At 59.2% G+C, this 55,002-nt stretch carries 56 protein-coding genes, 5 tRNA genes and 1 pseudogene (1 of these 62 only partly in view); 34 read left to right on the forward strand and 28 right to left on the reverse strand.

The window, feature by feature from the left end; genetic code table 11:
• Positions 1–768 (reverse strand): HAMP domain-containing protein (locus KGB25_RS08955; protein WP_223434798.1); only part of this gene is annotated, 768 nt, incomplete at its 3' end.
• The gene (locus KGB25_RS08960; protein ID WP_008028443.1) at positions 768–1,448 is read right to left on the reverse strand and encodes a heavy metal response regulator transcription factor; all 681 of its coding nucleotides are present in this window, start codon (positions 1,446–1,448) and stop codon (positions 768–770) included. The genes KGB25_RS08955 and KGB25_RS08960, both read right to left, overlap by 1 nt.
• A 155-nt stretch (positions 1,449–1,603) precedes the next feature.
• Between KGB25_RS08960 and KGB25_RS08965 the strand changes: the two genes are divergently transcribed.
• Both KGB25_RS08965 and queF read left to right on the forward strand, forming a co-directional pair.
• Positions 1,604–2,125, forward strand: coding sequence for a plastocyanin/azurin family copper-binding protein (locus tag KGB25_RS08965; protein WP_008037698.1), 522 nt, complete (start codon positions 1,604–1,606; stop codon positions 2,123–2,125).
• 61 nt (positions 2,126–2,186) lie between these two features.
• Positions 2,187–3,017 carry an NADPH-dependent 7-cyano-7-deazaguanine reductase QueF gene (queF, locus tag KGB25_RS08970; RefSeq protein ID WP_008028439.1) on the forward strand — a complete coding sequence of 277 codons (831 nt, stop codon included), beginning with the start codon at positions 2,187–2,189 and terminating at the stop codon, positions 3,015–3,017.
• 143 nt (positions 3,018–3,160) lie between these two features.
• Here queF and KGB25_RS08975 read toward each other — a convergent pair whose 3' ends face one another.
• Entirely contained in the window at positions 3,161–3,424 is a 264-nt protein-coding gene (locus KGB25_RS08975; protein WP_008028435.1) for a DUF4404 family protein, read from the reverse strand.
• Between the two features lie 109 nt (positions 3,425–3,533).
• Positions 3,534–4,154, reverse strand: a complete 621-nt coding sequence (locus tag KGB25_RS08980; RefSeq protein WP_008028434.1) for a hypothetical protein — start codon at positions 4,152–4,154, stop codon at positions 3,534–3,536.
• 201 nt (positions 4,155–4,355) lie between these two features.
• Here KGB25_RS08980 and KGB25_RS08985 point away from each other — a divergent pair, with 201 nt between their 5' ends.
• Entirely contained in the window at positions 4,356–5,045 is a 690-nt protein-coding gene (locus tag KGB25_RS08985; RefSeq protein ID WP_192226303.1) for a VacJ family lipoprotein, read from the forward strand.
• 63 nt (positions 5,046–5,108) lie between these two features.
• Here KGB25_RS08985 and KGB25_RS08990 read toward each other — a convergent pair whose 3' ends face one another.
• On the reverse strand, positions 5,109–5,408 hold the full coding sequence (locus KGB25_RS08990; protein ID WP_223434799.1) for a PilZ domain-containing protein: 300 nt from the start codon (positions 5,406–5,408) through the stop codon (positions 5,109–5,111).
• A 276-nt stretch (positions 5,409–5,684) separates the two neighbouring features.
• Between KGB25_RS08990 and rssB the strand changes: the two genes are divergently transcribed.
• Together rssB and rssC are read left to right on the forward strand one after the other, a co-directional pair.
• Complete coding sequence (rssB, locus tag KGB25_RS08995) at positions 5,685–6,866, forward strand: two-component system response regulator RssB (protein WP_032832382.1); 1,182 nt, start codon at positions 5,685–5,687, stop codon at positions 6,864–6,866.
• A complete protein-coding gene (gene rssC, locus KGB25_RS09000; protein ID WP_007935262.1) occupies positions 6,866–7,348 on the forward strand; it encodes an anti-sigma factor antagonist RssC in 483 nt (160 codons plus the stop codon). The genes rssB and rssC overlap by 1 nt, the downstream gene beginning before the upstream one ends.
• A gap of 186 nt (positions 7,349–7,534) precedes the next feature.
• On the opposite strand, the gene tal is transcribed toward rssC, so the two are convergent.
• A complete protein-coding gene (gene tal / locus KGB25_RS09005; RefSeq protein WP_008028427.1) occupies positions 7,535–8,461 on the reverse strand; it encodes a transaldolase in 927 nt (308 codons plus the stop codon).
• Positions 8,462–8,639: 178 nt separating this feature from the next.
• Positions 8,640–9,659, reverse strand: a complete 1,020-nt coding sequence (dusA, locus tag KGB25_RS09010; RefSeq protein WP_223434800.1) for a tRNA dihydrouridine(20/20a) synthase DusA — start codon at positions 9,657–9,659, stop codon at positions 8,640–8,642.
• Positions 9,660–9,759: 100 nt separating this feature from the next.
• On the opposite strand from dusA, the pseudogene KGB25_RS09015 reads away from it, so the two are divergent.
• Positions 9,760–9,879 (forward strand): annotated as a pseudogene (locus KGB25_RS09015) (site-specific integrase); the annotation flags it as partial.
• A gap of 98 nt (positions 9,880–9,977) precedes the next feature.
• Positions 9,978–10,640, forward strand: a complete 663-nt coding sequence (locus tag KGB25_RS09020) for a hypothetical protein (RefSeq protein WP_223434801.1) — start codon at positions 9,978–9,980, stop codon at positions 10,638–10,640.
• Between the two features lie 118 nt (positions 10,641–10,758).
• Here KGB25_RS09020 and KGB25_RS09025 read toward each other — a convergent pair whose 3' ends face one another.
• Positions 10,759–11,859: an acyltransferase family protein gene (locus tag KGB25_RS09025; protein WP_008037681.1), complete on the reverse strand. Its 1,101-nt coding sequence runs from the start codon at positions 11,857–11,859 to the stop codon at positions 10,759–10,761.
• On the reverse strand, positions 11,840–12,076 hold the full coding sequence (locus tag KGB25_RS09030; protein ID WP_008037679.1) for a hypothetical protein: 237 nt from the start codon (positions 12,074–12,076) through the stop codon (positions 11,840–11,842). The genes KGB25_RS09025 and KGB25_RS09030 overlap by 20 nt, the downstream gene beginning before the upstream one ends.
• A 32-nt stretch (positions 12,077–12,108) precedes the next feature.
• On the opposite strand from KGB25_RS09030, the gene KGB25_RS09035 reads away from it, so the two are divergent.
• Positions 12,109–12,327, forward strand: coding sequence for a hypothetical protein (locus KGB25_RS09035; RefSeq protein WP_008037677.1), 219 nt, complete (start codon positions 12,109–12,111; stop codon positions 12,325–12,327).
• Positions 12,328–12,387: 60 nt separating this feature from the next.
• Here the strand turns inward: KGB25_RS09035 and KGB25_RS09040 are convergent, their stop codons facing one another.
• The 7 genes from KGB25_RS09040 to KGB25_RS09070 form a co-directional block, all read right to left on the reverse strand.
• Positions 12,388–13,179, reverse strand: coding sequence for a transporter substrate-binding domain-containing protein (locus KGB25_RS09040; protein WP_223434802.1), 792 nt, complete (start codon positions 13,177–13,179; stop codon positions 12,388–12,390).
• Between the two features lie 151 nt (positions 13,180–13,330).
• On the reverse strand, positions 13,331–13,672 hold the full coding sequence (locus KGB25_RS09045; protein WP_207285106.1) for a hypothetical protein: 342 nt from the start codon (positions 13,670–13,672) through the stop codon (positions 13,331–13,333).
• A 150-nt stretch (positions 13,673–13,822) separates the two neighbouring features.
• Positions 13,823–14,752 (reverse strand): copper homeostasis membrane protein CopD, encoded by a 930-nt coding sequence (gene copD, locus KGB25_RS09050; RefSeq protein ID WP_223434803.1) that lies wholly within the window; start codon positions 14,750–14,752, stop codon positions 13,823–13,825.
• 3 nt (positions 14,753–14,755) lie between these two features.
• The gene (copC, locus tag KGB25_RS09055; protein WP_008037673.1) at positions 14,756–15,127 is read right to left on the reverse strand and encodes a copper homeostasis periplasmic binding protein CopC; all 372 of its coding nucleotides are present in this window, start codon (positions 15,125–15,127) and stop codon (positions 14,756–14,758) included.
• 54 nt (positions 15,128–15,181) lie between these two features.
• Positions 15,182–16,093, reverse strand: a complete 912-nt coding sequence (locus KGB25_RS09060; RefSeq protein ID WP_223434804.1) for a copper resistance protein B — start codon at positions 16,091–16,093, stop codon at positions 15,182–15,184.
• Between the two features lie 10 nt (positions 16,094–16,103).
• Entirely contained in the window at positions 16,104–17,795 is a 1,692-nt protein-coding gene (locus KGB25_RS09065) for a copper resistance system multicopper oxidase (RefSeq protein WP_223434805.1), read from the reverse strand.
• 115 nt (positions 17,796–17,910) lie between these two features.
• Positions 17,911–18,615 carry a murein L,D-transpeptidase catalytic domain family protein gene (locus KGB25_RS09070; protein ID WP_223434806.1) on the reverse strand — a complete coding sequence of 235 codons (705 nt, stop codon included), beginning with the start codon at positions 18,613–18,615 and terminating at the stop codon, positions 17,911–17,913.
• An 81-nt stretch (positions 18,616–18,696) separates the two neighbouring features.
• On the opposite strand from KGB25_RS09070, the gene KGB25_RS09075 reads away from it, so the two are divergent.
• Both KGB25_RS09075 and KGB25_RS09080 read left to right on the forward strand, forming a co-directional pair.
• Positions 18,697–20,442, forward strand: coding sequence for a murein L,D-transpeptidase (locus tag KGB25_RS09075; RefSeq protein WP_223434807.1), 1,746 nt, complete (start codon positions 18,697–18,699; stop codon positions 20,440–20,442).
• Between the two features lie 135 nt (positions 20,443–20,577).
• A complete protein-coding gene (locus KGB25_RS09080) occupies positions 20,578–21,369 on the forward strand; it encodes a lipopolysaccharide biosynthesis protein (RefSeq protein ID WP_223434863.1) in 792 nt (263 codons plus the stop codon).
• Positions 21,370–21,473: 104 nt separating this feature from the next.
• On the opposite strand, the gene KGB25_RS09085 is transcribed toward KGB25_RS09080, so the two are convergent.
• Positions 21,474–22,316, reverse strand: a complete 843-nt coding sequence (locus tag KGB25_RS09085) for a LysR substrate-binding domain-containing protein (protein WP_008037666.1) — start codon at positions 22,314–22,316, stop codon at positions 21,474–21,476.
• 107 nt (positions 22,317–22,423) lie between these two features.
• Here KGB25_RS09085 and KGB25_RS09090 point away from each other — a divergent pair, with 107 nt between their 5' ends.
• The 3 genes from KGB25_RS09090 to KGB25_RS09100 all read left to right on the forward strand — a co-directional run bounded on the left by KGB25_RS09090 (position 22,424) and on the right by KGB25_RS09100 (position 25,572).
• Positions 22,424–23,128: a haloacid dehalogenase type II gene (locus KGB25_RS09090; RefSeq protein ID WP_223434808.1), complete on the forward strand. Its 705-nt coding sequence runs from the start codon at positions 22,424–22,426 to the stop codon at positions 23,126–23,128.
• A gap of 16 nt (positions 23,129–23,144) precedes the next feature.
• Entirely contained in the window at positions 23,145–23,936 is a 792-nt protein-coding gene (locus tag KGB25_RS09095) for an aldolase (RefSeq protein WP_207285117.1), read from the forward strand.
• A 64-nt stretch (positions 23,937–24,000) separates the two neighbouring features.
• Entirely contained in the window at positions 24,001–25,572 is a 1,572-nt protein-coding gene (locus KGB25_RS09100) for a GGDEF domain-containing protein (protein WP_223434809.1), read from the forward strand.
• 30 nt (positions 25,573–25,602) lie between these two features.
• Here KGB25_RS09100 and KGB25_RS09105 read toward each other — a convergent pair whose 3' ends face one another.
• Positions 25,603–26,190: a GNAT family N-acetyltransferase gene (locus tag KGB25_RS09105; protein WP_192416868.1), complete on the reverse strand. Its 588-nt coding sequence runs from the start codon at positions 26,188–26,190 to the stop codon at positions 25,603–25,605.
• Between the two features lie 133 nt (positions 26,191–26,323).
• On the opposite strand from KGB25_RS09105, the gene KGB25_RS09110 reads away from it, so the two are divergent.
• On the forward strand, positions 26,324–27,151 hold the full coding sequence (locus tag KGB25_RS09110) for an arylamine N-acetyltransferase family protein (RefSeq protein ID WP_223434810.1): 828 nt from the start codon (positions 26,324–26,326) through the stop codon (positions 27,149–27,151).
• A gap of 1 nt (position 27,152) precedes the next feature.
• Here KGB25_RS09110 and KGB25_RS09115 read toward each other — a convergent pair whose 3' ends face one another.
• Positions 27,153–27,485, reverse strand: a complete 333-nt coding sequence (locus KGB25_RS09115; RefSeq protein WP_223434811.1) for a BrnA antitoxin family protein — start codon at positions 27,483–27,485, stop codon at positions 27,153–27,155.
• A 3-nt stretch (positions 27,486–27,488) separates the two neighbouring features.
• Positions 27,489–27,770, reverse strand: a complete 282-nt coding sequence (locus tag KGB25_RS09120; RefSeq protein WP_008037659.1) for a BrnT family toxin — start codon at positions 27,768–27,770, stop codon at positions 27,489–27,491.
• Positions 27,771–28,026: 256 nt separating this feature from the next.
• On the opposite strand from KGB25_RS09120, the gene KGB25_RS09125 reads away from it, so the two are divergent.
• The gene (locus tag KGB25_RS09125; RefSeq protein WP_192226334.1) at positions 28,027–29,544 is read left to right on the forward strand and encodes a nucleobase:cation symporter-2 family protein; all 1,518 of its coding nucleotides are present in this window, start codon (positions 28,027–28,029) and stop codon (positions 29,542–29,544) included.
• Between the two features lie 212 nt (positions 29,545–29,756).
• Here KGB25_RS09125 and KGB25_RS09130 read toward each other — a convergent pair.
• Positions 29,757–29,832 (reverse strand) — tRNA-Asn (locus tag KGB25_RS09130).
• A 227-nt stretch (positions 29,833–30,059) separates the two neighbouring features.
• Between KGB25_RS09130 and KGB25_RS09135 the strand changes: the two genes are divergently transcribed.
• The gene (locus KGB25_RS09135) at positions 30,060–30,290 is read left to right on the forward strand and encodes a hypothetical protein (RefSeq protein WP_008007186.1); all 231 of its coding nucleotides are present in this window, start codon (positions 30,060–30,062) and stop codon (positions 30,288–30,290) included.
• On the opposite strand, the gene KGB25_RS09140 is transcribed toward KGB25_RS09135, so the two are convergent.
• On the reverse strand, positions 30,287–30,496 hold the full coding sequence (locus KGB25_RS09140) for a hypothetical protein (RefSeq protein ID WP_223434812.1): 210 nt from the start codon (positions 30,494–30,496) through the stop codon (positions 30,287–30,289). The two genes, KGB25_RS09135 and KGB25_RS09140, sit on opposite strands and share 4 nt — an antisense overlap.
• A 236-nt stretch (positions 30,497–30,732) precedes the next feature.
• A complete protein-coding gene (locus KGB25_RS09145; RefSeq protein ID WP_008028323.1) occupies positions 30,733–31,929 on the reverse strand; it encodes an amino acid aminotransferase in 1,197 nt (398 codons plus the stop codon).
• 338 nt (positions 31,930–32,267) lie between these two features.
• On the opposite strand from KGB25_RS09145, the gene uvrB reads away from it, so the two are divergent.
• Positions 32,268–34,283 (forward strand): excinuclease ABC subunit UvrB, encoded by a 2,016-nt coding sequence (uvrB, locus tag KGB25_RS09150; protein WP_008037657.1) that lies wholly within the window; start codon positions 32,268–32,270, stop codon positions 34,281–34,283.
• A 131-nt stretch (positions 34,284–34,414) separates the two neighbouring features.
• Here the strand turns inward: uvrB and KGB25_RS09155 are convergent, their stop codons facing one another.
• Both KGB25_RS09155 and KGB25_RS09160 read right to left on the reverse strand, forming a co-directional pair.
• Positions 34,415–35,905, reverse strand: a complete 1,491-nt coding sequence (locus tag KGB25_RS09155; RefSeq protein ID WP_223434864.1) for an MDR family MFS transporter — start codon at positions 35,903–35,905, stop codon at positions 34,415–34,417.
• Positions 35,906–35,954: 49 nt separating this feature from the next.
• A complete protein-coding gene (locus tag KGB25_RS09160; RefSeq protein ID WP_008028317.1) occupies positions 35,955–37,004 on the reverse strand; it encodes an HlyD family secretion protein in 1,050 nt (349 codons plus the stop codon).
• 220 nt (positions 37,005–37,224) lie between these two features.
• On the opposite strand from KGB25_RS09160, the gene gltX reads away from it, so the two are divergent.
• The 8 genes from gltX (at position 37,225) to KGB25_RS09200 (ending at position 41,535) form a co-directional block, all read left to right on the forward strand.
• A complete protein-coding gene (gene gltX / locus KGB25_RS09165; protein WP_008037650.1) occupies positions 37,225–38,706 on the forward strand; it encodes a glutamate--tRNA ligase in 1,482 nt (493 codons plus the stop codon).
• Positions 38,707–38,945: 239 nt separating this feature from the next.
• A tRNA-Ala gene (locus tag KGB25_RS09170) sits at positions 38,946–39,021 on the forward strand.
• A 79-nt stretch (positions 39,022–39,100) separates the two neighbouring features.
• Positions 39,101–39,176: transfer RNA gene (locus KGB25_RS09175), tRNA-Glu, on the forward strand.
• A 53-nt stretch (positions 39,177–39,229) separates the two neighbouring features.
• Positions 39,230–39,305: transfer RNA gene (locus KGB25_RS09180), tRNA-Ala, on the forward strand.
• Positions 39,306–39,385: 80 nt separating this feature from the next.
• A tRNA-Glu gene (locus KGB25_RS09185) sits at positions 39,386–39,461 on the forward strand.
• A 183-nt stretch (positions 39,462–39,644) separates the two neighbouring features.
• Positions 39,645–40,184 carry a TetR/AcrR family transcriptional regulator gene (locus KGB25_RS09190; protein WP_008037648.1) on the forward strand — a complete coding sequence of 180 codons (540 nt, stop codon included), beginning with the start codon at positions 39,645–39,647 and terminating at the stop codon, positions 40,182–40,184.
• A 31-nt stretch (positions 40,185–40,215) separates the two neighbouring features.
• Complete coding sequence (locus KGB25_RS09195) at positions 40,216–41,049, forward strand: alpha/beta fold hydrolase (protein WP_008037646.1); 834 nt, start codon at positions 40,216–40,218, stop codon at positions 41,047–41,049.
• A 48-nt stretch (positions 41,050–41,097) separates the two neighbouring features.
• A complete protein-coding gene (locus tag KGB25_RS09200; RefSeq protein WP_008037643.1) occupies positions 41,098–41,535 on the forward strand; it encodes an acyl-CoA thioesterase in 438 nt (145 codons plus the stop codon).
• On the opposite strand, the gene KGB25_RS09205 is transcribed toward KGB25_RS09200, so the two are convergent.
• Positions 41,532–41,732 carry a hypothetical protein gene (locus KGB25_RS09205; protein ID WP_223434813.1) on the reverse strand — a complete coding sequence of 67 codons (201 nt, stop codon included), beginning with the start codon at positions 41,730–41,732 and terminating at the stop codon, positions 41,532–41,534. The genes KGB25_RS09200 and KGB25_RS09205 overlap by 4 nt on opposite strands.
• On the opposite strand from KGB25_RS09205, the gene KGB25_RS09210 reads away from it, so the two are divergent.
• Both KGB25_RS09210 and KGB25_RS09215 read left to right on the forward strand, forming a co-directional pair.
• The gene (locus tag KGB25_RS09210) at positions 41,731–42,690 is read left to right on the forward strand and encodes a tRNA dihydrouridine synthase (RefSeq protein WP_192226348.1); all 960 of its coding nucleotides are present in this window, start codon (positions 41,731–41,733) and stop codon (positions 42,688–42,690) included. The genes KGB25_RS09205 and KGB25_RS09210 overlap by 2 nt on opposite strands.
• Positions 42,691–42,810: 120 nt before the next feature.
• Positions 42,811–43,257, forward strand: coding sequence for an Hsp20 family protein (locus KGB25_RS09215; RefSeq protein ID WP_008028306.1), 447 nt, complete (start codon positions 42,811–42,813; stop codon positions 43,255–43,257).
• A 165-nt stretch (positions 43,258–43,422) separates the two neighbouring features.
• On the opposite strand, the gene KGB25_RS09220 is transcribed toward KGB25_RS09215, so the two are convergent.
• Both KGB25_RS09220 and KGB25_RS09225 read right to left on the reverse strand, forming a co-directional pair.
• On the reverse strand, positions 43,423–46,701 hold the full coding sequence (locus KGB25_RS09220; protein ID WP_008028304.1) for a PAS domain S-box protein: 3,279 nt from the start codon (positions 46,699–46,701) through the stop codon (positions 43,423–43,425).
• 66 nt (positions 46,702–46,767) lie between these two features.
• Positions 46,768–47,658, reverse strand: a complete 891-nt coding sequence (locus KGB25_RS09225; RefSeq protein ID WP_008028303.1) for a LysR family transcriptional regulator — start codon at positions 47,656–47,658, stop codon at positions 46,768–46,770.
• A 146-nt stretch (positions 47,659–47,804) separates the two neighbouring features.
• Between KGB25_RS09225 and leuC the strand changes: the two genes are divergently transcribed.
• The 7 genes from leuC to KGB25_RS09260 all read left to right on the forward strand — a co-directional run.
• Positions 47,805–49,223, forward strand: a complete 1,419-nt coding sequence (leuC, locus tag KGB25_RS09230) for a 3-isopropylmalate dehydratase large subunit (protein ID WP_008028300.1) — start codon at positions 47,805–47,807, stop codon at positions 49,221–49,223.
• A 10-nt stretch (positions 49,224–49,233) separates the two neighbouring features.
• The gene (gene leuD, locus KGB25_RS09235; RefSeq protein ID WP_008028298.1) at positions 49,234–49,878 is read left to right on the forward strand and encodes a 3-isopropylmalate dehydratase small subunit; all 645 of its coding nucleotides are present in this window, start codon (positions 49,234–49,236) and stop codon (positions 49,876–49,878) included.
• A gap of 152 nt (positions 49,879–50,030) precedes the next feature.
• A complete protein-coding gene (locus KGB25_RS09240) occupies positions 50,031–50,798 on the forward strand; it encodes a class I SAM-dependent methyltransferase (RefSeq protein ID WP_207285152.1) in 768 nt (255 codons plus the stop codon).
• A gap of 79 nt (positions 50,799–50,877) precedes the next feature.
• Complete coding sequence (gene leuB, locus KGB25_RS09245; RefSeq protein WP_008028295.1) at positions 50,878–51,960, forward strand: 3-isopropylmalate dehydrogenase; 1,083 nt, start codon at positions 50,878–50,880, stop codon at positions 51,958–51,960.
• A 68-nt stretch (positions 51,961–52,028) separates the two neighbouring features.
• On the forward strand, positions 52,029–53,141 hold the full coding sequence (gene asd, locus KGB25_RS09250) for an aspartate-semialdehyde dehydrogenase (protein ID WP_008037636.1): 1,113 nt from the start codon (positions 52,029–52,031) through the stop codon (positions 53,139–53,141).
• Positions 53,142–53,386: 245 nt separating this feature from the next.
• A complete protein-coding gene (locus KGB25_RS09255; protein ID WP_223434814.1) occupies positions 53,387–54,397 on the forward strand; it encodes an aspartate-semialdehyde dehydrogenase in 1,011 nt (336 codons plus the stop codon).
• A 208-nt stretch (positions 54,398–54,605) separates the two neighbouring features.
• On the forward strand, positions 54,606–55,002 hold the beginning of the coding sequence (locus KGB25_RS09260; RefSeq protein ID WP_223434815.1) for a FimV/HubP family polar landmark protein. It continues 2,237 nt past the right edge of the window; 397 of the gene's 2,634 nt are visible here — the first part of the coding sequence; the start codon lies at positions 54,606–54,608; its stop codon lies beyond the right edge, outside the window.

The raw sequence follows: 55,002 nt of genomic DNA on the forward strand, positions 1-55,002 counted from the left end.
GGTGAGGGTGACCTGGGTGTGGGTCAGCAAATTTGACAGGGGGGTGCGCAGTTCATGGGCGATGTCGGCAGAAAACGCCGAGAGCCGCTGAAAAGAGTCGTCGAGGCGTCCGAGCATGGCGTTGAAGTTGTGGGCCATTTCCGCAAGTTCGGGCGGCATGTTCTCTTCGGGCAGTCGGGCATTCAGCGACTGCGCGGAAACGCCACTGGCGATCGCACTCATGCGCCGTAACGGACGCAGCCCGCTACGCGCCGCCCAGGCACCCAGCAGAGCGGTGGCCAGGGCCGACAAGCCGACGGTCAGCCAGATCAAGTGCTGCATGCGCTGCAGAAAGTGCTGATGGTGGGTGATGTCCAACAGCAGGGTCAATTGCGGTGAGTCAGGCTTGTCGACAAACAACGGCGCATTGAGGACGCGGTAGTCGGTGCCGTCGTCGTTCATGGTCGACAAACCCGGCCTCTGCGGAAGTTTATCGGGCAGGCTCGGGGCGCTGTCGTACCAGCGCTTGCCGTCGCTGCCGGAAATGCGCAGGGACAAATCAGCCTGACGGTTCAATTCATCCGCCAGTCTGACTTCGCTTTCACTGGACTGAAGATCGTGAAGCGCCCGGCGCAAACCAATGAGCTTGCCGTCCAGCAATTGCTGGTCCAGTTCAACGAAGTGCGCCTCGCTGGCTCGACTGAACAACACGCCCGCGAACAACGAAACCACGGCGGTGCAAGCTGCAAACAGCAGCGCCAGACGGCTGCTCAATGAAAGTCGGCGCATCAGGCCGGGCGCTCTTCGAGGACATAGCCCATGCCGCGCACGGTATGGATCAATTTGTTCGGAAACTCGTCGTCGATTTTCAGGCGCAAGCGGCGGATGGCGACTTCGATGACATTGGTGTCGCTGTCGAAATTCATGTCCCAGACCTGGGAAGCGATCAGCGATTTGGGCAGCACTTCGCCCTGACGGCGCAGGAGCATTTCCAGCAGGGCGAACTCCTTGGCGGTCAGGTCGATGCGTTGGCCACTGCGTTCGACGCGACGGCGGATCAGGTCCAGGCGCAAATCGGCCAGTTGCAGGCTGGTTTCCTGCGGCGTGGTGCTGCCGCGACGCAACAGGCTGCGAACCCGGGCCAGCAGTTCGGAGAAGGCGAACGGCTTGACCAGATAATCGTCGGCGCCCAGTTCGAGGCCGTGAACCCTGTCTTCCACCGCGTCTCGTGCGGTTAGAAACAGGACTGGCGTGTCGAGGCCTGCGCTGCGCACTGCCTGAAGGATTTGCCAGCCGTCGCGACCGGGCAACATCACATCGAGGATCAACAGCGCGTAGTCACCGCTCAATGCCAATTGCTGGCCAGTGTCGCCGTCGGCCACCAGTTCGGTGTTGAACCCGGCTTCGGTCAGGCCCTGGCGCAGGTAATGGCCGGTTTTCGGTTGGTCTTCGACGATCAGCAGTTTCATGGGCGACTCGAGGCAAATGGAACGAACGCTTTATACCGTGGGCAGCGGTTGTGCAGGTCAACCTGACAAAGTTGTAATCTGGCTGTCAGGTTACGGGCAGTGGCCGCAGTTTAGTGTTTTCCACAGGCTGAACTTTATCTTGTTGGAGTATGACTATGTTTTTGCGCAAACCCCTGGTGCTGGCTGCGTGCCTGCTGGTGCTGAGTTCGCCGGTGTGGGCATCGCCGGCGCACACCTACGACTTCGGGCAACCGGCCCCAGCTGCCAAGGCGACCCGCAGCGTTGAAGTGGTGATGGGCGACATGTCGTTCACCCCAAAGACCATCGATATCAAGGCCGGTGAGACAGTTCGCTTTGTGCTGGTGAATAAAGGCCAGTTGCTGCACGAATTCAACCTCGGTGACGCGGCGATGCATGCAAAACATCAGCAGGAAATGATGAAGATGCAGCAGAGCGGCATGCTTACGCCTACAGGGATGAAGGAAATGGACCACGGCGCGATGGCGGGAATGGATCATGGTATGAAACACGATGACCCCAATAGCGTGCTGGTCGAGCCGGGTAAAACCGCCGAACTGACCTGGACCTTCACCAAGGCCACCAACCTGGAATTTGCCTGCAATATTCCAGGTCACTATCAGGCTGGCATGGTCGGTAAACTGACAGTCAGTCAGTAAGCACTCTAAGGCGCGAGCAAAGGCTGGTAGAATCCGCTGATTCTTCAGTCAGGTTTCCGCCATGCATCCCGCAGCCGAACACTCGCCGCTGGGTAAATCCAGCGAATACATCGCCACTTACACGCCGTCCTTGCTGTTTCCGATCCCGCGCACCGCGAAATGGGCCGAGTTGGGGCTGACGGCTGAAACCCTGCCGTATAAAGGCGTGGATTTCTGGAACTGCTTCGAGCTGTCGTGGCTGTTGCCGTCCGGTAAACCCGTGGTGGCGATCGGCGAATTCTGCATCCCGGCGGATTCGCCGAACATCATCGAATCCAAGTCGTTCAAGCTGTATCTGAACTCGTTGAATCAGACTCCGTTTGCCGATATCGCAAGCCTTGAAGCGACGCTGGTGAACGACCTGTCCGCTGCGGCAGGCAAGCCGGTCGGCGTGCGGGTTCGCCGCCTGAAAGACGTTGAAGCCGAAGGCGTCGTGGCGCTGCCGGGTGTGTGCATCGATGACCTGGACATCAGCGTCAGCAACTATGAGCATCCGCGTCCGGAGCTGCTGCGTTGTGATGATTCGCGCATCGTCGAGGAGAGCGTGCACAGTCATTTGCTCAAATCCAACTGCCCGGTGACCAGTCAGCCGGACTGGGGCAGCGTGGTGGTGGAATACCGTGGCGCGGCGCTGGATCACGCGAGTCTGCTGGAGTACATCGTGAGCTTCCGTCAGCACTCGGACTTCCATGAGCAGTGTGTGGAGCGGATTTTCCTCGACCTGCAACGCTTGCTGAAACCGGAGAAATTGACGGTGTACGCGCGGTATGTGCGTCGCGGCGGGTTGGACATCAACCCGTATCGCAGCACTGAAGACGTGCAACTGCCGAACCATCGCCTGGTCCGCCAGTAACATCTGTAGGAGCCCGGCTTGCCGGCGATGGCGTTTTTGAGACCGCTATCGCCGGCAAGCCGGGCTCCTACAAAAGCACAGCGAGTGACTACGCAATAAAAAGCCCCGCTATCACTAGCGGGGCTTTTTTGTATCTGGCGGGTTCAGATCCCCATGCTGACCAGAGATTGCACAATGTTGCGCAAGGTGCCGGCAATGGCGGGGTGTTCAAGTTCAAAGCGTTCGACGGCCAGGTTTACGCCATCGGCGAGGCTGGAGTCCTGGGTTTTGGTTTCGAGTTCAAGCTCAAGTTCGATCTGTTGCATCAGCGCATGCAGGTCGGCGCGCTCTGCTTCGGTCAGCGGAGGATTCTGTTCCAATTGCTCGCGCAGGGCATTGAGCTGTTGTTGCAGTTCGCGGGCAGGCATGGCGTTCTTCCTTTTATCGATAGGCACTGGCATAGACCGTGGCAGCGCGCCAAAGGTCTATGGCTGACCTTTAGATTAATCCACTCGCGCGCAACCTGCATGATCTCGATCAGGGCTTTTCACCCTTGAGCCGACGCAGGCTGATGTCGGCCAGGCAGGTGTCGAGTTCGCCGAGGTGATCGATCACCGAATGCACGCCCAGGCTGAACAATTGCACGGTGGCCTTGCCGCGCAGGTGTTCGCGTTCCTTTTGGCTCAAGGCTTGCCATTCGCTGGGCGCCAGCCCGCAGAGCGAGCCGCAGGAGGCCAGGCCGATGGTCCACAACCCGGCATTCAGGCCCGATTGCAGCAATCGCGGTTCGCCGCTGACCAGCACGCAACCATCCAGTTGCCCGACATTCAGCGCCATCAAGGCTTGCCAGCATGCATTCGGCGCGGGCCACGGATTGATTGTTGCGGGGTGTTGCGACGGCTTGACCCAGTCGGGCAGGGCGGCGGCCAGCGAAAGGCTCAATGCGGGGGGAAGTTCGTCGAGCCAGGCACAGGGAATCTGCTGGCGCTGCAAACTGTGCAGGCTGTCCAGAGCGCCAGGTGTGACTTCGGCATGCTCGGCGCAATGGTCGCCGTGCTGGCGCGTGCGGGCGCCGAAGTCCACCAGGCAACCGCTGAGGCCAAACAGGACGGCGGTCAGGCTGGGGGCGGCGAGGGGCAAGGTTTCGGCGTGCGGCATGTCAACATCCCTGAAATAGCGTCAAGGCTATGCGCCGCCGGTGACAGTTGAGTGACATGGATGTGAATCGCTCACAGTCATGGCGAATCATCCGTAGGCCATCACGCACGATGCTGCCTAAAGCGGCTTTTCCGTCTTATACTCACCAGCTTAATGTTCGGGCCAAGACGCCCGCGCCAGTACAAACCAAGGAGTTTTTCTATGCGCTGGAGCAATCATCTAGCTCAGTTTTGTGTGTGCGCCAGTGTGTTGCTGGCTCCGTTCGCTGCCCAGGCAGCCACGGAAGAGGACCCTTGGGAAAGCATCAACCGTCCGATCTACAAGTTCAACGATGTGCTCGACACCTATGCGCTGAAGCCTCTGGCGCAGGGCTATCAGTTCGTGACCCCGCAATTTCTCGAAGACGGCATCCACAACATGTTCCGCAACGTCGGTGATGTCACCAACCTTGCCAACAACATCTTGCAGGCCAAACCGGGCGCTGCCGGCGTCGACACCGCACGCCTGATCTTCAACACCACCTTCGGCCTGCTGGGCTTCTTCGATGTGGGCACCAAGATGGGCCTCAATCGCAGCGACGAAGACTTCGGTCAGACGTTGGGCTATTGGGGTGTAGGAAGCGGCCCGTACGTGATGCTGCCGTTGCTGGGCCCAAGCACTCTGCGTGATGCGCCTGCCAAGTTTGTCGATGGCTACACCGGCCCATACCCGTACATCCACGACGTACCGGTGCGTAACTCGATCTTCGCCCTGAACGTTGTCGACACCCGCGCCAGCCTGCTGTCGGCCGAGAAACTGATCAGCGGCGACAAGTACACCTTCATCCGCAATGCGTACTTGCAGAACCGCGAGTTCAAAGTCAAAGACGGTCAGGTCGAAGACGATTTTTGATCTCGACCGGTAAAAAACGAAGAAGGCGGCCTGATGGCCGCCTTTTTTGGTTTTGGATCCGGGTTATTTCATTTTCAAGATTGTAAGGCCGAGTTTCTGATTGGCGCCGTCCTGTTCTTTAACCCGGACCACCTCAGTGTCGGCTTCGAGCCCTTTGAGTGCAGCATGATCGGAGTCGATCCGCACGCTGAGCCGGTCGCCGACCTTGAACCGACGCGGTGCCTCAACCTGCATGCCACTGCTGGAAAGGTCGATGCAGACGGCTGCAACTTCGTCCCCTTCATGAATCAGCGCGACATCGGCATCGACTCGCATGCGGATGAAATCACGCTTTTCGCTGTAGTCCCGTTCGGTTTGGCTCATGGGCTTCATCCTTCCATTGGGTTACGGTTTTATCAGTTCTTATAACTCTCGGTGATTTGACAAGTAAAGACGTCAAGCGACCATCGGCGTGAGCTTGAAACGCCCCGCGGATGGGAGTACCGTCTGCGCCTTAGAAGGGCACCTCTGGTGTGCCTGTCAGTAGGGTCGATGCCCGAAAGCGGTGCAACAGAGAGGCTAGAAAGCGAATCCAGTAGTGTGTGCGGGGTCAATTGCCCAGCCTGCTACGCCAACCTAATTCTGGCGCCGTTTGCCCACATGCCAAAAACCAGTGCCACGCTGCTGATAATCGATGATGACGAAGTAGTGCGCGCGAGCCTCGCCGCCTATTTGGAAGACAGTGGTTTCAGCGTCTTGCAGGCCAGCAATGGCCAGCAGGGTCTTCAGGTATTCGAGCAAGACAAGCCCGGCTTGGTCATCTGCGATCTGCGCATGCCGCAGATGGGCGGACTCGAACTCATTCGCCAGGTCACCGAGCGGTCACCGCAAACCCCTGTGATTGTGGTTTCGGGTGCCGGCGTGATGAACGACGCAGTCGAGGCCTTGCGCCTGGGCGCGGCGGATTACCTGATCAAGCCTCTCGAAGATCTGGCCGTGCTCGAGCACTCTGTGCGCCGGGCCCTGGATCGCGCGCGTCTGCTGCTGGAAAACCAGCGCTACCGTGAGAAGCTGGAAAAGGCCAATCGCGAGCTCGAAGCCAGCCTGAACCTGCTCCAGGAAGACCAGAATGCCGGTCGCCAGGTGCAGATGAACATGCTGCCGGTCAGCCCCTGGACCATTGACGAATTCAAGTTTGCACACCAGATCATCCCGTCTTTGTATCTGTCGGGTGATTTCGTCGACTACTTTCGGGTCGACGAGCGTCGGGTAGCGTTCTACCTGGCGGACGTTTCCGGTCATGGTGCTTCTTCAGCATTCGTCACGGTGCTGCTGAAATTCATGACCACGCGCTTGCTGTTCGAATCCAAGCGCAACGGGACATTGCCGGAATTCAAGCCTTCAGAGGTCCTTGGTCATATCAACCGGGGCCTGATCAGTTGTAAGCTGGGTAAACACGTCACAATGGTCGGTGGAGTCATCGACGAGGAGACAGGTTTGTTGACCTATAGCATCGGTGGTCATTTGCCGTTGCCTGTGTTGTACACGCCAGACAGTGTTCGATATCTGGAAGGGCGTGGTCTGCCGGTGGGCCTCTTCAATGAAGCCACCTATGAAGATCACGTGCTGGAGCTGCCGCCGACGTTCAGCCTGACGCTGATGTCCGATGGCATTCTGGACCTTTTGCCAGAACCTACACTCAAAGAAAAAGAAGCGGCTTTGCCCCAGCGGGTCAAAGCAGCGGGCGGCACCCTGGATGGGCTGCGGCAGGTTTTTGGATTGGCCACGCTAGGGGAGATGCCGGATGATATCGCCCTGTTGGTGTTGAGCAGGAATCTTTAATGAGTACCGGTAGAATCCAGTTCGCCGAGCAGGACGGCACCTTCGTCTTGAAGTTCGTCGGTGAAGTTCGCCTGACCCTGTGTTCGGCGTTGGATGCGACTATTGAGCGGATCTTCACGGCGTTGAACTTCAACGCGATCGTGATCGACCTGACCGAAACCCGCAGCATCGACAGCACCACCCTTGGCCTGTTGGCCAAACTGTCGATCCTGTCGCGGCAGAAAGTCGGCCTGCTGCCGACCGTCGTCACCACCCACGAAGACATCACACGTCTGTTGCAGTCCATGGGCTTCGAGCAGGTGTTCAACATCGTTGACCGCCCGATCCCGTGCCCTGAGTGCCTGACCGACTTGCCTGACCAGGACCAGTCGGAAGAAGTGGTGCGGATCAAAGTGCTGGAAGCGCACAAGATCCTCATGGGGCTGAATGATTCGAATCGTGAAGCGTTTCATGATCTGGTGAATGCGCTGGAGCGTCATTGATCCTTTGAACCCCATCGCCGGCAAGCCGGCTCCTACAGTTGAATGATCACGTGTAGGAGCCAGCTTGCTGGCGATGGCGGCCTGAAATCCCCCAAATTCCCAAGCACAAAACCCGCACCAAACAAACGCACACAAAAAAGGGCGAACCCATCAAGGTTCGCCCTTTTTGCATTGCGCTGAACTAGATCACAGCTTGGCCTGCAACAGCGCCTCAAGCTTCTCCTGGTCCCGGGCAAACTGACGAATCCCTTCCGCCAGTTTCTCGGTCGCCATCGCATCTTCGTTGGACAACCAACGGAACTGCGCTTCATTCAGGCTCAAGCGCGCTTCACCGGTATGACCCGGCGCCAATTTACGCTCCAGCTTGCCAGTGTCCGCCGCCAGTTTATCGATCAAGTCCGGGCTGATGGTCAGACGGTCGCAACCGGCCAGTTGCTCGATCTGATTCAGGTTACGGAAGCTCGCGCCCATGACCACGGTCTTGTAGTCATTGGCCTTGTAGTAGTTGTAGATACGCGTCACCGACTGCACGCCCGGATCATCCGCGCCGGTGTAGTCGTTGCCGTTGGCCTTCTTGTACCAGTCGTAGATACGGCCCACGAACGGCGAAATCAGGAACACACCCGCATCGGCACACGCCGCCGCCTGGGCGAACGAGAACAGCAATGTCAGGTTGGTCTGGATGCCTTCTTTTTCCAGGATTTCGGCAGCGCGGATACCTTCCCAGGTGGAGGCGATCTTGATCAGCACGCGGTCACGGCCGATGCCGGCTTTTTCATACAGCTCGATCAGACGGTGCGCACGCTTCAATACGGCGTCAGTGTCGAACGACAGGCGCGCGTCCACTTCAGTGGAAATACGGCCCGGAATCACTTTCAGGATCTCTTGCCCTACCGCGACGCCAAAACGGTCGCTGGCCAGGCCCACATCGCCCTTGCAGTCGCTGACGCAAGCGTTCAACAACTCGGCATAGCCGGGAATGGCCGCGGCTTTGAGCAACAGGGAAGGGTTGGTGGTAGCGTCCACCGGTTTAACGCGAGCGATCGCTTCGAAGTCGCCGGTGTCGGCAACCACGGTGGTCATCTGTTTGAGTTGTTCCAGCTTGGAAGTCATGGGCGTGCTCTGTCCTATGGGTCTAATGACATTACCCGAGCGCTGACAGCCACTCAAGGGCACATGTACGTATCGAAGGCCCCGGCGGCAACATCTGGAAAACGGATGTTTGAAAGGCGGGGCGCGGTGTCCGTAAATACGATGCCAAATCCGGGCGCAGGTTCAACGCGGTTGACCGTTAACGCCCTTCAAGCAGCTCCGCCGCCTGATCCAGCAACGCCAAAGGCTCCTTGGCCTTATGAATATCCACCGACAACAACTGCCGAAACTTGCGCGCCCCCGGAAACCCGGTGCCCAGCCCCAGCACATGCCGGGTGATGTGGTGCATCGAACCGCCTGCATCAATATGCGCCGCGATATAAGGCCGCAACTGCGCCAGCGCTTGCGCCCGAGTGATCACCGGTGCCGTGCTGCCGAACAGTTGCTGATCGACCTCAGCCATCACATAAGGATTGTGATACGCCTCACGACCGAGCATCACGCCGTCGAAGGTCTGCAAATGCTCGTGACAGGCCTCCAGCGTCTTGATCCCGCCGTTGAGAATAATCTCCAGCTCCGGAAAATCCTTCTTCAACTGCGCCGCCACGTCATAACGCAGGGGCGGAATATCGCGGTTCTCCTTCGGCGACAACCCCTCCAGAATCGCGATCCGCGCATGCACCGTAAAACTCGTGCACCCGGCGTCGCGAACCGTGCCGACGAAATCACACAACTCTTCGTAACTGTCCCGTCCGTTAATCCCGATCCGGTGCTTCACCGTCACCGGAATCGACACCGCGTCACGCATCGCCTTCACGCAATCCGCCACCAACTGCGGATGCCCCATCAGCACCGCGCCGATCATATTGTTCTGCACCCGATCACTTGGGCAGCCGACGTTGAGATTCACCTCGTCGTAACCGTGGTCCTGAGCCATGCGTGCGCAGGCGGCCAGGTCCAGCGGCACGCTGCCGCCGAGTTGCAGGGCGAGGGGGTGTTCGGCTTCGTTGTGACGCAGGAAACGGTCGTGATCACCATTGAGCAGCGCGCCGGTGGTGACCATTTCGGTGTAGAGCAGGGCGTTCTTGGAGAGCAGGCGCAGGAAAAACCGGCAATGCCTGTCAGTCCAGTCCATCATCGGCGCCACACTGAAGCGGCGGGAAGGCTCAGAGCGCGAAAGGCTAGTCGTTACGGGTGCTTCAGGTTTTTCGACGGTCATTGGTACTGATCTTTTATACGGCGGTTTTTACCCATTTTCCTTGTTGTTGAACGTCGATTGCCATGAAGTAGCAAGCGAATTCCGCAGGTAGCAACTGGAAATGGGCACGATCACATCACGCAAGCGCAAGGACAACTCGACGGCCTACACGGCGCAGATACGGATCAATAGGGACGGGCGCACAGTTTATCAGGAAAGCCAGACTCTCGACCGCCAGCAGGCTGGAGGCGTGACGCTCCGGGATTGAGGAAGACAGATCTGATACGCACCTGATAGCATCTGGCTATCAATTTCGATGTGCGTTTAGGAAGGGAGTCCATGCCAAAAAGAATTTTTGCCATAGCGCTAGCCGCTATGGGAGCTATCACTGGAATGCAGAGTGCTCTTGCCAGTGACAACCTGTTTAAAAGTTACGCCTATGACAGTCCTCTCGCGAATTACACCGAGGCCGCGGGCTTCTATGACTGCTCAGCAGATGTGGGAGCTACTGCAAGGTGTCTCGACGATGTGGGTTTTATCGATCATAAATTCACAGCGAGTCTAGTTTTCAGTGGTGACAAACTGGTTATTGTTTCGCTGTTTACGCCCTACGATCGCGATGTGTTCGCACGGTCAATTGGCGCTCTTTCCAAGACGTTTGGTCTGCTTGCACTGACTGATGGGAAATCGGTGTTGGACCTTGTTGATCTCGCAGGCAAAGTAAAAAACAAAGATGAATACGCCGCCAAGCTCTCGAATTACGAGAGTGTTGCTTTGGCCGCCAACGATTTGACCTACACCTTTTTTGAAGGAATTACCTCGGCCAGTGGTGCTTCTAGCGCTCATAGCGTGGTGGCATCAGCGCCTGACAACATTCGAGGGGCTGATTTGATTGTTTCTGGTGAGGGCGATGAGTCCATGATCATCATCAAATTTTCTTTCCCGAAACTCGATGAGCACAAAATGGCTCAGCAGGCCAAGAAGCCTGTCGAGGCTTTCTGACGTCGATCCTTGTTATGTAAAAAACCTCGCCAAAGCGAGGTTTTTTCATTTCTGGAGTTCACTACCACCGACAAGCCCTGTCTGTGACCGCGAGCGGGCGACTCAGGTTGGCCTGACTTTACGTACGATTCAGAACGACGGCATCAGGCCGCTTGAACTTGATGCGTCTGCTCCACGCGATGGCGGGACGTTCGAACAATAGATAGGCCATGGCCGAGAATGCGATGCACGTTGCAATGATCAGGACGGCGGCCAGTGCATCCGAGAAAAGGCCGGTTGGCATGAAAGCCCGGTAAACGCGCATGAAGAAACCGGTCACAGGAGAATGGAACAAGTACAGGCTGTAGGAAATCAGGGCAATTTTCTGCACGGGGTAGCTGGATATAAAACCCAGCGTGGTGGAGCGATTAACCAGGAAGCAGAACAGTAAGCCCGTCAACCCGGCAGCAATGGTGAATGAGTTTTTAGTTGCAAGACCGATAACAAGCGCCAATGCACAGTAACCAATGGCGATGTAATGGCTTTGTTTAGTGCCGCTCAGGGTTTGAGCGCACAGCACCCCGGCCATGAAGCTGAACCAGAACGCAATAAATCCGCCTTTCCAGCCTATCGCATGAATTATCCCGGCGGGCCACAGCAGCGCCAGCAATGCGCTGCCCCAAATCCAGAGGTTGCGACGCTTGGGTGTTACACCCTCTCCAGCACGATCGGCTAACCACAGCAGCACCGCAAAAAAGATGTAGAACTGCACCTCGATACACAGGGTCCAGAACACCGTGATGATGTTTCTGATGCCAAGGAAATCTTGGAGAAACAGCACGTGGGCGAGTATGGCCGTCACGCCGGGGATTTCGATTCCGGGTTGCCCAAGCATGTGTTTTACGGCGATCACGGCCACGCCCAGTGCAATGGCGGCGTAGTAGGGAGGGGCGAGGCGTACCAGGCGACGTGCCACAAAGTTTGTGGCGTTCACGTTATTCATTGGCACCCGGGATGTCGTGGTCGCCATGACAATGCCGCTTAGTACGAAAAATATAGGCACTCCCAAATGGCCTGCGTCAAAGACCATGTATTTCAACCAGCCTGGAATGGCTGCCAGCAGGGTTGGGATGTGATTTCCTTCGGATAAATGAAACAGAACCACCCAGAAGCATGCAAAACAGCGCAATGCGTCAACCAGGGCAAGACGATGTTTGTCATCAACGGTGATTCCACTCATTCAATGCTTCCTTTCTCTCGCGGCGGATGTTGTTTTTTGTGCGGGCACTGAACGCAGAGCTTAGCAGCTGCAGCAGCCTGTCGAACTTGCGAACACCACCGTCCACAGCCTTTTTGGAGGGCTCGGGAAATCGGAATACCTGAACAAATGCTGTCGCTGCGTGAAGTTTCACGATGCTGCCGGGTTCGCAGCCTAGGATGGACACTGAAGATTGCATCACCCCACCTCCGGCCACAGGGAACCTGAAAAATGATCTCGAACTTCTTCAAAGTCTTGCTGATCGGTGGTGCGCTGCTGTTGAGCGCCTGTTCGGGCGTCAGCACCCATAACGACTATTCAGAAGACCTCGAGCCGTCCGCCGGCTTCGGTCCTGGCCCGACCAATAGCCACAGTCAGCTGAACTTCCATGGCAGTGCATTGGGCAGCAGCTTCGGTGAATACGGTTCGGGACTGTTGCACGACGACTGACCGGCAACGGCGCGGTAATCCTGCCGTTGCCTGTTCGCCCAGCTTTTACCTGAAATAAGCCTATTTAGTCTCGGGCGTGGCGATCCACTGGCCTAAAACTTTCTGGTAGTTGCCCGTCACTTTGGTCAGGTGCAGCCATTGATCGACGTACAACTTCCACGTCATGTCGTCTCGCGGCAATAAATAAGCTTTCTCACCGTACTGCATGTACTGGCCTGGATTCACCGCGCACAAACCGGGTTTGAGTTTTTGCTGATACAACGCCTCCGACGCATCGGTGATCATCACGTCCGCCTTCTTGTCCAGCAGCTCCTGGAAGATGGTTACGTTGTCGTGAAGGCTCAATTGCGCCTTGGGCAGGAAGGCGTGAACGAACGCTTCGTTGGTGCCGCCGGCCGGTTCGACCAAGCGAACCGAAGGCTGGTTGATTTGCTCGACGGTCTGATACTTCGCCTGATCTTCGCAGCGCACCAACGGGATTTTGCCGTCGACGTCCAGCGTGGTGCTGAAGAAGGCTTTTTTCTGCCGCTCCAGGGTGACGGAGATCCCGCCCATGCCGATGTCGCATTTGCCCGCCAGCATGTCGGGCATCAGGGTTTTCCAGGTGGTCGGTACCCACTCGACCTTGACGCCAAGGCTGTCGGCCAGCGAGCGGGCCATGGCGATGTCGATGCCTGAGTATTCGCCGTCTTCACCTTTGAAGGTATAGGGTTTGTAGTCGCCCGTCGTGCAAACGCGCAGTTGGCCCTGTTGCAGGACGGTGTCCAGGTGCGAAGGGGGTTCCTGTGCTTGAGCGCCGGAGGATAGCGCCAGCAGGCCACAGAGCATCATGGTGCTTTTTATGGTTTTCATTGTTATCGGGCTTTTGTGATGGAGGGGAGCAAGCGGGAATCAGTGTAGTGAAAGCGCTTCTCGACTGTCATCCATGGCCCAATATCCCGTTCATTCCAGTGCGTGATACGTGCCAGGCAAGGCCCGACACGTATCCCTCCACACTAGTTGTTTATCCAACAGCCAAGGACCTCGAACTCTCGACATACGCTTCAATCGAGTTGGTAGCAGAGTGGATTCTTACGCCCTTGAGTTTATCGAGTGGCGGGTTTTCCCACGTCTCTGATGCGTTGATGGGACGGATGGGCTGTATAACAATCCCTTGGGGCGGATCAGCGACAAAGTCGAAGTCTTGAATGCCGTCTGGCGGGAACTGAATATAAAAACGCGGCAACAGTTTTGGGTTTGTCCAGCCAGCAGAACCCACCAAGCCAAATGCCTGGATGTGTAACTGCGGTGGGAATGATTTAAGTAACGTTAACTGGACATCCTCTACTTTCAATACGTCAGCCATTTTCGATCTCCTTTCGATAATTGCGCCGCTTTTTCACCTTGGCGCTTGGGTGTTGAACCCTATGGCTTGAAATCTGGTGGTTACACGCTAGTAAAGGACGCTCACCCTGTCCACTGACTGCCTTGGCCGGTCATCGGATGCTTTCATTCCCTACAGGGCGCCCATTTCCGGGCTCAGCGTTCCTAGCCAAGCCACAAGCCCGATAATGACCACAGCGGCCACCCACTCCACCACAACACTACGCCGCAACGTCTTGGCGGCGACTATGTATTTCCCCTCCAGCAACGACCGCTCCAACAACGGCCCAAGGTGAAACCGGTTCAGCGCGGCGAGCACAAGCATCCCGCCAAACAGTGCAACTTTGATGAATAGAAGTATGCCGTAGGTGCTGAGGAGTACGTCATCAAGCTTCGGCCCGACGATGAACAGGTAATTCACCACGCCCGTGACCGTGATGACGACCACGATCACCGCGCCCACCGATTCAAATCGTGCGACAGCCCGAGCCAGTAATCTGATGCGCTCTGCGGTTTTCAGCGCGTTGATTTTCGCCATCAGCACAAACGCTACCAGCGCACCCAGCCACGCGCCTGCCGCCAGCAGATGCAGAATATCCATCGCAAAATGCCAATAACGACGGCTGCCTTCGTCCATCGCCCCATGACCGCTCCAGGCCAGGCTGGCCAAGGCGATAGCGCCGGCAAAAGACGCAATCAGCAGGCTGAATCCCGGCGCACGGTCATTGAGCGTAACCGCCAAACCGGCGATAACCAGCACGGTGATGCGCGCTGCCCAGGCCAACCCGAAATCCGTCTCGAACACCATCATCTGGACATGCGGACGCAGCTCGGTGAAGTCCGACTCTCCGCTCATCGCACTCACCATCGTCAGCATGCCCGCCACGGACAACAGCACGCCGAACGCGGCCGTCACCTGAAGGATCGGCCGAAACGGCAGCACCGCCCCGGACACCCGCTCCCGGCCCGTAAGGCTGTAGAGCCCGAACAAACCCAGCCCAAACAGCACCATCAAATCCACATACAACCCAAACCGCAGTGCAATGCTGACCCAGTCGCTCATCAATCACTTCACTTTGAACGTAACGTTGCCGGTGATCGGGTGAGTGTCCGAAGACACCGCGCGCCATTCGACTTTGTAGCTGCCGGCGGGCAACGGCGAGAGCGGGGTGATGAGCATGGTTTTCGGGTCGCTGCCGCCGGTGACTTTGGCTTTCATCGGCATCGGGGAATGCGCCATGCCTGGCATTTCGGTCATGACCAGTTTCGCGCCGGAAAACTGGGTCATGAGGCTTTCGGAAAAGTGCAGTTCGATCGTGCTCGGTGCCGCGCCATCCGCACCTTCGGCCGGGGTGGAGGAGAGCAGTTTCGGGTGCGCCTGAGCCAGTGTGCTCATGAGCAAGCCGATGACAACGGCGGTGGTTTTCATTGTGCGCATGCAAGGCCTCTTTACCGCTCGAAGCGGTTTTTTTTGATGGTGATGTGAGTGCGATCAGAACCACAGCCGAACGCCGAGAACGACGCGTGTTTCACTGCGATCCTCGCCATCGTCTTTGGCGAAATCGGCGGTTTTGCCGTAGGTGCGGTTCCAGGTCACGCCGATGTAGGGGGCGATTTCCCGGCGAATTTCATAGCGCAACCGCAGCCCGGCTTCGGTGTTGGAGAGCCCGGAACCAATGCCCCGCTGCGGATCGTTTTTGCCGTAGACATTCAGCTCGGCGGTCGGCTGCAAAATGAGCCGGTTGGTCAGCAGGATGTCGTAGTCACCTTCCAGCCGCGCCGCGCTCTGGCCGCCTTCGCCGATGAACGCCGTGGCTTCGGCTTCGAAGTTGTACAGCGCCATGCCTTGCACGCCGAACGCGGCCCAGGTTTGCGGGGCGCCGGGTTTGAAGTCCTGGCGCACGCCGCTCACCACATCCCACCACGGCGAGATTGCGTGGCCCCATAACGCCTGGACTTCAGCGTCTTCGGTTTTGCCGTTGCTGCGCTCGCCTTCGGATCGCAGCCACAGGCGATCGATATCACCGCCGATCCATCCCGATAAATCCCAGGCCAGCGCGCTGCCGTCGTCGGCGTCCTGCCATTCGAGTTTGTCGGCGAGGAAGTAGTGATTGAGTGCAGAGTCATGCACGTTATGGCCGCCGGGGCTGACAAACACGGCGGCGCGGTCGGCATCGGTCAGCGGCGGGATCGGCGTGCGGCTTTCAGTGGGCGCGGCGGGCTGCATCTGGCCGTCGTCCATGCTTTGCATCTGGCTATGGTCCATGCCCTGCATCTGGCCATGATCCATGCCCGGCATCTGGCTGTGATCCATGTTCTGCATGTCGCCGGTGGCGGCGCTCGCCGAAGAAAGCGTCAGGCCCGTTGTGCAAACGGCGAGAAAAATCGATGTAAGTCTGGTCATGGGTAGCGCCTCATTCTTCCACGCGAACTTCACGGAACATGCCCATTTCCATGTGGTACAGGAGGTGGCAGTGATAGGCCCAGCGGCCGAGTGCGTCGGCGGTCACCCGATAGCTGCGTCGGGAGCCGGGGGGCATGTCGATGGTGTGTTTGCGCACCATGAACTGGCCGTTTTCATCTTCGAGGTCGCTCCACATGCCGTGCAGGTGGATGGGGTGGGTCATCATCGTGTCGTTGACCAGCACGATGCGCACGCGCTCGCCGTACTTGAGGCGCAGCGGTTCGGCATCGGAGAATTTCACGCCGTTGAACGACCACGCGAACTTTTCCATGTGGCCGGTGAGGTGCAGTTCGAGGGTGCGGCCCGGGTCGCGGCCGTCCGGGTCTTCGAAGGTGCTGCGCAGGTCGGAATAGGTCAGGACGCGGCGGCCGTTGTTGCGCAAGCCAAGGCCGGGATCGTCGAGTTTCGGCGAGGTGCTCATGGCTTGCATGTCCACCAGCGGGTTGTCGTTTTCCGTCGCGGGATGCGCTTGCATGCCGGCCATAGCGCTGTGGTCCATGCCGGCCATGCTGCCGTGATCCATCCCGCCCATGCCCATGTCATCCATGGTCACCAACGGTCGTGGATCGAGTGCAGGCACAGGCGCGGACAAACCCGCCTTCATCGCCAGCGTGCCGCGCGCATAACCGGTGCGATCCATCGACTGGGCGAACACGGTGTAAGCGTCCTGCGTCGGCTCGACAATCACATCAAACGTCTCGGCCACGGCAATACGGAATTCGTCGACGCTCACCGGTTTGACATGCAGCCCGTCCGCCGCGACCACCGTCATTTTCAGGCCGGGAATACGCACGTCGAAGTAGGTCATGGCCGAACCGTTGATAAACCGCAGTCGCAGTTTTTCACCTGGCCGGAACACGCCCGTCCAGTTCGAGTCCGGCGCCTGGCCGTTCATTAAATAGGTGTAAGTGGCGCCGCTGACGTCGGCGAGGTCTGTGGGATTCATCTTCATTTCGGCCCACATCTTTCGATCGGCGACCGTGGCGGCCCAACCGTTTTTGCTGACGTCGTCGATGAAATCGCCCACGGTGCGCTTGTTGTAGTTGTAGTAATCGGATTGCTTTTTCAGGGTGTTCATCAGGCTGGCCGCATCTTCGTCGGTCCAGTCGGTCAGCATCACCACGTGATCGCGGTCGTACTCAAAGGGTTCCGGCTCCTTGGCGTCGATCACCAGCGGGCCGTAAACGCCGGACTGCTCCTGAAGGCCCGAATGGCTGTGATACCAGTAAGTGCCGTTCTGCCGGACCTGAAATTGATAGACGTACACGCCGCCCGGTTCGATGCCGTGAAAACTCAGGCCCGGCACGCCGTCCATGTTGGCCGGCAGCAAAATGCCGTGCCAGTGAATGGAGGTGGTTTCCTTGAGCCGGTTCTTCACCCGCAGCGTGACCGTGTCGCCTTCACGCCAGCGCAGCAGCGGGCCGGGAATGCCGCCATTGATGGTCATCGCGGTGCGCGGATTGCCGGTGATGTTGACCGGGGTTTCGCCGATGAACAGCTCGAAATCGCTGCCCGTGAGCATCTGCGGTTCGCCAGGGCGGGTGAGCGCCCACACAGGCGTGCGCCATAACCCGAGGCCGCCGAGCAATCCGCCCGCGGCCAGCCCCTTTACAAAGGTGCGTCTTGAAGTGTTGGAGTGCATGCCGTTTTTATTCCCGGTCCGTCAGTTGGGAGACAACTTGACGACGAGGCTAACGGGCGATGCCTTTCAGCAGACTGAGGCGGGGATTACAGTTTTGTCAGCTTCAACGCGGTGTTCAACGGTTGGTGGAAGGCTTGGCGGTCGACGCCACCGTTCTGCTACCGCAATTGATATAAGAAGACTTTTTCAGCCAGCGCTGATCCGGGTAGTACGAAAACAACAGTTGCCCGTCTTTCATCGAGTCAATCAGCTTGTGCGCAATCGCCGGCCGTACCGCCGGGCAACCGAGGCTGCGGCCAATCCGCCCGTTTGCCCGTGCAAGCACCGGGCTGACATAAGGCGCGCCATGAATGACGATCGCCCGGTCGAAGGCGTTGTCGTTGAAGCCCGGTTCGAGTCCTTCCATGCGCAACGAATAACCGTTCTGCCCGACGTAACTTGACTGCGTGCGATACAAGCCCAGGCTGGTGGCAAAGCTTTCGTTTTGATTGGAAAACTTGATCGCCATGTTCTCGCCGCTGTTGCGACCGTGGGCAACCAATTCGTGAAACAGTAATTTGCGCTGTTTAAGGTCAAACACCCAAAGGCGTTGTTCGGTGGAGGGCAGGGAGTAATCGATGACGGCAAGTCTTTGGACAGGTGCGGCACCTTGGGCCAAGCTGCATTGAGAGGCACGGACGGCCAGTGCAATCACCTTGGCGTTAGCGTTTGGAGCGGCTTTGACCAAAGCGGCTTCAAGTGAGTCGGCGTAGGCTGCCGTGACTGACGTTGAACTCAGCAGCAGGGCCGTAATTAGGAAGCCGAAGCGGTCTAGCGCCATATGCGTGTCTCATCATGATTGTTTCGAGTCTAGCAGCGAGAGCGCGGCTAGCCGGTGAATGCGGGAGATTAAGGATTATCCATGGGGCAGTTAACAAGGTTATTCGTCATAAGCCGTGTATTTTTTATGGGCTTTCTGATCAGCGGTGCAGCGATTGCGCAAACTTCGCCGATCGAGCAGTCATCTACATCTATCAACGCCAGTGAGGCTGCAGCGGATGACATCGTCGGTCAGACGATTCAAAGCATGCTGGCGCCGTTGGCCTCGGCGTTTCCGCCGCTGCTCACATCCCCCAGGCATCAACGGGTAGACGTCAACCGTGTGGTCATGGATTTCTATATGCATCGCAGCTATCGCGCAGCGTGGACACAAGACAGTGATGTCGCCCAGTTGCTGAAAAGCCTGGGCAACACGCAAGCGGATGGTCTGGAGCCGGCAGATTTTCATATTGATGAACTGGCCAAGGCACGAGCGTCGATGCAAACCCCGGCGCAGCGGGCGAGTTTCGATGTCGTCGCCACGCGCACATTCATCGCCGCGCTCCTGCAATTGCGGCGCGGCAAAGTCGACCCTTCGCGCCTGGACATTCATTGGAATTTCGACCCGGTCGGCGTCGATCCGCGTGAAGACGTGAACACCTTCTTCGCCGCCCTCGACAGCCATGACGTCGCCCGGGCATTCGCTCAAGCGCCACCGCAAGAAGCGGTTTATGGCAGCTTGCGCATGGGTTTGGCACAACTGCGCAAGGTCCGGGATGCGGGTGGCTGGCCGAAGGTTGCCGAAGACAAGTCGCTCAAACCTGGTATGGACGAACCTGCGGTCGCGCAGCTGCGAGCCCGTTTGGCGGCCGGTGGTTATCTGGCCCCGCAGTTGAAACCACGTAGCGACTACGACGCTGTCGTCACCGCGGCGGTCAAAAAGTATCAAGCCGAACAATACCTGGGCGCAGACGGTGTCGCCGGGGCGGCGACGCTCGCGGCGTTGAATGTGTCGGTTGAAGCGCGGATCGACCAGGTTCGGGTGAACATGGAGCGTGCGCGTTGGTTGCTGTACAAACTTCAGGGCACTTTTGTCATCGTTGACATAGCTGGTTACAAAGTTGCGCTCTACCGCGACGGCAAGCCGATCTGGCGTTCTCGGGTGCAAGTCGGCAAACCGTTTCGCAGTACGCCGGTGTTCCAGTCAGAGATTACTTACGTCACGTTCAACCCTACCTGGACCGTGCCCCCGACCATTCTGGTCAAGGACATGCTGCCCAAGATTCAGAAAAATCCCGGCTACCTTGCCGCCAACCGAATCAAGCCCATTGACCGTGAAGGGAACTTGCTCGACCCATCGACGGTCGATTGGTCCAACCCGCGCGGCGTTACGCTGCGACAGGATGCCGGGCCGGACAACTCGCTGGGCCAGGTCGTGATCCGGTTTCCCAATGAATACGCGATTTATCTGCACGACACGCCGCATCGCGAGTTGTTTGCTCAATCTCGCCGCGCCACCAGTTCAGGCTGCATCCGGGTCGAGAACCCGCTGCAGTTGGTGGAGCTGTTGTTCAACGATCCGGTGCATTGGAACAGCGCCGGGATCCAGGCGCAGTTGGCCAACGGCAAGACTGAAAACATCCGGCTTCCCGTCAAGGTGCCGGTGCTGTTGGCTTACTGGACGGTGGACCTGAGTAATGATGGTCGCGTGATGTTCAAGCCCGATGTCTACGGGTACGACTCTGCGGTTCTGCGGGGATTGAATCTGCGTTCGGAACTGCCTGCTCCGCAATGGCAGCAGGCAGGACCGCCTGCGCTGGCGGCCGGGCAAAAAAGCACTGGCGAGTAGCAGGGCGCCACAGTTGTTGAGGGCGGTTCCTGTTCATTCGGCGAAGCCAGTCCGCAGCGGCTGCAGCGACGCGGTTTGCGCCATGGTTGAAAACTACCACAATGAAAAAGACCCAAAGGAACAGGGACAGTGAAGATGGATGTTGTGCCAGAAAACTCGGTACCCATTGCAGGTTTGCCTCATGTGCATGACCTCGATGAGTGCCGCAACATTCAAAAAGGACCGGTGTTCATCATTGCCTCGGGGGCAACCGCCAAGGATTTTCCGCTGGAGCACTACGCAGACATTCCGATGATCACCATGAACGGGGCCATCTCGAAGTTCATCGGTACCGATATCAAGCCGTTCTTTTATGCCTGCACCGACATTGCCTTTTACCGGGAACAGCCCGAATTGCTGGCGGCGGGGATGCACCTCAGTGAGCGGGTTGCCGTGTGGGAAGAGCACATCCGGCGTTCGGCCGTCATGCCCGAAGGGGACCTGTACCTGCTGACCAAGGCGCCCAAGCTTTCCTGGAGTGACCTGGTCTTCAGGGGAGATAAGGAACTCATCAGAAGTCGCAGGCTTGGAAACGGTCGCAACAGAACCCTGGGGTTCAGCAAGAACCTCAAGCGCGGCTTTTTTGATGCGCGCACGGTGGCCTATCTGGCGCTGCAAATTGCCTACCACGCAGGTTTTAATAAGGTGTTTCTGGTGGGTGTCGACTTGAATCAGTCAGTGCGGCGTTTTTATGAAGAAGATGATGCCGACGCATCACCGTGCATGCTCGATCAGCATTTTTTTACGAGAATTCTGCCCTCGTTCAAAATCCTGTCGAAGTACGTCGTGAATGATGATTTTCAGGTTTACAACTTGTCCGGCTCTTCAAGGATTCCTGGCGAACTTATTCCCCGGGTGACGTTGGATGAAGTCGACAGGATGCTCTAAGGATTACCTGTGCTTCATGAATGTGGGTGCTCTTGAGGCACCCGTTTTTTTGCGCGAGCTTCAACCGGTGTCAACCGTTCGGTACCTGCACGCAGTCTTCTTGCTCATGCCTTGCCCAGCTCCTCCTGCAAAAACGCCACCAAGGCACGTTGCAATCCAGTCAACGCGCCTTCCCGGCTGATCAGCGCCAACTCGGTCGGCGGCAGTTCGGGCAGATCGTTGCATACGCGATGCTCAGGCAACACCGCCGAAGCGGGCAGCACCGACACGCCCAACCCGGAGGCCACCGCCGCCTGAATGCCCGTCAGGCTGTGACTGCCAAACGCAACGCGCCAGGGCCGCTGCGCCACATCCAGCAGACGGATCGCCCGTTGCCGATAAATGCAGCCCTGTGGGAACAGGGCCAAGGGCAATACCCCGTTGGCCGAGTCGACCCCCGCACCCTTGACCCACACCAGCGTTTCCGGCCACGCCGCCCAGCAGGGGCCGCTGTCCGGTTCGCGTTTGACCAGGGCAATATCGAGGGTGCCCGCCGCGAGTTTTTGCTTGAGATCGGTGCTCATGCCGCTGACGGTTTCCAGGCGCGCTTCGGGCCTGGCCCGGTTGAATCCGGCAAGGATCACGGCCATGCGTCGGGCATCGAAATCTTCCGGTACGCCGATGCGCAGGATTTCCAGGTCGAGGTCGCTGGCCAAGGCTTCCACCGCCTCCGAGGACAGGGCCAGCAAGCGCCGTGCGTAGTGAATCAGCATCTCGCCATGCTCGGTCACGCTGATGTTCTGTCCGGTTCGGTCACGCAACAGCAGCGCATGCCCGACCAGTTCTTCGAGTTTGCGCACCTGTTGGCTTACCGTGGATTGGGTCCGGTGCACGCGTTCGGCGGCGCGGGTGAAGCTGCCTTCGTCCGCCACGCAAACGAAGGTCTTGAGCAATTCGAGATCGAGCATGGCGGCCTCTTGATATTCGATTTGTCACTGACAGATCGTTGTTAATTTAATTTCACACTATCACTGATCGCTCTTAACCTGAAGATCACCCTTCAGAGGAAACGAACATGACACTCACAATCACCCCGCGCCCCGAGTGGCTGACCTTCGATTGCTACGGCACGTTGATTCAGTGGGATGAGGGCTTGAAAGCCGTGGTGGCGGACATCTTGCGCGACAAGGGGGATCACAGCGTTGATGTCGATCGTCTGATCGAGGTGTACGACCGGCATGAACACCGGCTGGAACAGATGCCGCCGCATCGCTCGTTCCGTGAGTTGAGCACTGGCGGGTTGCATCTCGCCCTGGAAGAACTGGCGTTGGCGAGCGCCCCCGAAGACAGCCTGCGCCTGGCCGCGGCGATCCCGCGGATGCCGCCGTTTCCGGAAGTGATCGAGACGCTCGCCCGGCTCAAGGCGATGGGCTTTAAGTTGTGCATTGTGTCCAATACTGATGACGACATCATCGCCGGCAACGTTGCGCAACTGGGCGGGCACATCGATCGGGTGATCACGGCGCAGCAGGCCGGTGCTTACAAGCCGAATCCGCGACTGTTCGACTACGCTCACGAGCAACTGGGCGTGACACGTGATCAAGTGGTGCACATCTGCGCCAGCCCGACGCTGGACCACACCGCCGCGCGGGACATGCACTTTCGCTGCGTGTGGGTCGATCGCGGCACCGGTCGGCAATTGCTGCCGGACTACCAGCCCGATGCGACAGTAAACACGCTGGATCAAGTCGTGCCCTTGTTCAAATCCCTTGGCTGGTAAAACCGGAGTCATTGCCATGGCACACACCCTTGCAGGTGGTTCCCGTCCCACCCGTTACACCGAGCTGAATCTGGATTCGCAGGCGGCCATCACCGCGCGCACGGAGCTGGCAGCGTGCTTCCAGCTCGCGGCACTGCACGGTCTGGAGGAGGGGATCTGCAACCACTTTTCCGCGATGGTGCCGGGCCGGGATGATCTGTTTTTTGTGAACCCCTACGGTTATGCCTTCGAAGAAGTCAGCGCTGAAAATCTTCTGGTTTGCGACTTTCACGGCAATGTCGTGGCCGGCGAAGGGCAGCCAGAAGCGACCGCGTTTTACATTCACGCCCGCCTGCACCAACAGCTGCCAAGGCTGAAAGTGGCGTTCCATACGCACATGCCTCACGCCACGGCGTTATGTTTGCTGCAAGGCCCACCGCTGTTGTGGCTGGGGCAGACGGCATTGAAATTTTACGGCCGCACGGCGGTGGACGAGGACTACAACGGCCTGGCCCTCGATGAATCCGAAGGCGACCGGATCGCCAGTGTCATGGGCAATGCCGACATTCTGTTTCTGAAAAACCACGGTGTGATTGTCGCCGGACCGACCATTGCCGAGGCGTGGGACGATCTGTATTACCTCGAACGTGCCGCCCAGGTGCAACTGATGGCGATGGCGACCCAGCGCGATCTCAAGCCTGTGCCCGAGCCGATTGCCCGACGCGCCTACGAACAAATGCGCCTGGGGGATGCCGAAAGCGCGCGGGCGCATTTGCACAGTGCGATGCGCAGACTGTCCAAAGGACGATTGCCCCTCACTACGGCGTAGACTAAGCTCGCAAAATATAAGGGTTTTGGGCCTTCGCCCATGCCTTACCCTTGCAGGATGAGCTTTGCCTAATCTCCAAAACGACCCGCACATCGCCACTGGCGTTGCTTTGAAACGGTTACCGCTGCGCAAGGCAGCGATGCTGTTCATTGCTGTGGTGTACCTGTGCCTGTGCGGTTTGCTTTACCTGCAACTGGAGCAATCGCGCCGGCACGATCTGGCCGTGGCCGAAGTGGCGTCATCGAACCTGACGCGAGCCATGGCGCAGCAAGCCGAAGACACCTTCATGAAAGCCGACCTGGTGTTGACCAGTCTGGTTGACTGGATTCAGGCCGATGGCTACGGTCCGCCGCAGCGCCCACGTCTTCAGAAAACGTTCGCCCAGCGGGTGCAGGCGCTGAATCAATTGCACGGGATCTTGCTGTTTGACCAGAAGGGCCAGTGGATCGTGACCTCTTTTGCGGATCTGCCTCGTGGTCGAGGCGTGGCGGACCGCGAATACTTTATGTATCACCAGCAGAACGTATCGTCCGTGGCGCACATCGGGCCGGCCATTCGCAGTCGTGAGAATGGCGAGTGGATCATTCCCGTCTCCAAGCGCATCAACGATAAAAACGGCCATTTCCAGGGCGTGTTGCTGGCCGGCATCAAGATGTCCTACTTCGACCAGTTCTTCAAAAGCTTCAGCCTTGATGACAATGGCTCGATGTTTTTGGGGCTGACCGACGGGACGTTGCTGGCGCGCCGGCCGTTTGTCGAAGCGCAGATTGGCTCGTCGTTGGCCAATGGCGAGATCTTTCAGACGTTGCTGCCCAACGCGCCCTCCGGCAATGCAACGTTCCGTTCGGTGGTCGACGGCACCGTGCGGTTGTATGGCTACCGACAGCTCGACGCCTATCCGCTGGTGGTGTCGGCGGCATCGTCCAGGGATTCGATTCTCAAGGGTTGGTACGACACTGCGTTTCGATCCAGCGTCATCGTTGCCCTTGTCGTGCTGGGCATTGGCTTGTTCGGCTGGGTGTTCGTGCGCCAGGTTCGCCTCGGCGAGCAGGTCGAGGCGGATTTGCGCAAGGCCAAGGAGGCGCTGAAGCTCATCGCGACCCACGACAGCCTGACCGGCCTGGCCAATCGCCGACTGTTCGAGCAGGCGTTGGACATCGAGTTCGGCCGTGGCATCCGTCAGTCGAGCTCATTGAGCCTGATCATGCTCGATATCGATTACTTCAAGCGCTACAACGACGCTTATGGCCACGTGGCGGGGGACCATTGCCTGGCACAAGTGGCACGGGCGGTGAAGAGTTGCTGCCATCGAAAAGCCGATCTGGCGGTGCGGTACGGTGGTGAGGAGTTCGCAGTGTTGCTGCCGGATACCGATATTCACGGTGCGATGGTCATTGCCGAGCATATCCGTCGCGCCGTCATGGCCAAAAACATCAGCCACAGCGGTTCGCCCAACGGTTTCGTCACGGTCAGCCTTGGCTGCTATTCGTTTGTGCCCACGCGGCTGGACAGCACCGAAGTGTTCATCGGGCGTGCGGACGCCGCCTTGTATCAGGCCAAGCATTCAGGGCGAAACCGTTCGGCGGTGCTGTCCATCGACGGCGGGATCGAGGAGTTGATGCGCTCGGATCGTTAAGACGACTCAGGCGCGAGCGGTCTGTGCGGATTAGCGAAGGCTGTAGTCGGCAAGTTTTTGTTCGAGCCGCTGACGTACCATCGGCCATTCATCATCGATGATGCTGAACCGCACCGAGTTGCGCTTGCGTCCGTCCGGCATGATCCGTTCGTGACGCACGATACCTTCCTGTTGCGCGCCGAGCCTGAGGATTGCGTTGCGCGACTTCTGATTGTTCTCGTCGGTGGTGAACTGCACCCGCACGCAGTCCAGTACGTCGAAGGCGTGGCGCAGCATCAGGTATTTGGCTTCGGTGTTGACGAAGGTTTTTTGCCAGCGGGCCGAGATCCAGCTGCTGCCGATTTCGAGCTTGCGATTGAGTCGGTCGATTTTCCAGAAGCGCGTCGAACCGATGACCTCGCCGGTGTCCTTGAGCACGATGACGTAGGGCAGAACAGTGCCTGCATCCCGGCCGTCGAGGGCTTTTTTCAGGTAGCTGTGCACCGTGGTCGGGGAGGGCACGACGGTGACAGTCAGGTTCCACAGTTCGCCATCTTCGGCGGCGTGTACCAGCGCATCGGCATCGGCGTATTGCAGTGGGCGCAGGCAGATTCTGTTGCCTTCCAGCGGTGTTTCCATGGCGTCGGTTTTCTCGGTTGATTTTTCGGTCGTGTGGCGATTGGCGAAATCAATTGTCGGTTATACCGTTTTATCCCTTATACATGGCGGCCATCGGCGCAGAGATCTGCAGCCACTGCATAAGGACCGAGCAATGAGCGAGCCACGCCTGAGCAATCTTGCGTTGTACCTGCAACGCCTGGGCTTCGATGCGCCACCGGCGCCGACCTTGGACACCCTGCGTCAACTGCAACTGCGTCACACCGGCGCATTCCCGTTTGAAAACCTCACCACGCTGTCAGGCGAGCCAGTGCTCATCGATCTGCCGTCCATCGAGCAAAAAGTCCTGCACGATGGTCGTGGTGGTTACTGCTACGAACTGAACAATCTGTTTCTGGCGCTGCTTCAGGCGCTGGGCTTCAACGCTCGTAGTATCTCCGGCCGAGTGGTCATGGGCCAACCCGAGGGCGCGTGGACGGCGCGGACACACCGCTTGAGCCTGGTCACCCTGGATGACGTGCGCTACATCACCGATGTCGGCTTCGGCGGCATGGTGCCTACGGCACCGCTGCTGCTCGATACCCCGGCCGAACAGCGCACGCCCCACGAACCCTATCGCATCGAGCAACATGCCGATGGCTACACCTTGCGCGCCAACGTTGCCGGTGAGTGGCGGGCGATGTACATCTTCGACCTGCAACGGCAGGAAGACATCGATTTCGCCGTAGGCAACTGGTACGTCTCGACCCATCCTGAATCGTCTTTTGCCAGGCAACTGATGGTGGCGCGAACGGGAGAAGGCTGGCGGCGCACGCTCAACAACGGCAGTTTTGCGATTCACCGGATGGGCGGCGAGAGCGAACGTCGGCAGGTGACGGATGTGGATGAGCTGGTCGGATTGCTGGGGCGCGAGTTCGGGATTCGGGTGCCGGAGCACGCAACGCTCAAACAAGTGCTTGCGCGGTTGATCGTGGCGGCGTAGCTCAAGGCTTCATCACGCGATGAATTTCACTGAGCACCTCCGATAGTTTTTTCTCCAGGCTTTTTAGCTCGGCGGCCGTTATCCCTTCTTTGAAATGTCCGGCATTTACAACAGCGGTGTTCGGGATGGCCCCTGCGCTCTTGCTTCCATCTTCGAGCAAGGCCTTGCGCAAGGTGTTGTTGATCACCGTCTGATAACCGAAACCTTCGCTCTCGGCGGCGAGGCGCGCCGCGTCTAACACGACATCGTCGAGCATGATGGTGATGCGGGTTTTGCCTTTGCTCGAGGCAACCGCTCCGCGTTTGGCGTTGCTGAAATCGTATTCGTCTTTCATGGTTCAAGCCTCCAGATATCGGCGCCGTTCATTTTTGGTAGCGACGCGCGCGGAAATGATTCGAACGAAATTCGGCTCGCGCCAGGTGTACGCAACGACCAACAATCGACCTTTGGCATCCAGCCCCATGATGATCCACCGCTGCTCATCGTGATGGTTGTCCTCCAGCGAGAGGGCTCTCTCGTCATAAAACACGGCCTCGGTCTCCGCGAGGCTGATCCCTTGGTGCTTTAATTTGTTAGCTGCGTTCTTTGCCTTGTGAAACTGAATCTCGAATGACTTCATTATGCATACTTTATATGTATAAGCGAGAGGCGTCCGTGCCGGCGGTCGCTTGGAATGCCAAAGACTAGCGGGCGGGGGAGAAGGCGCAGGAAGGATGTATTTCAAATGTTTTTTTGGAGGGGGAAACAGCGCAGGGAAAGGACTGCATGGACACATGTCCATAATCTGACTGATGAGTTGTATACAACTCTATAGACATTTGTCCTGAGTCTTGCATACAGTGTGCGCATAACAAAAACCAGGGAACCCCCCAACCATGAAAACGCCCCATGTTTCACACCAACGGCCTGAGGACGAAAACCTCGGTGTCGGCGCGAATATGGCTTACGGCCTGCAACACGTTCTGACCATGTACGGCGGCATTGTCGCGGTGCCTTTGATCATCGGCCAGGCGGCCGGGCTCTCGCCGGCGGACATCGGTTTGTTGATTGCTGCTTCATTGTTTGCGGGGGGCTTGGCAACATTGCTGCAGACCCTCGGTTTACCGTTTTTCGGTTGTCAGTTGCCGCTGGTGCAGGGCGTGTCCTTCTCGGGCGTCGCGACGATGGTGGCGATTGTCAGCAGTGGCGGGGAGGGCGGGTTTCAGTCGATTCTGGGTGCGGTGATTGCCGCGTCGTTGATCGGTTTGCTGATCACGCCGGTGTTCTCGCGAATCACCAAGTTTTTCCCGCCGCTGGTGACGGGCATCGTGATCACCACCATCGGCCTGACGCTGATGCCGGTGGCCGCGCGCTGGGCCATGGGTGGCAACAGCCATGCGCCGGATTTCGGCAGCATGGCGAACATCGGCCTGGCAGCGGTAACGCTGGTGCTGGTGTTGTTGCTGAGCAAGATCGGCAGCGCGACCATCTCCCGGTTGTCGATTCTGCTGGCCATGGTCATCGGCACGCTCATCGCGGTATTCCTCGGTATGGCGGACTTCTCGTCCGTCACCCAGGGCCCGATGTTCGGCTTCCCCACGCCATTCCACTTCGGCATGCCGACCTTCCACTTCGCTGCGATCCTGTCGATGTGCATCGTGGTCATGGTGACGCTGGTCGAAACCTCGGCGGACATCCTCGCGGTCGGTGAAATCATCGACACCAAAGTTGACTCCAAGCGTCTGGGCAACGGTCTGCGCGCCGACATGCTGTCGAGCATGATCGCGCCGATCTTCGGTTCTTTCACCCAGAGTGCGTTCGCCCAGAACGTCGGGCTGGTGGCGGTGACCGGGATCAAGAGCCGTTTCGTGGTGGCCACCGGTGGCTTGTTTCTGGTGATCCTCGGCCTGCTGCCCTTCATGGGGCGGGTCATCGCCGCGGTACCGACCTCCGTGCTCGGCGGCGCCGGGATCGTGCTGTTCGGCACCGTGGCGGCCAGCGGAATTCGCACGCTGTCCAAGGTCGACTACCGCAACAACGTCAATCTGATCATCGTCGCCACGTCCATCGGTTTCGGCATGATCCCCATTGCCGCGCCGAACTTTTACGACCACTTCCCAAGCTGGTTCGCGACGATCTTCCACTCGGGCATCAGCTCCTCGGCAATCATGGCCATCGTGCTGAACCTGGCCTTCAACCACCTCACTGCCGGCAACTCGGATCAGCAGTCGGTGTTTGCTGCCGGTACTGAGCGAGTCCTGCGCTATCAGGATCTGGCAGCGCTGCGCGAAGGGGATTACTTCAGCGAAGGCAAGTTGCATGACTGCGACGGGAAGGAGATCCCGGTGATAGAGACGGATCATGGGCATGGCGAGCCGAAGGCGGTGCATGTCAAAAGCAGTGAACATGTCTGAATAAAAAAGGCGCCCCCAGGGGCGCCTTTTTACATGACATGACCCCGTACTGTAGGAGCCGGCTTGCCGGCGATGGCGGCCTTGAGAACGATGCATTATTCAAGGCCCTCATCGCCGGCAAGCCGGCTCCTACAGGTCTTAAGTCATCTTTTCCACCGCCCACAAAAAAGCCCCTGAACCTTTCGATTCAGGGGCTTTTCTATCTTGCTGTCTGGCTCCACGACCTGGACTCGAACCAGGGACCCAGTGATTAACAGTCACTTGCTCTACCAACTGAGCTATCGCGGAATGGCGTGTATGTTACTGATTCAAAAAGAGAAGTCAAGCACCTGTTGGCAATTTGAGCGATTCGTCGGGACGGACGGCGGTTTATCGGCGATTGGCGGTTACCAGAATCGCACCAGAGGTCTACCATGGCCGCCCGGAAGTGGTGACACGCGCTGCCGGCCATTCGCCGAAAAGGTACGCGCCATGAATCACCCAACCCTCACACTTCGCCACAACGAGGTGTTCGCATGAGCATCGCTCAGATCAGCCTGCCCAAAGGCGTCGGTCCGCACGCCGAAAAACTGTTCGACGCAATCACTCAGGCCAGCACCGCTGACGAATTGAATCGCGCTGGCGGCAAGGCCGAAGGTTTTGTCCTGGGCCTGGAAAGCACCAAGGCCATCAAAAGCCAGGTCGCCGAGTCGCTGTACGTCGCTTATGACGATGCAGCCAGCCAACGCGCGACCGAACTGGCTTAACCGCCGAACGTAATGGTGGCGAGCATCAGTTTGGCGTACAGCAGTGTCGCGCCCAGTTGAACCAGCCACAGCGCCAGGCCGCCAAGAAAGACCCCCGCAGCCACTTGCAGCACCAGATTGTTGTCGCGTTTGGCCGGGGTGCGGGGGATGAAGTCATTCAGGTCATCCAGGTCATCGCGCTCAGCGCGCAGGTCATCGTTTTTCATATCGGCTCACATCGAATCCGGTGGTGTACACAAACCTTGTAGGAGCCGGCTTGCCGGCGATAGCGGTGGATCAGTCAACTTATCTATTGGCTGGACGGACGCTATCGCCAGCAAGCCGGCTCCTACAGGGTAGATGTGTGCAGTCTAGAGGGCTTGGTTGGCGGGTTGAGAATTATCTGCGGTCAATAAAAAACGGGAAGCCCAAGGGCTTCCCGTTTTTTGTATCACCGCACGACTCAGATCACCGCAACGATGGCCTTGGTCACCACGTCGATGTTGCTCTGGTTCAGCGCGGCAACGCAGATGCGGCCGGTGTCCAGGGCGTAGATGCCGAACTCGCTGCGCAGACGGGTCACTTGCTCAACCGTCAGGCCGGAGTAGGAGAACATGCCGCGCTGACGACCGACAAAGCTGAAATCGCGCTGAGGAGCCTGTTTCGCCAGCAGGTCAACCATCTGGGTGCGCATGCCGCGAATCCGCAGGCGCATTTCGGCCAGTTCTTCTTCCCACTGGGCGCGCAGTTCCGGGCTGTTCAATACAGCGGCAACGATGCTTGCACCGTGGGTCGGCGGGTTGGAGTAGTTGGTGCGGATCACGCGCTTGACCTGCGAAAGCACGCGCGCGCTTTCTTCTTTCGATTCGCTGACGATCGACAGGGCGCCAACGCGCTCGCCGTACAGCGAGAACGATTTGGAGAACGAGCTGGAGACGAAGAAAGTCAGGCCCGACTCAGCGAACAGACGCACGGCTGCGGCGTCTTCGTCGATGCCATCGCCAAAGCCCTGGTAGGCCATGTCGAGGAACGGCACGTGACCTTTGGCTTTCACCACCTCCAGAACGTTTTTCCAGTCCGCCGGGCTCAGGTCAACACCGGTCGGGTTGTGGCAGCAGGCGTGCAGCACGACGATCGAGCCGGACGGCAGGGCGTTCAGGTCTTCCAGCAGGCCGGTACGGTTAACGTCGTGGGTCGCGGCGTCGTAGTAACGATAGTTCTGCACCGGGAAACCAGCGGTTTCGAACAGCGCGCGGTGGTTTTCCCAGCTCGGGTCGCTGATCGCCACGACGGCGTTCGGCAGCAGTTGCTTGAGGAAGTCGGCACCGATTTTCAGCGCGCCAGTACCGCCAACGGCCTGAGTGGTGATGACGCGGCCAGCAGCGATCAGCGGCGAGTCATTGCCAAACAGCAGTTTTTGCACGGCCTGGTCGTAGGCAGCGATGCCGTCGATCGGCAAGTAGCCACGGGAAGCGTGTTGAGCGACGCGAATCGTCTCGGCTTCGACAACGGCGCGCAGGAGTGGAATTCGCCCCTCCTCGTTGCAGTAAACACCGACCCCCAGGTTGACCTTGTTGGTACGGGTATCGGCGTTGAATGCTTCGTTGAGGCCCAGGATTGGATCGCGTGGTGCCATTTCGACAGCGGAGAACAGGCTCATTTTTGCGGCGGCTCTGAATGGAGTGTGGAGGGACGTGTCGCGCTCCAGCCGAATGCACTAGAGCGGTGCACAAACGGGGAGCTAGTATAGAGGTCATCCGCGATTGATGGCGACAGTCGATTCGGCTTTTACCGTAAGTTTTTCCGATTATTTTTCGACCGTTAGTCGATTGACCGCGTCAGAGGCTTCAAGGGATGTAGGACGTTTGCCTTGAAAGAGAGGGCAATCGACTCCACATTGAGCACAATCCAGTTTTTTCCTCGGGCGACGTCGGTCGTTTGCGGTCTTTCTCGTTCCTGTCCGGTTTGACCGCGTACGGGTGAACCCAGAGGTATTTCATGTCTGAATTCCAGCTAGTCACCCGCTTCGAGCCCGCCGGCGACCAGCCGGAAGCCATCCGCCTGATGGTCGAGGGCATCGAAGCCGGGCTGGCGCACCAGACGTTGCTCGGTGTGACCGGTTCGGGCAAGACGTTCAGCATCGCCAACGTTATCGCCCAGGTTCAGCGCCCGACGCTGGTGCTGGCGCCGAACAAGACCCTGGCCGCGCAGTTGTACGGCGAATTCAAGGCGTTTTTCCCTAACAACGCTGTCGAGTATTTCGTTTCCTACTACGACTACTACCAGCCTGAAGCGTATGTGCCGTCCTCGGACACCTTCATCGAGAAAGACGCCTCGATCAACGATCACATCGAGCAAATGCGACTCTCGGCGACCAAAGCGCTGCTGGAGCGCAAGGACGCGATCATCGTCACCACGGTGTCGTGCATCTACGGTCTGGGCAGTCCGGAAACCTATTTGAAAATGGTGTTGCACGTGGATCGTGGCGACAAGCTCGATCAGCGCGCCTTGCTGCGTCGTCTCGCCGATCTGCAATACACCCGCAACGACATGGATTTCGCCCGTGCGACCTTCCGCGTGCGCGGTGATGTGATCGATATCCACCCGGCAGAATCCGATTTCGAAGCGATCCGTATCGAGCTGTTCGACGACGAAGTCGAGAGCCTGTCGGCCTTCGATCCGCTGACGGGGGAGGTGATTCGCAAGCTGCCGCGTTTCACCTTCTACCCGAAAAGCCACTACGTGACTCCGCGAGAAACCCTGCTCGATGCCATCGAGGGGATCAAGGTCGAGTTGCAGGAGCGCCTGGAATACTTGCGCTCCAACAACAAACTGGTGGAAGCGCAGCGCCTCGAACAACGTACCCGTTTCGACCTGGAGATGATTCTCGAACTGGGCTACTGCAACGGCATCGAAAACTATTCCCGCTACCTGTCGGGGCGCGATCCAGGTCAAGCGCCGCCGACCTTGTTCGATTACTTGCCGGCCGACGCCTTGCTGGTGATCGACGAATCCCACGTCAGCGTGCCGCAAGTCGGCGCCATGTATAAGGGCGACCGCTCACGCAAGGAAACGCTGGTGGAATACGGTTTCCGTCTGCCGTCAGCGCTGGACAACCGGCCAATGCGCTTCGACGAGTTCGAAGGCATCAGCCCGCAAACGATCTTTGTCTCGGCCACACCGGGCAACTACGAGGCGGAACACGCCGGTCGTGTCATTGATATGGTGGTGCGTCCGACCGGCCTGGTGGACCCGCAAATCGAAATCCGCCCGGCGTTGACCCAGGTCGACGATCTGCTTTCGGAAATCACCAAGCGCGCTGCAGTGGATGAGCGGGTATTGGTCACGACGCTGACCAAGCGCATGGCCGAGGACTTGACCGATTACCTGGCCGATCACGGCGTGCGCGTACGTTATCTGCACTCGGACATCGACACCGTGGAGCGCGTGGAAATCATCCGCGATTTGCGCCTCGGCACGTTTGATGTGCTGGTGGGGATCAACCTGTTGCGTGAAGGCCTGGACATGCCGGAAGTGTCCTTGGTGGCGATTCTCGATGCGGACAAGGAAGGCTTCCTGCGTTCCGAGCGCTCGCTGATCCAGACCATCGGTCGTGCGGCGCGTAACCTCAACGGTCGGGCGATTCTGTATGCGGATCGCATCACCGGTTCCATGGAGCGGGCGATCGGTGAAACCGAGCGTCGTCGCGACAAGCAGATCGCCTTCAACCTGGCCAACGGCATTACGCCGAAGGGTGTGTTCAAGGACGTTGCCGACATCATGGAAGGCGCCACCGTGCCGGGTTCGCGCAGCAAGAAGCGCAAAGGCATGGCCAAGGCTGCCGAGGAAAACGCCAAGTACGAAGCGGAATTGCGTTCGCCGGGCGAAGTCGCCAAGCGTATCAAGGCGCTGGAAGAGAAGATGTACCAGTTGGCTCGCGACCTGGAATTCGAAGCGGCGGCGCAGATGCGCGACGAGATTGCCAAGCTGCGGGAGCGGTTGATCGCGGTTTGAGATTTGTGGCGAGTATGCGGGCCTCTTCGCGGGCAAGCCTCGCTCCTACAGGTTTTGCATCGTTCACAAAATGGGTGGTCGATGCAAATCCTGTAGGAGCGAGGCTTGCCCGCGAAGGCAGCACCTCGGTCTCAATGTGCTTCCCCTGCCTTCAACCCCTCCGGCAACTGCTTGGTCAACAACACCGCAATCATGCTGATCCCCAGCGCAATCCCGACAAAATGAAACGCATCGTTGTAAGCCATGATCGACGCCTGCTGATGCGCAATCTCACTGAGCTTGCCCAGCGCCGCCGATTCACTGCCTAACCGGTCCGTCAGCGACGCCATGCGCTCGGCGACCTGCGGGTTGCTCGGCACAATCGATTCACGCAAATAATCAAAGTAGGTCTTGGTTCGCGCATCCAGCAACGTGGCGAGGAGGGCGATGCCAATGGCGCCGCCGAGGTTGCGCAGGATGTTGAACAGGCTCGACGCCGAGCCCGCGTCCTGCGGCAGGATGTACGCGGTGGCGATCAGCGAGATGGTCACCATGATCAGGGGCTGGCCGAGTGCGCGGATGATCTGGATCTGATTGAACTGCGGCCCGGCGAAATCCGGGTTCAGCACCCCCGAGGAAAAACTCGCCAGGCCGAACAAGCCGAAGCCCAGGGTGCACAGCCATTTCGGCGAGATGACCTTCATCAACTTCGGCACCAGCGGGATCAGGAACAGCTGCGGCACGCCCATCCACATGATCACTTCGCCGATCTGCAGGGCGTTGTAGTTCTGGATCTGCGCCAGGTACAGCGGCAACAGAAAGATCGAACCGTACAACCCGACCCCCATTCCCAGGCTGGAAATACTCGATAAGCCGAAGTTGCGATTGCCCAGGATCCCGAGGTTGATCAGCGGATTGGGTTTGGAAAACTGCACGATCACAAAGGTGATCAGGCTGATCAGCGCGATGCTGCCCAGGGTCACGATCAGGTTTGATTCCAGCCAGTCCTTGCGATGGCCTTCCTCCAGAAAAACCTGCAGGCAGCCAAGGCCGATACCGAGCGTAAGAATCCCCATGTAGTCGGTGCTTTTCAGCAGTTCCCAGTGCGCTTCTTTTTTCTCCAGGCCATAGATCAGGCCGGCGATCATGATCAGGCCCGGCGGAATGTTGATGTAGAAGATGTATTCCCAGCCCCAGTTTTCCGTCAGCCAGCCGCCGAGCGTCGGGCCGATGGAGGGCGCGAACGTTGCGGTCATGGCGAACATGGCCATGCCTTTGGCGCGATGGTGTTCGGGAAGCTTGATCAGCGTCAGGGTGAACGCCAGCGGGATCAGCGCGCCGCCGGTGAAGCCTTGCAGTGCGCGGAAAATGATCATGCTTTCCAGGCTCCACGCCATCGAGCAGAGCAGGGACGAGGCAAGAAATCCAAGCGAAACCCACACCGCCAGACGGCGTGCGGACAGCAGTTGCACCAGCCACGCCGTGAGCGGAATCATGATGATTTCCGCGACCAGGTACGACGTGGAAATCCATGAGCCTTCTTCCAGCGTCGCCGACAGCGCGCCCTGAATGTCCTTGAGCGACGAGTTGGTGATCTGGATATCGAGCACCGCCATGAAGGCGCCGAGCATCACGCTCATCACGGCGATCCAGTCCCGCCGGGTCGGTTCGCCGGCCGGGCGGATCAGTTGATCACCGGCCATCGTCAGGGGTGTCTTTGATGTTCACTTTGGCGGTGACCGACATGCCCGGACGAATCTTGCCGTGCAGCGGGTTGTCCGCGGCGAAGGTCAGTTTTACCGGAATCCGTTGTACGACTTTGGTGAAGTTGCCCGTGGCATTGTCTGGCGGCAGCAGGCTGAACTGTGCGCCCGAGGCGGCGAACAGGCTGTCGACCCGCGCTTCGATTGGCGTGTCGCCGTAGGCGTCGAAGGTCAGTTCGGCTTTCTGGCCGGGCTGCATGTGGCCGATCTGGGTTTCCTTGAAGTTGGCCTGAATCCAGATGTCCTGATCCGGGACGATCGACAGCAAATAAGCGCCGGCCTGCACGTATTGACCTTCGCGGGCGGCGCGCTGGCCGATCATGCCGCTGATGGGCGCGTGGATTTCGCTGCGGGTCAGGTTCAATTCAGCCTGGGCCAGATCGGTCTTGGCGTTGGCGATCATCGCGTCGAGGCGCTTGATCTCGGCGCTGAGGGAGTTGACTTGCTGGCGCTGACTTTGTGCGTCTGCCTGGGCCTTGGTCACCTGCGAGCGGGCGATGTGGGTATCGGCGGAAAGGGTGGTCACCCGTTCTTCCGACACGTACCCGGGTTTGCGCAGGGTTTGCGCGCGGGACAGGTCGATCTGCGAGCGACCGAGGCTGGCCTGGCTGGATGCGACTTGCGCTTCGCTGGAGGCGATCAGGCTGGCTTGCTGCGTCAGTTTGCTCTGGGCTTGCAGGCGTTCGGCCTGGCGGGTGGCGAGGGCGGCGTTGGCGCGGTCGACAGCGAGGTGGAAGTCATCGCCTTCGAGCTTGATCAGCAACTGGCCCTTTTCGACGTGCTGGTTGTCCTGCACCAGCACCTGATCGATGCGTGCGCCCAACTGGCTCGACACACGGGTGATCTCGCCCTGGACATAGGCGTTATCGGTGCTTTCATAAAACCGTCCCTTGAAGAACCACTGGGCAAACAAGGCCCCGGCAATCAGCAGGACGATCAGCAGGAAAATAGACAGGCGACGCTTGAGTTGGGCAGGCATGGGGCAAACTGTAGTCGAGAAATTGTAAGGAAAGTTATCAGCAGGCGAATTTGGCATACAGTCGATAGTGGGTAAATGCCATCGGCTGATAATCCACCATTCATCCCGGCCCAGGCCCGTTGTAGACGCAAACTTGGCTTAAATGCCCTGCTCACTGGAGCCGGGCGGGCAACGCCTGTTACCATTCGCCCTTTGTTTTATCTTCATTTCGAGACTTGCCATGACCACCGTCCGCACGCGCATCGCGCCATCGCCTACCGGGGACCCCCACGTAGGTACCGCTTACATCGCTTTGTTCAACTACTGCTTTGCCAAGCAGCACGGCGGTGAGTTCATCCTGCGGATCGAAGACACCGATCAATTGCGTTCGACCCGTGAGTCCGAACAGCAGATTTTCGACGCCCTGCGCTGGTTGGGCATCGACTGGAGCGAAGGCCCGGACGTCGGCGGCCCGCACGGTCCTTACCGTCAAAGCGAGCGCGGCGATATCTATCAGAAGTATTGCCAGCAATTGGTCGAGATGGGCCATGCCTTCCCGTGCTTCTGCACCGCTGAAGAGCTGGACCAGATGCGCGCCGAGCAAATGGCTCGCGGCGAAACTCCGCGTTACGACGGTCGTGCGCTGCTGCTGTCCAAGGAAGAAGTTGCACGTCGCCTGGCCGCTGGCGAACCGCACGTGATTCGTATGAAGGTGCCGAGCGAAGGCGTGTGCGTGGTGCCGGACATGCTGCGTGGCGACGTCGAGATCCCTTGGGATCGCATGGACATGCAAGTCCTGATGAAGACCGACGGCCTGCCGACGTACTTCCTGGCCAACGTGGTCGATGACCACCTGATGGGCATCACCCACGTGCTGCGTGGCGAAGAATGGCTGCCTTCGGCGCCGAAACTGATTCTTCTGTACGAATACTTCGGCTGGGAACAACCGGAGCTGTGCTACATGCCGCTGCTGCGTAACCCGGACAAGAGCAAGCTGTCCAAGCGCAAGAACCCGACCTCGGTGACGTTCTACGAGCGCATGGGCTTCATGCCGGAAGCGATGCTCAACTACCTGGGGCGCATGGGCTGGTCGATGCCGGACGAGCGCGAGAAGTTCTCGCTGCAGGAAATGGTCGATAACTTCGACCTGAGCCGCGTCTCCCTCGGTGGGCCGATTTTCGACATCGAGAAACTGTCGTGGCTCAACGGCCAGTGGTTGCGTGACCTGCCGGTGGAAGAGTTCGCCAGCCGTTTGCAGACCTGGGCGCTGAACCCCGAGTACATGATGAAGATCGCGCCGCACGTGCAGGGCCGCGTTGAAACCTTCAGCCAGGTCGCACCGCTGGCCGGGTTCTTCTTCGCCGGTGGCGTGAACCCGGATGCCAAGCTGTTTGAATCGAAAAAATTGTCGGGTGATCAGGTTCGTCAGTTGATGCAGTTGATTCTGTGGAAACTGGAAAGCCTGCGTCAGTGGGAGAAGGACAGCATCACCGCGACCATTCAAGCGGTGGTCGAGTCCCTGGAATTGAAGCTGCGTGACGCCATGCCGCTGATGTTCGCAGCGATCACTGGTCAGGCGAGTTCGGTGTCGGTGCTGGATGCGATGGAAATCCTCGGCCCGGACCTGACGCGTTTCCGTCTGCGCCAGGCCATCGACCTGCTCGGTGGCGTGTCGAAGAAGGAAAACAAGGAGTGGGAAAAACTCCTGGGCAACATCGCCTGATGAACACCGTCCTGTAGGAGCGTTGCTTGCTCGCGAAGAACGATGACGCGGTGTGCCAGACACACCGAGGCGTCCCGTTCGCCGGCAAGCCTGGCTCCTACAGATCGATGTATACCCCGGATTTACGGGGGGAGGGCGGTAAGTGATTGTTATGTCGGCAAAAAACTTTGGAAATTGTTAAAAATAAATTTGACACGTTTCCGAAGCGCCATTAAGATTCGCCCCGTCCTCAGCGATGAGGGGCTATAGCTCAGCTGGGAGAGCGCTTGCATGGCATGCAAGAGGTCGACGGTTCGATCCCGTCTAGCTCCACCAATTTACACTTCAAGGTCTGGCCACACCGGCCTTGAAGCGATCAACACTCAGCGTTGATCTGTTGTATAGAAGGGTTTGCGTCCCCTTCGTCTAGTGGCCTAGGACACCGCCCTTTCACGGCGGTAACAGGGGTTCGAGTCCCCTAGGGGACGCCAGTTTTACAGAAGCGATGTCGAAAGATGCCGCTCCGCCGAGAGGCGAAAAATCCGGGGCTATAGCTCAGCTGGGAGAGCGCTTGCATGGCATGCAAGAGGTCGACGGTTCGATCCCGTCTAGCTCCACCAATTTTACAGTTCAAGGTCTGGCCACACCGGCCTTGAATCGATCAGCTCTCAGCACTGATCAGTTGTATAGAAGGTTTTGCGTCCCCTTCGTCTAGTGGCCTAGGACACCGCCCTTTCACGGCGGTAACAGGGGTTCGAGTCCCCTAGGGGACGCCACGATTACCCGCTCTGCGGGATTTTATAAGGGTCATTCAATTATTGAATGGCCCTTTTGTTTGTCTGGCGTTTGGCCAAATCCCCCATTTCTCTCAAACTGTTCTTCAGACCAGCGGTCACATCTACGACTTGCGGAAAATTATTATGAGAATAATATTCTAGTCGTAATATTCGGAGGCAACGATGAACGATAAAAAAGCTCAAACCCGCGAACGCATTCTCAAGGCCGCCAGCGCAGCGCTGATTCAGCGTGGCCCGGCCGAACCGAGCGTGGGCGAAGTGATGGGCGCAGCCGGCCTGACGGTTGGCGGCTTCTATGCGCACTTCGAAAGCAAGGACGCGATGATGCTGGAAGCGTTCAAGCAACTGCTCGGTCACCGCCGTAGCTTGATCGCCGACATGGACGCCGAGTTGACCGGTGAAGAGCGTCGCGCGTTGGTGGCGGCGTTTTACCTGTCACGCAAACACCGGGATTCCTCTGAATCCGCGTGCCCGATCCCGGCCTCCGTCGGCGAGCTGGGACGCCTGCCGGACGCATTTCGGGTGGCGTTGAATGAACACGTGGAAATGATGGTCGCGCAGTTGGCGGCCAGCCCGGAAGACACCGACAAAGCCCTGGCCGACATGGCCTTGATGGTCGGTGGATTGGCTCTGGCGCGGGCGCTGGGGCCGGGAGAGTTGTCTGATCGATTGCTGCGTGCCGCCAAGTCGGCGGTGCAATGACCTGAAGGCAATGGCCTGAGGAGTGAGAGCGATGAGCACGTTAAAGTGGGTTCGTGGCGTTAATGGCACCTTGGGCTGGTTTGCACCGAAACTGGTCGCGAGCAAAATGCGACTGGCGTTCATGACGCCGCGGGATCTGCCGCCACGTGATTGGGAGTTGCCGTTATTGGCGAAATCCGAGCGCATCACACTCCGTTTCGGCCTCTCGGCGTTGCGCTGGGGGCAAGGCCCGGCGGTCTTGCTGATGCACGGTTGGGAAGGTCGGCCTACGCAGTTTGCCAGCCTGATCACCGCGCTGGTTGACGCCGGCTACACCGTAGTCGCCCTGGACGGTCCGGCTCACGGTCGCTCGCCGGGCAACGAAGCCAACGTTGTGCTGTTCGCCCGGGCCATGCTTGAGGCCGCCGCCGAGTTGCCGCCGCTGCAGGCGGTCATTGGTCACTCGATGGGCGGTGCCAGCGCCATGCTCGCCGTTCAGTTGGGCTTGCGCACCGAAACCCTGGTGACCATTGGCGCTCCGGCGCGGATTCTCGGGGTTCTGAGAGGATTTGCCCGCTACGTGCGGCTACCACCAAAAGCCCGTTCGGCGTTCATTCGCCAAGTCGAAAAAGATGTCGGCATGCGCGCGGCTGCATTGGATGTCTCGCGTTATCAGCTCGACATGCCTGGCCTGATCGTTCATGCCGAAGACGACAACTTCGTCCCGGTCAAGGAATCCCAACTGATCCACGAGGCCTGGTTCGACAGTCGCTTGCTGCGGCTGGAGGAGGGCGGTCATCAACGGGTGCTTGCCGACCCGCGGGTGATTGATGGCGTGTTATCACTGCTGGCCGGTCGCAGCCTGCAATCGCGCCAATCGGCCTGAGCATCCGTTACACTGCCCCGGTCGACATCATTTGACCGGGAGTGGGGCATGGGCTGGGATCGGGCAACGCCATTTATCATTGATCTTGCGGTGGACGCCGAGGACATCGACGGGTTGGGGCACGCGAATAACGCGGTGTACGTGACCTGGCTCGAACGCTGCGCCTGGCGCCACTCGCAGCGGCTCGGCCTCGATCTGGTCGAGTACCGGCGGCTGGATCGGGCGATGGCGGTGGTGCGGCACGAGATCGATTACCTGGCGGCGGCCTATGAAGGCGATGAGTTGCAATTGGCGACCTGGATCGTCGATTGGGACCAGCGCCTGAAAATGACTCGACACTTCCAGCTCAAGCGCCCGAGCGACAACACCACGTTACTGCGCGCGCAAACCACGTTTGTCTGCATTGAGCTGTCCACGGGCAAACCCAAGCGCATGCCGGCGGAGTTCATCGAAGGTTACGGCCCGGCGTTGCAAGTCGCGATTTAATTGAACCCTTCGCGGGCAAGCCTCGCTCCTACAGGTTTTGTGTCGTTCGCATAATGGCGGAACGACACAAAACCTGTAGGAGCGAGGCTTGCCCGCGAAGGCGTCCGCACAATCAACACCGCCCGGTCTGACGAAATACCTTCTAACCGCCGAAACCAGTAAACTGCCGCACGTTTTTCGTCGAGTGTGTTTTTCATGCAAATTGCTTTGGCGCCCATGGAGGGGTTGGTCGACAACATCCTGCGGGACGTGCTGACCCGTGTGGGCGGTATCGATTGGTGCGTGACCGAGTTCATCCGGATCAACGACCAACTGCTCACCCCTGCCTATTTCCACAAGTTCGGTCCTGAACTGCTGACGGATGCGCGCACCGCTTCCGGCGTGCCATTGCGCGTGCAGCTGTTGGGTTCCGACCCGGTGTGCCTGGCGGAAAACGCCGCGCTGGCCTGTGAGCTGGGTTCCGAAGTCATCGACCTGAACTTCGGCTGCCCGGCCAAGACCGTCAATAAATCCCGTGGCGGCGCGGTACTGCTCAAAGAGCCCGAGCTGCTGAACCAGATCGTCGAGCATGTCCGTCGCGCCGTCCCGGCGCACATTCCGGTCACCGCGAAAATGCGTCTCGGCTTCGACAGCCCTGACGGTTCGCTGGTCTGCGCCACGGCCCTGGCCGAAGGCGGCGCGGAGCACATCGTGGTGCATGCGCGGACCAAGATGGACGGCTACAAGCCGCCGGCGCATTGGGAGTGGATCCCTCGCGTGCAGGAAGTGGTCAAGGTGCCGGTATTCGCCAACGGTGATATCTGGAGCGTCGAAGACTGGCGCCGCTGCCGCGAAATCAGCGGCGTGGAAGACATCATGCTCGGTCGCGGGCTGGTGTCGCGTCCGGACCTGGCCCGACAGATCGCCGCCGCCCGTGCCGGTGAAGAGGTGGTGGAGATGACCTGGGCCGAGCTGCTGCCGCTGATTCAGGACTTCTGGCTGCAAGCCAAAGCCCAGATGACGCCACGCCAATCGCCCGGTCGCCTGAAGCAGTGGCTGGCGATGCTGACCCGCAATTATCCCGAGGCGGTTGAACTGTTCACCCTGCTTCGCCGTGAAACCGAACTGGATCAGGTTTCGCGTTTACTGGGGTTGCAGGTAGCCGAAGCGGCCTGAAAAAAATCTCGAAATAATCTCTTGAAATGCAATCAGCGGTCCCTATCTAAGGATTACGCGATGCCGAATTCGGGTCGCGGAGACAAAAAACTTGCTGATTGTTTTCAGGAGATTTGAACCATGACTACTGCATTTTCCCTGGCCCCACTGTTCCGTTCCTCGGTAGGCTTCGACCGTTTCAACGACCTGTTCGAAACCGCCCTGCGCAACGAGCCAGGCAGCACCTATCCACCTTACAACGTGGAAAAACACGGTGACGATCAATACCGCATCGTTGTAGCGGCCGCCGGTTTCCAGGAAGAAGACCTGGACCTGCAAGTCGAGAAAGGTGTGCTGACCATCAGTGGCGGCAAACGCGACGCAACTGAAGGCGTGACCTTCCTGCACCAAGGCATCGCCCAGCGCGCGTTCAAACTGTCGTTCCGCCTGGCGGACCATATCGAGATCAAGGCCGCCGACCTGAGCAACGGTCTGTTGAGCATCGACCTGCTGCGTGTCATTCCGGAAGAGGCGAAAGCCAAACGCATCCCAATCAACGGGACGCAAAAACCCGCTCTGCAGCACTAAGGCGGGGCAATGAAAAAGGGCGCCAATGGCGCCCTTTTTTGTGCCCGCTGTTCTCCTGTAGGAGCAAGCTTGCTCGCGATGGACTTCTGGGCGACGCGTTTATCCCGGCAGTACGCGTCATCGTTGACGTCCATCACGAGCAGGCTCGCTCCTACAAAGTGCGGGTTATTTCAGGAGTTTCTGGAACGCCTCCACCGGCAGCGGCTGGCTGTGCAGATAGCCCTGATAAAAATGGCAGCCCAGCCCCTGCAAAAACTCCAACTGTTCCGGCGTCTCCACCCCTTCGGCAATCACTTTCAACTCCAGACTGCGGGCCATGGCGACGATGGCGCGGATGATCTCGGCGTCGTTCGGGTCGGTAGTCGCATCGCGAATGAACGACTGGTCGATTTTCAGGGTGTCGACCGGCAATCGCTTGAGGTAAGTCAGCGAGGAATAACCGGTGCCGAAGTCGTCCATGGCGAAGCTGATGCCGAGTTTTTTCAGGCGGCGCATTTTGCTGATGGTGTCTTCCAGATTCTGGATGACGATGCCTTCGGTGATCTCCAGTTTCAGCAGCGAGCAGGGCAGGCCGTGGGTGGCGAGGCTGAGCTCGATGCGCTCGACGAAGTCGTTCTGGCGGAATTGTCGTGGGCTGATGTTCACGCACAGGCTGAAGTCGAGCGGGTCGATCAAACCCTTGGCGATCAACTGTTTAAAGGCGTCGCAGGCTTCGTCGACGATCCAGGTGCCGACTTCCAGAATCAGCCCGCTGTCTTCCAGGACCTTGATGAATTCAGTCGGCGATTGCGCGCCCAATTCCGGATGGTTCCAGCGCACCAGCGCTTCGGCGCCGACGATACGATTGTCGCGGGCGTCCACCTGCGGCTGGTAATGCACGTCGAATTCGCCCCGGGAAAGGGCCAGGCGCAGGTCGGTCTCCATGCGCAGGCGTTCACTGGCGGCCTTCTGCATGGTGTTGTGATACATCTGGGTGGTGTTGCGCCCCGAATCCTTGGCCCGATACAGCGCGATGTCGGCGCGTTTGAGCAGGTCGGTCGGGGTCGAACCATGATCGGGAATCAGCGCGATACCGATACTCGGTGTCACTTGCAGGCGCTGGCCGTCGAGGAACATCGGTTCCGACAGCAGTTCGCGCAAGGTGTCCGCCAGTTCGCGGACCTGCTCGCTGACTTCATTGCGCGAGCCTTCCAGGCCACTGAGCAGCACCACGAATTCGTCACCGCCCAACCGTGCCACGGTGTCTTCCATGCGCACGCTGGCTTCGAGGCGCGCAGTGATGATCTTCAGCACCGTGTCACCCACCGGATGGCCGAGCGAATCGTTGATGTGCTTGAAGTGGTCGAGGTCCAGAAACATCAGGGCGCCGCGCAGGTTGTGGCGTTTGAGCAGGGCGATCTGCTGGCTCAGGCGATCCATCAGCAGTGCGCGGTTGGGCAGGTTGGTCAGCGGGTCGTGGTAGGCCAGGTGGCGGATCTGCGCTTCGGCATTTTTCAACAAGCTGACGTCCCGTGCGGTCAGCAGCAGGCACGCGGTTTCATTGAGGGTGATCGGTTCTACCGAGACTTCAACGGTCAGCAAGTCGCCATGCTTGTTGCGCCCAAGCATTTCCTGGTGATGCACGCGGCCCTTGATCTGCAGCTCGGCCAGCAGCGCCGAGCGTTGTTTTTCTTCGGCCCAGATGCCGACCTGGTACACCGTGCGGCCGACGACTTCATCGGCGCGGTAGCCGGTCAGGCGGCAGAAACCGTCGTTGACCTCCAGATAGCGCCCGGTGTCGCGTTCGGTGATGGTGATGGCGTCGGGGCTGGAGTGGAAGGCCTTGGCGAACTTCTCCTCGCTGGCCTTGAGCGCCGCTTCCGAACGTTGTTGCTGGGTGATATCACGCAAAGTGGTAACGATGCACGGCTGGTCGCCGACACTGATCTGGCGGCTGGAAATCACGCAGGTCAGCGACTGGCCGTCCTTGTGCTGGACGATGATGGCGACGTTGTTCAGGCCTTGTTCGCGGATGACTTGTTCGATCCGGCGCAGGCTTTTCGCCGAGGCGTCCCACAGACCGATTTCGTCGGCGCTGCGACCAATCACCTCGGCGGTGCTCCAGCCAAAGGTCTGGGTGAAACTGGAGTTGATCTCGATGAACTGGCCGGTGTCCTGGCGAGTAACGCAGATCGGGTCCGGGCTGACCTGGAACAGGGTGGCAAATTTCTCTTCGGAGGCGACCAGCTTCTGTTCGCGTTCGACCTGATCGGTAATGTCCAGCAAGGTCCCCGCCATGCGTAGCGGTGCGCCGTTTTCATCGCGGTAGAGGCGGGCGCGGCTTTCCAGGTAACGCGAAGTGCCGTCCTCCAGCTGTACGCGGTAGGTCAGCTGATAGTTGCCGGCCGGGCCTTCGCGCAGGCTGCGATAGGCATCGCGCATGCTGTCGCGCTCCTCGCCGGGCACGCCTTCGAAAAACTCGTCGAAGGATTCATGGAACGGTATGGGGTCCAGTCCGTGCAACTGCGCGGCGCGGGCCGAGCCATACAACATGCCGCTGGGAATGTGCCAGTCCCAGGTGCCGAGCTGAGCCGAGTCCAGCGCCAGGTCAAGACGCTCCTGGCTGTCCTTAAGGGCAAGTTCGGCAGCCTTGCGTTCGGTGGTGTCGAGAAAGGTGCTAAGCAGGTAGGGTTGGCCCTCGAGTTCGACCTTTTGCGCGCTGAGAATGCCATCGTGGACCTGGCCATTACTGGCGCGGAACTGCACCTCCATGCTGACCAGCTCACCTTTGGCCTTGGTCGCCTTGACCAGTTTCTCCCGTTGCTCCGGGTGCACCCAAAGGCCCAGTTCGAGCGTGGTGCGGCCAATCGCGTTTTGCACCGGCCAGCCGAACAGACTTTCGAAATACTGGTTGGCTTCGGTGATCAGGCCGTCTTCCTGGCGAGTCAGCAACACCATGTTCGGGCACAGGTGAAACAGCGTCGCGAAGCGTTTTTCCGAGCTGCTCAACGCCTGTTCGCGCTGACGCTGGTGGGTGATCTCGCGGATTACCCCGATCATGCGTGGTCGCCCGTGTTTGTCCGGCAGCAGGCTGCCGTTGATCTCCAGCCAGTGCAGGCTGCCGTCGGGCCAGCGAATGCGGTGATGCATCGCCTGTTCCAGTGGCGCGCCGGCGATTACCGCGTGGAAGGCACGGAGGGTTTTCGCTCGATCCTCCGGGGGCAACAGGTCGAGGTATTCCAGATCCGCCGGCAAGGGTTGCCGGGGGTCGAAACCGAACAGCGCCTGCGTACCCCGCGACCAACTGATCTGCCCGCGCTCGATGTCCCAATACCAGGCGCCCAAACGTGCGCCGTTGAGGGCGGCCAGCAGCTGCGGCGCACTCTCCCAGCTCTGCTCGGATCGTTTCGGGTCAAGCGCCTGAATACGTGGCATCGGCGGAATACGGTCAACAGATTTCGGCATTGGCAGGCCTTGGGCTGAATGGGGCGTTAGGCGCAGGTATTTGAGGCTCTATAGGAGTAGCACAAATTAGCCTTGAGTCCCTGGCAGATCGAGTTGTGCATCCAGCAAGGCCATAAAAGCCCGTGCTGCGTTCGACAGCGTCCGTTCGGTGTGCAAGATATAGCCTAGCTGGCGAGTCAGTTGTATGCCGGGCAAAGGTATTCGCGCAACCTGATCGTCAAGCATTGTGCGCGGCAACACGCTCCAGGCCAGGCCGATCGACACCATCATCTTGATGGTTTCCAGATAATTCGTGCTCATGGCGATGTTCGGCGTCAAGCCTTGGGCTTCGAACAGGCGCCGCACGATATGGTGAGTAAAGGTGTTGCCGCCGGGAAACACCGCCGGATGCAGGGCGATGTCCGCCAGGCTGACCGCGCCATTGCTGATCAGTGAATGCTCCGGCGCGGCCACGAAATCCAGCGGGTCGTCCCACACCGGCGTGGCCTTGACCAGGGCATGAGGCTCGGGCGCGAGGGTGATGACGGCCAGCTCGGCGCGACCGTGGAGGATTTCTTCGTAGGCCACTTCCGAATCAAGGAACTGAATATCCAGCGCCACTTGTGGGTAGCGTCGGGTGAATTCCCTTAACAAGGGCGGCAAACGGTGCAGGCCGATGTGGTGACTGGTGGCCAGCGTCAGGCGGCCGGTCACCTCGCCAGTCAGGTTGGTCAGGGCGCGGCGGGTGTCGTCCAGCACGTTCAGAATCTGATAAGCCCGTGGCAGCAGGGCGCGTCCGGCTTCGGTCAGGCCGACTTCGCGGCCCAGTCGATCAAACAGTCGCACCTTCAATTGCTGCTCCAGCCCGGCAATCCGTTTGCTGATCGCCGGTTGCGTCAGGTGCAGCCGTTCGCCGGCACCAGAGAAGCTTCCTGTCTCGGCAATGGCAATAAAGGCATTAAGGTTGGCCAGGTCCATCGTCGTATTCCAGTTGGTTATCCAAAGCATAAAAAATATGAATTTGAGTTATTTAATGTAACCCCCTAGGATCGACCTCACAAGCCAAAGGGTTATTGAAATTCTCAAGACCCAGGGCATAGAAACACGCTGATGAGGACCGTCTGATGGCCGGCAAAACGCTTTACGACAAGCTTTGGGATTCCCATGAAGTGAAACGGCGCGACGATGGGTCGTCGCTGATCTATATCGACCGCCACATCATCCATGAAGTGACTTCGCCCCAAGCTTTCGAAGGCCTGCGCCTGGCCGGGCGCAAGCCTTGGCGCGTCGACTCGATCATCGCCACGCCGGATCACAACGTACCGACCACTCCGGATCGCAAGGGCGGCATCGAAGCGATTACCGACCAGGTCTCGCGTTTGCAGGTTCAGACCCTCGATGACTACTGCGATGAATATGGCATCACCGAATTCAAAATGAATGACGTGCGCCAGGGCATCGTTCACGTGATCGGTCCGGAGCAGGGCGCCACCTTGCCGGGCATGACCGTGGTCTGCGGCGACTCGCACACCTCGACTCACGGCGCGTTTGGCGCCCTGGCCCATGGCATCGGCACTTCCGAGGTCGAGCACGTGTTCGCCACGCAGTGCCTGGTCGCCAAGAAAATGAAGAATATGCTGGTGTCGGTCGAAGGCAAACTGCCGTTCGGCGTGACCGCCAAGGACATCGTGCTCGCGGTCATCGGCAAGATCGGCACCGCCGGCGGTAATGGCCACGCCATCGAGTTCGCCGGCAGCGCCATTCGCGACTTGTCTATCGAAGGCCGCATGACCATCTGCAACATGTCCATCGAGGCCGGCGCTCGCGTAGGTCTGGTGGCGGCGGATGAAAAAACCGTGGCGTACGTGAAAGGCCGTCCGTTTGCCCCGAAAGGCGCGGAATGGGACCTCGCTGTCGAAGCCTGGAAAGACCTGGTTTCCGACGCTGATGCGGTGTTCGACACCGTTGTCGAGCTCGACGCCACTCAGATCAAGCCTCAAGTCAGCTGGGGCACTTCGCCCGAGATGGTGTTGGCGGTCGATCAGAACGTGCCGGACCCGGCGAAGGAAATGGACCTGGTCAAGCGCGGTTCCATCGAGCGCGCCCTGAAGTACATGGGTTTGACCGCCAATCAGGCGATCACCGACATTCAGCTGGACCGCGTGTTCATTGGCTCCTGCACCAACTCGCGGATCGAAGACCTGCGCGCTGCGGCGGTGATCGCCAAGGGCCGCAAAGTGGCTTCGACCATCAAGCAAGCCATCGTGGTGCCGGGCTCGGGCCTGGTGAAGGCGCAAGCCGAAGCCGAAGGCCTGGACAAGATTTTCCTCGAAGCCGGTTTCGAGTGGCGTGAACCGGGTTGCTCGATGTGCCTGGCGATGAACCCGGACCGTTTGGAGTCGGGCGAGCATTGCGCATCGACCTCCAACCGCAACTTCGAAGGGCGTCAGGGCGCCGGTGGCCGTACGCACCTGGTCAGCCCGGCCATGGCCGCGGCGGCTGCCGTCAACGGTCGTTTCATCGACGTTCGCGAACTGATCTGAGGAACCGCACATGAGAGCTTTTACCCAACACACCGGTTTGGTCGCGCCATTGGATCGTGCCAACGTCGACACCGACCAGATCATTCCGAAGCAGTTCTTGAAGTCGATCAAGCGCACCGGTTTTGGCCCGAACCTGTTTGACGAATGGCGCTACCTGGACGTGGGTTATGCCTACCAGGACAACTCCAAGCGTCCGCTGAACAAGGATTTCGTCCTCAACGCCGAGCGTTACCAGGGCGCCAGTGTCTTGTTGGCCCGCGAGAACTTCGGTTGCGGCTCCAGCCGTGAGCACGCGCCGTGGGCGCTGGAAGAGTACGGTTTCCGCAGCATCATTGCGCCGAGCTATGCCGACATCTTCTACAACAACAGCTTCAAGAACGGCTTGCTGCCGATCATCTTGAGCGACGCTGAAGTGGATGAACTGTTCCAGCAGGTCGAGGCGAATCCTGGCTACGAGTTGAAGATCGACCTGCAAGCCCAGACCGTGACCCGGCCGGACGGCAAGGTCTACAGCTTCGAGCTCGACGAGTTCCGCAAGCATTGCCTGGTCAACGGCCTCGATGACATCGGCCTGACTTTGCAGGATCACGAGGCGATTGCATCGTTTGAAGCCAAGCACCGTGCGAGCCAGCCTTGGTTGTTTCGCGACGCGTAAGTTTGCGTAAGGCGTGATGACGCCTTCGCGGGCAAGCCGCGCTCCTACAAGGACAGCGCAATACCTGTAGGAGCGAGCGGTGCGGCGATCCGACTTGCCCGCGAAGAGGCCCGAAAAAACACCCCAAGACTCACCCGAAAAAGGAAGTCCACATGACCAGCACCGCCCAGCACAGCCAGGTAGTCCAAAAGCAATTCGGTGAACAGGCCTCGGCCTACCTGAGCAGCGCCGTCCACGCTCAAGGCACTGAATTTGCGCTGCTACAGGCTGAGCTGGCCGGGCAGGGCGATGCCCGCGTGCTGGACCTCGGTTGCGGCGCCGGTCACGTGAGTTTTCACGTGGCGTCGCTGGTCAAGGAGGTGGTGGCTTACGACCTGTCGCAGCAAATGCTCGACGTGGTCGCTGGTGCTGCCATTGATCGTGGGTTGGGCAACGTGTCCACGGTCCTGGGTGCCGCCGAGCGGTTGCCATTCGCCGATGGCGAATTCGACTTCGTCTTCAGCCGTTATTCGGCGCACCATTGGAGCGATCTCGGCCTGGCCCTGCGTGAAGTCCGGCGCGTGTTGAAGCCGGGCGGCGTGGCGGCGTTCATCGACGTGTTGTCACCGGGCAGCCCATTGTTCGACACTTACCTGCAAAGTGTCGAAGTGCTGCGCGACACCAGCCATGTGCGCGATTATTCCGCCGGCGAGTGGTTGCGTCAGGTCAGCGAGGCGGGGTTGCACACTCGCAGCACCACGCGTCAACGCCTGCGTCTGGAGTACACCAGCTGGGTCGAGCGCATGCGCACACCACAAGTGATGCGCGCCGCGATCCTCGAATTGCAGCAGTCGATGGGCAACGAAGTACGCGAATATTTTGAGATTGAGGCCGATGGTTCGTTCAGTACCGATGTACTGGTGCTGATGGCAGAACGATAAGCTCGGAAACATAAGCACCGAGCGATAGAATTTTTCCGGGCGTGCCCAAGGGCACACCGACTGATGACATGAGGAAAGCATGAGCAAGCAGATTCTGATTCTCCCAGGTGACGGTATTGGCCCGGAAATCATGGCCGAAGCAGTCAAGGTGCTGGAACTGGCCAATGACAAGTACAACCTGGGCTTCGAACTGAGCCACGACGTGATCGGCGGCGCAGCCATCGACAAGCACGGCGTGCCACTGGCCGATGAAACCCTGGAGCGTGCTCGCGCCGCCGATGCTGTTTTGCTGGGCGCCGTGGGCGGCCCGAAATGGGACACCATCGAGCGTGACATCCGCCCTGAGCGCGGTCTGCTGAAAATCCGTGCGCAACTGGGCCTGTTCGGCAACCTGCGTCCGGCGATCCTGTACCCGCAACTGGCCGAAGCTTCCAGCCTGAAAGCCGAAATCGTTTCCGGCCTGGACATCCTGATCGTTCGCGAGCTGACCGGCGGCATCTACTTCGGCGCGCCGCGTGGCACCCGCACTCTGGAAAATGGCGAGCGTCAGTCCTACGACACGCTGCCGTACAGCGAAAGCGAAATCCGCCGCATCGCCCGTGTCGGTTTCGACATGGCCATGGTGCGCGGCAAGAAGCTGTGCTCGGTGGACAAGGCCAACGTGTTGGCTTCCAGCCAGCTGTGGCGTGAAATCGTCGAAGAAGTGGCCAAGGATTACCCGGAAGTCGAACTGAGCCACATGTACGTCGACAACGCCGCCATGCAACTGGTGCGCGCACCGAAGCAGTTCGACGTGATCGTCACCGACAACATGTTCGGCGATATCCTGTCTGACCAGGCGTCGATGCTCACCGGTTCCATCGGCATGCTGCCGTCGGCATCGCTGGATACCCACAACAAGGGCATGTACGAGCCTTGCCACGGTTCGGCGCCGGACATCGCGGGCAAGGGCATCGCCAACCCGCTGGCGACCATTTTGTCGGTGTCGATGATGTTGCGTTACAGCTTTAACCAGTCGGGTGCAGCGGATGCCATCGAGAAAGCCGTGAGCCTGGTGCTGGATCAGGGCCTGCGGACGGGCGACATCTGGTCGACCGGTTGCACTAAAGTCGGTACGCAGGAAATGGGTGACGCAGTAGTCGCCGCGCTGCGGAATCTGTAATCTCTCGGGCCCGCTGCCACTTTCCACTTCGAAAGCAGCGGCCCACTTTTCAAGAAGGTGTAGTTGCGATGAAACGTGTAGGTCTGATCGGTTGGCGCGGTATGGTCGGTTCCGTGCTCATGCAGCGGATGCTGGAAGAGCAGGATTTCGATCTTATCGAGCCGGTGTTTTTCACCACTTCCAATGTCGGTGGCCAAGGCCCGTCCGTGGGCAAGGACATTGCTCCGCTCAAGGACGCTTACAGCATTGAAGAGCTGAAAACCCTCGACGTGATTCTGACCTGCCAGGGTGGCGACTACACCAGCGAAGTCTTCCCGAAGCTGCGCGAAGCCGGCTGGCAGGGTTACTGGATCGACGCCGCTTCCAGCCTGCGCATGCAGGATGACGCGGTCATCGTGCTGGACCCGGTCAACCGCAAGGTCATCGACCAGCAGCTCGACGCGGGCACCAAGAACTACATCGGCGGCAACTGCACCGTCAGCCTGATGCTGATGGGTCTGGGCGGTCTGTTCGAAGCCGGTCTGGTCGAGTGGATGAGCGCCATGACTTATCAGGCAGCCTCCGGTGGCGGCGCGCAGCACATGCGTGAACTGATCAAGCAAATGGGCGTGACCCACGGCGCTGTCGCCGATCAACTGGCCGACCCGGCCAGCGCCATCCTCGACATCGACCGTCGTGTGGCCGAAGCCATGCGCAGCGACGCGTACCCGACCGAAAACTTCGGCGTACCGCTGGCCGGCAGCCTGATCCCGTGGATCGACAAGGAACTGCCGAACGGTCAGAGCCGCGAAGAGTGGAAGGCCCAGGCCGAGACCAACAAGATCCTCGGTCGCTTCAAGAGCCCGATCCCGGTCGATGGCATCTGCGTGCGTGTCGGCGCCATGCGCTGCCACAGCCAGGCACTGACCATCAAGCTGAACAAAGACGTGCCGATCGCCGACATCGAAGGGCTGATCAGCCAGCACAACCCTTGGGTCAAGCTGGTGCCGAACAACCGCGACATCAGCATGCAGGAGCTGAGCCCTACCAAGGTTACCGGCACCCTGAATGTTCCGGTTGGCCGTCTGCGCAAGCTGAACATGGGGTCGCAGTTCGTCGGCGCATTCACCGTCGGCGACCAGCTGTTGTGGGGCGCGGCCGAGCCGCTGCGTCGCATGCTGCGGATTCTGCTTGAGCGTTGATCGATTGAAGCAATGAAAGAACCCGTGCCTTGAAAGGGGCGCGGGTTTTTTTATGGAAATTGTGTCGCCAGCAAGGGCCTCTTCGCGGGCAAGCCTCGCTCCTACAGGTGCGGCGCGATCCCATGTAGGAGCGAGGCTTGCCCGCGAAGGGGCCGGTACAGGCGCCGCAAATCCCCGGCAGAAATTGCCTGCACGCCACCCACCCGGTAAAGTGCCGCTCCCCCCGTTTCGCCAGAGGTACACCCATGAGCCAGTCCTTTGATATTGCCGTGATCGGCGCCACCGGTACTGTCGGCGAAACGCTCGTGCAGATTCTCGAAGAACGCGACTTTCCGGTCGGTAACCTGCACCTGCTGGCCAGCAGCGAATCCGCCGGTCATTCGGTGCCGTTTCGCGGCAAGAACGTGCGGGTGCGGGAAGTCGATGAGTTCGACTTCAGCAAAGTACAGCTGGTGTTCTTCGCCGCAGGTCCGGCGGTGACCTTGAGTTTCGCCTCGCGCGCCACGGCGGCCGGTTGCTCGCTGATCGATCTGTCCGGCGCCTTGCCCGCCGATCAGGCGCCGCAGGTGGTGCCGGAAGCCAATGCTCATGTTCTGGCCGGTCTGAAAAAGCCATTCCAGGTCAGCAGCCCGAGCCCGTCGGCCACCACCTTGGCCGTGGTGCTCGCACCCTTGCTCGGTCTGCTCGATCTGCAGCGCGTCAATGTGACCGCCAGCCTGGCCGTTTCTGCCCAGGGCCGCGAAGCCGTCACGGAACTGGCCCGGCAAACCGCCGAGCTGCTCAATGTGCGTCCGCTGGAGCCGAGTTTTTTCGATCGGCAGATGGCCTTCAACCTGCTGGCGCAAGTCGGCAAGCCGGATGAAAACGGCCATACGCTGCTGGAAAAGCGTCTGGTGCGTGAGCTGCGTCAGGTCATGGCCTTGCCTTCATTAAAGATTTCCGTCACTTGCATTCAAGCCCCGGTGTTTTTTGGCGATAGCTTTAACGTGACCCTGCAGTCTGCAAGCGTCGTGGACCTGGTAAAAGTCAACGCGGCGCTGGAAGACGCTCCGGGTATCGAGCTGGTGGAAGCCGGCGATTACCCGACGCCGGTCGGCGATGCGGTAGGGCAGGATGTGGTCTACGTCGGTCGGGTTCGCGCTGGAATCGACGACCCGTCGGAACTTAATGTGTGGCTGACGTCAGATAACGTACGCAAAGGCGCGGCGCTCAATGCTGTGCAGGTGGCTGAATTGTTGATAAAAGACCTGCTGTAAAAGATACTTGGCAACAATTTGCAGAATGATTCTGGTCGGGCGTCATGCTCGACCGGATTGCTGAAGGCAAGCCACCCTGCGAGGCTTTCCGGGGCATGAAAGAAATGATCGCGCGCGACGACCCTTCGCCGCCGCGCGCAATGCCTTACGGCAGCGACTATCAACACCTTCTCGCTGGCCGAGGAATGTTCAAACAAAGGATGAGGCTATGGTTCAAGTTCGCAAACTGGTGTTAGCAATAGCGGCCGCCTCGGCGCTGTCCTCCGGTATGGCGCATGCGCTCGGGCTCGGGGAATTGACCCTGAAGTCGTCGCTGAACCAGCCGCTGGTGGCGGAAATCGAATTGCTCGACGTCAAGGAACTCACGGCTGCCGAATTGGTGCCGAGCCTGGCGTCGCCCGAAGATTTCGCCAAGGCCGGTGTCGACCGTCAGGCATTCCTCAATGACCTGAGCTTCACCCCGGTGCTCAACGCCAGTGGCAAAAGCATCTTGCGCGTGACCTCCAGCAAGCCGCTGTCCGAACCGATGGTGAAATTCCTGGTTCAGGTGATGTGGCCCAACGGTCGCCTGCTGCGCGATTACAGCGTGCTGCTCGATCCGTCCA

The sequence above is a fragment of the Pseudomonas sp. BF-RE-21 genome (assembly GCF_019947305.1).
Taxonomy (GTDB): Bacteria; Pseudomonadota; Gammaproteobacteria; order Pseudomonadales; family Pseudomonadaceae; genus Aquipseudomonas; species Aquipseudomonas migulae.

Coding starts and splice junctions, on each gene's coding strand:
- leuD (WP_008028298.1), top strand. CDS start 49,234: ATGAGAGCTTTTACCCAACACACCGGTTTGGTCGCGCCATTGGATCGT.
- KGB25_RS08965 (WP_008037698.1), top strand. CDS start 1,604: ATGTTTTTGCGCAAACCCCTGGTGCTGGCTGCGTGCCTGCTGGTGCTG.
- KGB25_RS09085 (WP_008037666.1), bottom strand. CDS start 22,316: ATGCTCGATCTCGAATTGCTCAAGACCTTCGTTTGCGTGGCGGACGAA.
- KGB25_RS09255 (WP_223434814.1), top strand. CDS start 53,387: ATGAGCCAGTCCTTTGATATTGCCGTGATCGGCGCCACCGGTACTGTC.
- KGB25_RS09110 (WP_223434810.1), top strand. CDS start 26,324: ATGAGCGAGCCACGCCTGAGCAATCTTGCGTTGTACCTGCAACGCCTG.
- KGB25_RS09190 (WP_008037648.1), top strand. CDS start 39,645: ATGAACGATAAAAAAGCTCAAACCCGCGAACGCATTCTCAAGGCCGCC.
- asd (WP_008037636.1), top strand. CDS start 52,029: ATGAAACGTGTAGGTCTGATCGGTTGGCGCGGTATGGTCGGTTCCGTG.
- KGB25_RS09160 (WP_008028317.1), bottom strand. CDS start 37,004: ATGCCTGCCCAACTCAAGCGTCGCCTGTCTATTTTCCTGCTGATCGTC.
- KGB25_RS08975 (WP_008028435.1), bottom strand. CDS start 3,424: ATGCCTGCCCGCGAACTGCAACAACAGCTCAATGCCCTGCGCGAGCAA.
- rssC (WP_007935262.1), top strand. CDS start 6,866: ATGAGTACCGGTAGAATCCAGTTCGCCGAGCAGGACGGCACCTTCGTC.
- KGB25_RS08985 (WP_192226303.1), top strand. CDS start 4,356: ATGCGCTGGAGCAATCATCTAGCTCAGTTTTGTGTGTGCGCCAGTGTG.
- dusA (WP_223434800.1), bottom strand. CDS start 9,659: ATGACCGTCGAAAAACCTGAAGCACCCGTAACGACTAGCCTTTCGCGC.
- KGB25_RS09065 (WP_223434805.1), bottom strand. CDS start 17,795: ATGCACTCCAACACTTCAAGACGCACCTTTGTAAAGGGGCTGGCCGCG.
- KGB25_RS09035 (WP_008037677.1), top strand. CDS start 12,109: ATGATCTCGAACTTCTTCAAAGTCTTGCTGATCGGTGGTGCGCTGCTG.
- queF (WP_008028439.1), top strand. CDS start 2,187: ATGCATCCCGCAGCCGAACACTCGCCGCTGGGTAAATCCAGCGAATAC.
- KGB25_RS09240 (WP_207285152.1), top strand. CDS start 50,031: ATGACCAGCACCGCCCAGCACAGCCAGGTAGTCCAAAAGCAATTCGGT.
- KGB25_RS09200 (WP_008037643.1), top strand. CDS start 41,098: ATGGGCTGGGATCGGGCAACGCCATTTATCATTGATCTTGCGGTGGAC.
- leuB (WP_008028295.1), top strand. CDS start 50,878: ATGAGCAAGCAGATTCTGATTCTCCCAGGTGACGGTATTGGCCCGGAA.
- KGB25_RS09145 (WP_008028323.1), bottom strand. CDS start 31,929: ATGAGCCTGTTCTCCGCTGTCGAAATGGCACCACGCGATCCAATCCTG.
- KGB25_RS09225 (WP_008028303.1), bottom strand. CDS start 47,658: ATGGACCTGGCCAACCTTAATGCCTTTATTGCCATTGCCGAGACAGGA.
- KGB25_RS09030 (WP_008037679.1), bottom strand. CDS start 12,076: ATGCAATCTTCAGTGTCCATCCTAGGCTGCGAACCCGGCAGCATCGTG.
- KGB25_RS09105 (WP_192416868.1), bottom strand. CDS start 26,190: ATGGAAACACCGCTGGAAGGCAACAGAATCTGCCTGCGCCCACTGCAA.
- KGB25_RS09215 (WP_008028306.1), top strand. CDS start 42,811: ATGACTACTGCATTTTCCCTGGCCCCACTGTTCCGTTCCTCGGTAGGC.
- KGB25_RS09025 (WP_008037681.1), bottom strand. CDS start 11,859: ATGAGTGGAATCACCGTTGATGACAAACATCGTCTTGCCCTGGTTGAC.
- KGB25_RS09210 (WP_192226348.1), top strand. CDS start 41,731: ATGCAAATTGCTTTGGCGCCCATGGAGGGGTTGGTCGACAACATCCTG.
- KGB25_RS08960 (WP_008028443.1), bottom strand. CDS start 1,448: ATGAAACTGCTGATCGTCGAAGACCAACCGAAAACCGGCCATTACCTG.
- KGB25_RS09125 (WP_192226334.1), top strand. CDS start 28,027: ATGAAAACGCCCCATGTTTCACACCAACGGCCTGAGGACGAAAACCTC.
- copC (WP_008037673.1), bottom strand. CDS start 15,127: ATGCGCACAATGAAAACCACCGCCGTTGTCATCGGCTTGCTCATGAGC.
- KGB25_RS09205 (WP_223434813.1), bottom strand. CDS start 41,732: ATGAAAAACACACTCGACGAAAAACGTGCGGCAGTTTACTGGTTTCGG.
- copD (WP_223434803.1), bottom strand. CDS start 14,752: ATGAGCGACTGGGTCAGCATTGCACTGCGGTTTGGGTTGTATGTGGAT.
- KGB25_RS09135 (WP_008007186.1), top strand. CDS start 30,060: ATGAGCATCGCTCAGATCAGCCTGCCCAAAGGCGTCGGTCCGCACGCC.
- KGB25_RS09060 (WP_223434804.1), bottom strand. CDS start 16,093: ATGACCAGACTTACATCGATTTTTCTCGCCGTTTGCACAACGGGCCTG.
- KGB25_RS09220 (WP_008028304.1), bottom strand. CDS start 46,701: ATGCCGAAATCTGTTGACCGTATTCCGCCGATGCCACGTATTCAGGCG.
- KGB25_RS08990 (WP_223434799.1), bottom strand. CDS start 5,408: ATGAGCCAAACCGAACGGGACTACAGCGAAAAGCGTGATTTCATCCGC.
- KGB25_RS09115 (WP_223434811.1), bottom strand. CDS start 27,485: ATGAAAGACGAATACGATTTCAGCAACGCCAAACGCGGAGCGGTTGCC.
- KGB25_RS09070 (WP_223434806.1), bottom strand. CDS start 18,615: ATGGCGCTAGACCGCTTCGGCTTCCTAATTACGGCCCTGCTGCTGAGT.
- KGB25_RS09040 (WP_223434802.1), bottom strand. CDS start 13,179: ATGAAAACCATAAAAAGCACCATGATGCTCTGTGGCCTGCTGGCGCTA.
- KGB25_RS09140 (WP_223434812.1), bottom strand. CDS start 30,496: ATGAAAAACGATGACCTGCGCGCTGAGCGCGATGACCTGGATGACCTG.
- leuC (WP_008028300.1), top strand. CDS start 47,805: ATGGCCGGCAAAACGCTTTACGACAAGCTTTGGGATTCCCATGAAGTG.
- rssB (WP_032832382.1), top strand. CDS start 5,685: ATGCCAAAAACCAGTGCCACGCTGCTGATAATCGATGATGACGAAGTA.
- KGB25_RS09075 (WP_223434807.1), top strand. CDS start 18,697: ATGGGGCAGTTAACAAGGTTATTCGTCATAAGCCGTGTATTTTTTATG.
- uvrB (WP_008037657.1), top strand. CDS start 32,268: ATGTCTGAATTCCAGCTAGTCACCCGCTTCGAGCCCGCCGGCGACCAG.
- KGB25_RS09080 (WP_223434863.1), top strand. CDS start 20,578: ATGGATGTTGTGCCAGAAAACTCGGTACCCATTGCAGGTTTGCCTCAT.
- KGB25_RS09120 (WP_008037659.1), bottom strand. CDS start 27,770: ATGAAGTCATTCGAGATTCAGTTTCACAAGGCAAAGAACGCAGCTAAC.
- gltX (WP_008037650.1), top strand. CDS start 37,225: ATGACCACCGTCCGCACGCGCATCGCGCCATCGCCTACCGGGGACCCC.
- KGB25_RS09095 (WP_207285117.1), top strand. CDS start 23,145: ATGGCACACACCCTTGCAGGTGGTTCCCGTCCCACCCGTTACACCGAG.
- tal (WP_008028427.1), bottom strand. CDS start 8,461: ATGACTTCCAAGCTGGAACAACTCAAACAGATGACCACCGTGGTTGCC.
- KGB25_RS09195 (WP_008037646.1), top strand. CDS start 40,216: ATGAGCACGTTAAAGTGGGTTCGTGGCGTTAATGGCACCTTGGGCTGG.
- KGB25_RS09020 (WP_223434801.1), top strand. CDS start 9,978: ATGCCAAAAAGAATTTTTGCCATAGCGCTAGCCGCTATGGGAGCTATC.
- KGB25_RS08980 (WP_008028434.1), bottom strand. CDS start 4,154: ATGCCGCACGCCGAAACCTTGCCCCTCGCCGCCCCCAGCCTGACCGCC.
- KGB25_RS09045 (WP_207285106.1), bottom strand. CDS start 13,672: ATGGCTGACGTATTGAAAGTAGAGGATGTCCAGTTAACGTTACTTAAA.
- KGB25_RS09090 (WP_223434808.1), top strand. CDS start 22,424: ATGACACTCACAATCACCCCGCGCCCCGAGTGGCTGACCTTCGATTGC.